Below are 56,697 nucleotides of genomic sequence, written 5' to 3' on the forward strand. Positions count from 1 at the left end.
AGTTGATCGGGAAGGCCGGGTCGTCCCAGCGGCGCGCCACCCAGGCGCTGTAGTGGATCAGCCGCAGCGTGCGCAGGGGCTCGATCAGCGCGAGCTCTCGCCGGTCGAAGGGGCGGAACTGTTCGTAGCCGTCGACCAGCGCGCCGAGCTGCTGCGTCTGCTGGCGCCGGTCTCCACTGAGCAGCATCCAGAGGTCCTGCACCGCCGGGCCGGTGCGCGCGTCGTCCAGGTCCACGAAATGCGGTCCGGCGCCGGGCTGGCCCTCCGGGGTCCAGAGGATGTTGCCCGGGTGGCAGTCGCCGTGCAGGCGGATGCGGCGGATGCCGTCTTCTGCCAGCGGCGCGCCCGCCTTGAGCACCGGGTGGGCTTCGATCAAGGCCAGCGCTTCTTCGAGTGCGGCGGCCCAGGCGGTGCGCACCTCGGGCGCCACGGCGGCGTGTTCCATCAACCAGTCGCGCGGCTCGCGGGCGAAGTGGGCGGCGTCCAGCGCCGGGCGCACCTGGAACGCCTGCACCGCGCCCACGCTGTGGATGCGCGCCAGAAAGCGGCCGATCCATTCGAGCACGTCGAAGTCGTCGAGCTCGGGCCGCCGTCCACCGCGGCGAGGGCTCACCGCGAACGCAAAACCGCCGAAATGGTGCAGGGTGGCGCCGTTCACCACGAGCGGTGGAACCGCGGGAATCTCGGCCTGCGCCAGCTCCATGGCAAACGCATGCTCCTCGGCGATCTGCTCGTCGCTCCAGCGCCCGGGCCGGTAGAACTTGGCCACCACCTGGTCCACGCCGTCCACCGGCGACTCCAGGTGGATCTGGTACACGCGATTTTCGAAGCTGTTGAGCGCGGCCATGCGCCCGTCGCCCCACAGGCCGATGCTGGCCAGCGCGTCCTGCACCACGTCGGGTGTCAGGGCGCTGTAGGGATGATCGGCGGGAGCAACGGAGTCGGGCGTCATGGGCAGGGTCATGGGCGATTGTCACCGTTGCAGACCGCCGTGGCGGGTGCGCGCACCTATCATCGGCCCATGGCCAAAAACAAATCTTCACCTCGCCCGGTGCCCACGCTGCAGGAGCAACTGCCCGAGCTGCGCGAAGGCCAGTCGGTGGCCTTGCTGCAGGAGCTGCACATCCTCACCCGCGAGGGCAAGCTCAACCAGGACACGCGGCGCAAACTCAAGCAGGTGTACCACCTGGTGCAGTTCATCGAACCGCTGCTGGCCGAGGTGCTGGCCGCGCGCGGCGATGTGACCCTGGCCGACCACGGCGCGGGCAAGTCCTACCTGGGTTTCATCCTCTACGACCTGTTCTTCAAGTCCAGGCCGGTGGGCCGCGTGACCGGCGTGGAAACCCGCGCCGAACTGGTGGACAAGTCGCAAGCCCTGGCCAGCAAGCTGGGCTTTGAGCGCATGGACTTTCTGGCCACCACGGTGCAGGAGGCGCTCACCCACCCCGGCCTGCCGGAGCGCATCGACGTGGTGACCGCGCTGCACGCCTGCGACACCGCCACCGACGATGCGATTGCCTTCGGTCTGGCCAAGCAGGCCAGCCACATGGTGCTGGTGCCGTGTTGCCAGGCCGAGGTGGCTGGCGTGCTGCGCCAGCACAAGGCGTTGAGCCTGTCGCGCTCGCCGCTGGCCGAGCTCTGGCGCCATCCGCTGCACACGCGCGAGTTCGGCAGCCAGATCACCAATGTGCTGCGCTGTCTGCAACTGGAAGCAAACGGTTACAGCGTGACGGTGACCGAGCTGGTGGGTTGGGAACACTCCCTGAAAAACGAACTCATCCTGGCCCGTAGAATGGCCGACGATCGACATGGGGCCCGCGAGAGGGCCCGGCAGCGATTGATGCAGGTGCTCGATGAATTGGGCCTACCCGAACTCAAGACGCGGTTTGCTGTTGGCGAGGTCGGATCGGGTCCGTCCGCGGCGACGACCTGATTGTTCGCGGCGGCCATCCCGGTCGCCTGTTGTTCATGTTCCCGGTGTACAAGTCAGCGCCACGCTGATGCCGGTTTGCCTGTTGACCGCCGGGGAGTTTTGCCCCGGGGTCACCATCCCACAGACCCCATCCAGGAGAGCCTGCCCATGGTCACCGATTTTGCTTTTCTGTTGCAGTCCATTGCCTGGCCTCTGGTGCTGCTGCTGGCCTGGTTCCTGGCCGAGCTGTTTTTCGAGCGTTGGCACATTCCGCGCGTCACCAGCTACGTGGCGGTGGGTCTGCTCGGTGGACTGATCAACCTGCCCGGCCTCACCACCGATGTGCCCGGCCTGCCGTTTCTGGCCAACGTGGCGTTGTCGCTGGTGCTGTTCGAACTCGGTTACCGCATCAACCTGCGCTGGTTCCGCCACAACCCCTGGATGCTGGCGCTCGGCGTGGTCGAATCCATCGTCACCTTCGGCGTCATCTATTGGGTGAGCGGCTGGTTCGACCTGCCGGTGGATCACCGCCTCATCATTGCAGCGCTCTCCATCTCGGCCTCACCCGCGGGTGTGGTGCGCGTGGCCAACGAGCTGCGCAGCGCAGGGCAGGTGACCGAACGCGTGCTGCACCTGTGCGCCATCAACTGCATCTTGTCGGTGGTGGCGCTCAAGCTGGTGGTGGGCTACTGGTACCTGAACACCTCCGGTGATCTGGTGCTGGCCGCTTTCGGCAGCATGTATGTGGTGGCCACGTCGGTGGCCATCGGTGTCTTGCTGGGGGTGGCCGTGCCCTGGCTGCTGCGCTGGCGAACCACGCACGAGCGGGGTGTGACGGTGGTGTTTGCGCTGTCGGTGTTGCTGCTCACCACCGCCGCCTACGGCCTCAAGCTCTCTCCGCTGCTGGCGGCATTGTCCTTCGGCATCGTGGCGCGCGAGCGGCGGGTGCACCTCACCAACGCGCAGCGCGATTTCGGCACCGCGGGCGACATGGCCTCGGTGTTCCTGTTCGTCTACATCGCCTCGCTGCTGAACTGGGCCGACGTGGGGGCCGGCATGCTCATGGGCCTGCTGCTGATCCTGGTGCGCACGGCCTCCAAGGTGGGCTGCAACCTGGTGGCCGCGCGCCTCTCGGGCATCACCGAGCGCAAGGGTGTGCTCACGGGGCTCGCGCTCACACCCATGTCGGCGTTTGCCATCCTGCTGCTCGAGCAGACCCGCCTGTACGGCTTCGCGCCGGCGGTGGAGGTGCTGGCGGCCATGGCCGGGATGATGGTGGTGCAGGAACTGCTGGGGCCGATGGCCACGCAGCGCGCGCTGATGACCGCGCACGAAACCCACGTCACAAAAGAGTAGGAGCTCCCATGCCATTGGAAACATTCAAATCGTCCGATTCGCTGACCATGGGCGTGGAGCTGGAGCTGCAGCTCGTCAACACCTACGACCTCGATCTCTCCAGCAGCGCCAACGACTTGCTCGAGCTGTTGCGGCGCAAGCCGTTTCCGGGGGTGGTCACGCCCGAGATGACGCAGAGCATGATCGAGATCGCCACCGACATCCAGCGCGAGCACGGCCCGCTGCTGAGCCAGCTGCAGCAGATCCGCGACACGCTGGTGAGCGCGGGCGACCGGCTCAACATCGAGATCGCGGGTGGCGGCACGCACCCGTTCCAGCGCTGGTTCGAGCAGCGCATCTTCTCCAAGCCGCGTTTCCAGGAACTCTCGGGCCTGTACGGCTACCTCGCCAAGCAGTTCACCGTGTTCGGGCAACACGTGCACATCGGCTGCTCCAACGCCGACGAGGCGCTGTTCCTGTTGCACTCGCTCAACCGCTACGTGCCGCACTTCATCGCGCTCTCGGCGTCGTCGCCGTTTTCGCAGGGTGTGGACACGCTGTTCGACTCGGCGCGGCTGAACTCGGTGTTCGCGTTTCCGCTCAGCGGGCGCGCGCCGTTCACGCTGAGCTGGGATGAGTTTGCCAACGTGTACTTCACCAAGATGGAGAGCACCGGCGTGGTCAAGTCCATGAAGGACTTCTACTGGGACATCCGGCCCAAGCCCGAGTACGGCACGATCGAACTGCGTGTGTGCGACACGCCGCTCACGGTGGAGCGCGCTGCCGGCCTGGCGTGCTATTTGCAGGCGCTGTGCCGCCACCTGCTGGTGCGCCGCGAGCTGCCACCCGAAGAAGACGACTACCTCGTCTACACCTACAACCGGTTCCAGGCCTGCCGCTTCGGGCTGGACGGGATGATGGTCAACCCCAAGACGCGTGAGCAGATCAGCATCCGCGAAGACATCCTGGCCACGCTGCGCCATCTGGCGCCGCATGGCCTCGCGCTGAATTCGCTGGCCGCGCTCGACGAGATCGAGCGCACGGCAGGGCGCGTGGGCAACCACGCCACCTACCTGCGCAACCAGTACCGGGAGAGTGGCAGCGTGCAGTCGGTGGTGCGCGCCAGCGTGGAGGCGCTGCGCAAGGGACCGTGACTTTGTTCGCGCCGGGCTTGTAGGTGTTTGGGACGCCGTGTCAGGCAACTTCTTACACAAGGAATGGGGCCGCGCCGACTTAACGCCCTGAAGGTGGCCCGATACAGTTTGTTTCATCGACAGCCGATTTGAAACAACCGCCGCATTTCCCCCAGGAGCCCACCATGTCCATCACGTCCAGCCGCCTCAACCCCTTCGTCCTCATGCTCGATCCCGAAGCCGTGATCCACGCCATGGAGACCAGCGCCAACCTGCGCGGCCTGCGCCAGCGCATCTGCCGCCCGCTGGACAAGCCGCTGATCCCCAAGATCTTCGACACCGCCCGCGACTTTGACGCCGTGATCGAAGCCGAAGAGTTCATGGACTCCGGCGCCGAGCTGTACATGGACGCCCAGCCTGCACTGCAAGCCGTCCACTGAGCATCATTTCGCGAAGCGCTTGCGTGTGAGCGCGAGGGCCAGCCAGAAGGCGCCCACGGTGTACGCGAGCAGAACGCCTCCGTGCAACCAGGCCTGCTGAGGCCACTGGTCCATGAACAGGGGCCGCACCAGTTCCACCGCGTTGGTCAGCGGCAGCCAATCGGAGATGTGGCGCACCACCACCGGCAGTTGCTCTCGCGGAAAGAAGACACCCGAGAGAAACATCATCGGGGTCAGGAACAGCGTGAAGTAGTAGGTGAAGAAGTCGTAGCCCTGGGCCAGGGCGTTGAACACCAGGGCGATGCACGAGAACGTGAGGCCCACCCCCAGCAGCACCGGCCAGGCCAGCAGCAGCTTGGGTGAATGGCTGATGCCCAGCGCGAGCATCACGCCCATGATGGCCGTCACCGAGAAGAGGGCCTTGAACCCCGCCCACAACATTTCGGCCAGCACCACGTCGTCCAGGCCCACCGGCGCGTTCATGATGCCGTCCCAGGTTTTCTGCACGTGCATGCGCGAGAACGCCGAGTACAAGGCCTCGAAGCTGGCCGCGTTCATCGCGCTCATGCAGATGCTGCCGCTGGCCAGAAACAGGATGTAGGGCACCGCCACGCTGCCCTGCGGCGTGTTGATGGTGACCTGCCCGACCAGCGCGCCCATGCCGTAGCCAAAGGCGACCAGCCACATCAACGGCTCGGCGATGTTGCCCACCAGGCTCGGAATGGCGAGCTTGCGCCAGACCAGCAGGTTGCGAAGAAAGACGGGCCACCAGCGCATGGAGATTCGAGGTGGTGACCAATGCGATGGAGCTGTCGCAACGGCTGTGGTGTTCATGGTTTAGCCATCCTCTCGTATTTGCCGGCCTGTGAGTTTGAGGAACAGGTCTTCCAGGTTCGCCGGCCGGTGCAATGTGCGCAACTGCGGATGCGCACCCAGTGCCGCCAGCAGCGGCATCGCCTGCGCGGTGTAGAAAAACACGGTCTCGCCGCTCACCTCCACACGCGCCGCCAGCGCACGCACGACGGCGTGTTCTTCGGCCTGGGCCAACGCGAGTGCGCCGTTGCCGTATACCTCGACCACGTCGGGCTCCAGGTGCTGCGCAATCAGTTCACGCGGGCGGCCTTCGGCGATCTTGCGGCCATGGTCGAGCACCAGCAGGCGCGAGCACAGGCGCTCGGCCTCGTCCATGAAGTGGGTGGTCAACAGAATGCTCTTGCCTTCCTGCAGCAGCATCTGCAGACGCTCCCACATCAGGTGGCGCGCCTGCGGGTCCAGCCCGGTGGTGGGCTCGTCGAGCATCAGCAGTCGAGGGTCGTTCACCAGCGCACGCGCCAGCGACAGGCGCCGCTTCATGCCGCCGGAGAGTTCGCCCGGCTTGGCGTGCGCCTTGTGCGTGAGCGCGGCGAATTCCAGCAACCGCGGCACCCGCGCGCGCACCTGGGCCGCCGGCAGTCCGAAGTAGCGGCCATAGACCAGCAGGTTCTCGGCGCAGTCGAAGTCCGGGTCCAGCGTGTCCATCTGGCTCACCACACCCAGCTGCGCCTTGATGGCGAGTGCGTCGCGCGGCATCTCCAGGCCAAAGGCGGTGATGCTGCCGGCGTCCGGCGCGGTCAGGCCCAGGCACATGCGGATGGTGGTGGTCTTGCCCGCGCCGTTGGGGCCGATCACGCCCAGGCACTCGCCGGGGTGGATGGAAAAACTCAGGTCGTTCACCACGGTGCTCTCGCCGTATCGTTTGACGAGATCGTGGCATTCAAACAGGGCTTGCGTCATGGTGCGCGATTGTGCCCGCGTGGCCGATGCGTGAGGGGGCGACCCCTACAATGCGAGGCCGCCCGCCAGGGTCTTGCTCCTTCTGCTTCACGCCCATGTCCCTCGCCGTTTCCCTGCAATACGTGTTTCCGAAGCGCGCGCTCACCGTGTTTGGCGGCTGGGTGGCCAACGGTCGCTGGGGCGCCATCACCCAGTGGATCATCCGCCGCTTCATTCGCAAGTACGGCGTCAACATGGCCGAGGCCGCGAATCCCGAGCCGACCACCTACGCCAGCTTCAACGCGTTCTTCACGCGCGCCCTGAAGCCCGGCGCGCGCCCGCTGGCCAACGCCGCTTTCGTGTGCCCGGTGGACGGCGCCATCAGCCAGTTCGGCGCCATCACACGCGACCAGATCTACCAGGCCAAGGGCCACACCTACAGCACACGTGCGCTGGTCGGCGGTGATGCCGCGCTGGCCGCGTTGTTCGACGATGGCGCCTTTGCCACCATCTACCTCAGCCCCAAGGATTACCACCGCATCCACATGCCGGCCGCGGCCACGCTGCGCCGCATGGTCCACGTGCCGGGCGATCTGTTCTCGGTGAACCCGGCCACCGCGCAAGGCGTGCCTGGCCTGTTCGCGCGCAACGAGCGCGTGGTCTGCGTGTTCGACCTGCAGGTGGGCGAAACCACCGTGCCCTTCGTGCAGGTGCTGGTGGGCGCAACCATCGTGGGCAGCATGGCCACCACCTGGCACGGCGTGGTGAACCCGCCGCGCCCGGACACGGTGCGCGAATGGTCGTACGACGACAGCCCGGTGCGCCTGCAGCGCGGCGAGGAAATGGGCCGCTTCCTGCTCGGCTCCACCGTGGTGCTGCTCTGGCCGCGCGACACCATCGCCTTCAACCCCGACTGGGCGCCCGGCAACACCGTGCGCCTGGGCGAGGCCATGGGCGGCGCGCTCTGAATTCCTTTGTTCCTGGAGTCTTGACATGACCACGCTCGGCACCCCTTTGTCTCCCTCGGCCACCAAGGTCATGCTGCTCGGCTCGGGCGAACTCGGCAAGGAAGTGCTGATCGCACTCCAGCGCCTGGGCGTGGAGACCATCGCGGTCGACCGCTACGAGAACGCGCCCGGGCAGCAGGTGGCCCACCATGCGCGCACCATCACCATGAGCGATCCGGCGCAGCTGAAAGCGCTGATCGAGGCCGAGCGCCCACACCTGGTGGTGCCCGAGATCGAGGCCATTGCCACGCCCATGCTGCAGGAGCTCGAGGCCGCGGGCGTGGTGCGCGTGATCCCCACCGCGCGCGCCGCACGCCTCACCATGGACCGCGAAGGCATCCGCCGCCTGGCCGCCGAGACGCTGGGCCTGCCGACCAGTCCCTACAAATTCTGCGACTCGCTGGACGAGCTGCAGGCGGCGATCGATGCCGGGATTGCTTATCCGTGCATCGTCAAACCGGTGATGAGCAGCAGCGGCAAGGGCCAGAGCAAGATCGACGGCCCGGCCGACGTGCAAAAGGCCTGGGACTACGCGATGTCGGGCGGGCGTGTCGGCCCGGGCCGCATCATTGTTGAAGGCTTCATCGACTTCGACTACGAGATCACCCAGCTCACCGTGCGCGCCAAGGGCACCAGCGGCGAGATCGACACGCACTTCTGCGAGCCGATCGGCCATCTGCAGGTCAGCGGCGACTACGTGGAGAGCTGGCAGCCGCACCCGATGACGCCCAAGGCCCTCGCCGAGTCGCGCCGCATCGCCAAGGCCGTGACCGACGATCTGGGCGGGCAGGGGCTCTACGGTGTGGAGCTGTTCGTCAAGGGAGACGACGTCTGGTTCAGCGAGGTGAGCCCGCGCCCGCACGACACCGGCATGGTGACCATGATCACGCAGTGGCAGAACGAATTCGAGCTGCACGCGCGCGCCATCCTGGGCCTGCCGGTGTCCACCGAGCTGCGCAGCCCCGGCGCCAGCGCCGTCATCTACGGCGGCGTGGAAGCGCAGGGCATCGTCTTCGACGGTGTGGACGAGGCCCTGCAGGTGCCGCAGACCGACCTGCGTCTGTTCGGCAAGCCCGAGAGCTTCAGCAAGCGCCGCATGGGCGTGGCGCTGGCCTTCGACGCCGATGTGGAGAAGGCCCGCGAACAGGCCAGGCTGGCGGCCTCGAGGGTGCGGCCACGCAAGGCCTGACGCCCGATCAGTGGAGCGCGCTGGCCGCTTCGTGGGTGGTGTGGTGCTCGACGGCACCGCCGTTGACATGAATCACGCGCTGCGCCCAGTCGGCAGCGCTGGCCGTCTGGGTCACCAGGACCACCGTGATGAGGTGCTCGGTGTTGAGCCGGCGCAGCAAGCTGCCGATGTCGGGGCACAAGGGCTGGTCTGAAGCCCGGCTGGCCCGGTCCACCAGCAACACGCTGGGGTTGCAGACCAAGGCACGGGCAATGCCGGCCTTGCCATGTTCGGTGCCGGTCAGTTCGTCGGGCATCTTGCGCCCGCAGTCCTCCAGCCCGACCAGCGAGAGCGCACGCGTGGCTGCCGTCAGGCAGCGCTCGGGTGACAAGCCGCGGTACATCAGCGGCAGTGCCACATTGCCTTGCAACGAATGGGTGCGCAGCAGGTTGTATTCCTGCGGCACAAAACCGAAGAAGCGTCGCCGCAACCACAGGCGCTGCTCGTCGGACAAGGACTGTTCCGGCACGCCCTGAAAGCGGTAGCCACCGCTGGTGGGGGCTTCCAGAAGACCCAGCATCTTCATCAGGGCCGATTTGCCCGATCCGCTGGGGCCCACGATGGCGGTGAACTCTCCGCGGTGGATGTCCAGGTCCACCGATCTCAGGGCTTCGTGCGTGGTGCTGCCCTTGTCGTACAGCTTGCTGGCACCCGTCAGGCGCATCAGCGGCTGGGTGGCGGTTCTCGTGCGCGTTGCAGTGACAGACCTCCCGCTGGAGCATTGGATGTCCGAGGTGTTGTGGTCAAGGTTCATGCGAATGCAGCTTACGCAGCACCTTCACGCCACACCGTTCGGAAACGAACGCATGGCCAGCTATTTGTGGTTTTTTTTTGATCCGGGTGCATCCAGATCGCGACTTCGCGCGTAGTACCTCCAGCAGCAATGGGTTTTGTGCTGTTCGAGTTCCCCCAACCTCAATCTGGAGTCACCATGATGATCAAGTCCACCCTGGCCGCCGCGGCCGCCTTCGCCCTGACCGCCTGCGCCACCGGCCCCGCGCCCATGATGTATTCCCAGGCCATGCTCCCCGCCTCCGTGCAGGTGCCCATGGGCCACAAGGTGGTGATGGAGACCGTGGGCGCTGGTGACATCACCTACGAGTGCCGCGCCAAGGCCAACATGGCCGGCCAGTTCGAATGGGTGTTCGTCGGCCCCGATGCCAGGCTGATGGACCGCTCGGGCAAACAGGTGGGCACCTATTACGGCCCGCCCGCCACCTGGCAGAGCATGGACGGCTCGAAGTTCACCGGCACCCAGGTGGCCGTGGCCCCGGCCGCCGCCGGCAACATCCCGATGCAACTGGTGAGAGCCAACCCGGCCATGGGCAGCGGTGCCATGACCGGCGTGACCTACGTGCAGCGCGTGGCCACCGTGGGTGGTGTGGCCCCGGCCATGGCCTGCGGTGCCACCAACATGGGCAGCAAGCAGATCGTGAAGTACCAGGCCGACTACATCTTCTACAAGGCGGTCTGATGGCCGCTGGCTGGTGCCATGTGGCGTCCTGTGGCGTCCATCACCCCGGTGTTCACTGAAACGCAACTTCCGCAAAACTCCGCAGCTTGCGGCTGTGCAACTGATCCGGCCCGCCTTCGCGCAGGATGTCGATGGCGCGGATGCCGATGCGCAGGTGCTGGTCGACCCGCTCGCGGTAGAAGTGATTTGCCATGCCGGGCAGCTTGATCTCGCCGTGCAGGGGCTTGTCGCTCACGCACAGCAGGGTGCCGTAGGGCACGCGGAAGCGGAAGCCGTTGGCGGCGATGGTGGCGCTTTCCATGTCGAGCGCCACGGCGCGCGACTGTGAAAACCGCCGTTGCGGCTTGTTGTCGGGCAGCAGTTCCCAGTTGCGGTTGTCGGTGCTGGCCACGGTGCCGGTGCGCATGATGCGCTTGAGTTCGTGCGGCGGCACGCCGGTCACGTCGGCCACGGCGGCTTCGAGCGCGAGCTGGATCTCGGCCAGCGCGGGAATCGGCACCCACAGCGGCAGTTCTTCGTCGAGCACGTGGTCTTCGCGCACGTAGGCGTGGGCCAGCACGTAGTCGCCCAGTTGCTGGCTGGTGCGCAGGCCGGCGCAGTGGCCGAGCATGAGCCAGGCGTGCGGGCGCAGCACGGCGATGTGGTCGGTGATGGTCTTGGCGTTGGCCGGGCCGACGCCGATATTGACCATGGTGATGCCGCTGCGGTCGGCGCGCATGAGGTGGTAGCCCGGCATCTGCGGCAGGCGCGGCGGTGGGTGGCCGAGTGCGTCGATGGCCTCGGTGGCCAGGCCGGCGCGGCGCATCACCACATTGCCCGGCTCCACGAAGGCGATGTACTCGCTGTCGGGTCTGGCCATCTCGGCGTGGCCGAGCTTGATGAATTCGTCGATGTAGAACTGGTAGTTGGTGAACAGCACGAAGTTCTGGAACCACTCGGGCGCGGTGCCGGTGTAGTGGCGCAGGCGCTGCAGCGAATAGTCGACCCGCGGTGCCGTGAACAGCGAGAGCGGGTGCGCTTCGCCGGGCCGGGGCTCGTGGGTGCCGTTGGCGATGCCGTCGTCCATGGCGGTGAGGTCGGGCAGATCGAACACGTCGCGCATGAAGGCGCGGCGCGCCACGTCCAGGCTGCCTTCCACGTGGTCGTGTTCGGCGAACGAGAAGTGGATCGGAATGGGCTGCGTGCTGGTGCCCACCTCCAGCTCGCCGCCGTGGTTGGCCAGCAGCAGGCGGAACTGCTCCAGGTAGTAGTCGCCGTAGAGGTCGGGGCGGGTGAGGGTGGTCTCGAAGCGGCCGGGGCCGGCCACGAAGCCGTAGCTCAGGCGGTTGGTGGGCTGGCTGCTGCCCTGGCGCGAGACGCTGTGCGTGTGCAGCCTCACATAGGGGTAGCAGGCGCGCACGCGGGCGTGGGTGAAGTCGCCGCCACCCACGAAATCGCGCATGGCCTGGCGCAGGAACTCCACGTTGTCGTGGTAGATGCGCTGCACCTGGCGCAGGGCGGCGGCCGGGTCGTTCAGAAAGATCGGAGCGGTAAAGTCGGGTGTCTTGTGCATGGGGCTTATTGTGGCCGTGCACCGATGAACCCGCATGACACGATGAGCCTTGCCATACCCGATCTGTCCCAGGCCGCCGCCCCGTTGGCCGCGGCGTTGGGTTGCGGCTTGTTGATCGGCATCGAGCGCGAGCGCCGCAAGGGCGAGGGGCCGGGTCGCGCGCTGGCGGGCTTGCGCACCTTTGCACTGACTTGCGTCACCGGCGCGGCCGCGGCGCTCACCCAGGTCACCGGCCTGGTGGTGGCGGGCGCGCTGTTCGTGTCCGCGCTGGGCGTGGTGGCCTACTTTCGCGACCGCTCCGACGATCCGGGCGTGACCACCGAGGTGGCCTTGCTGCTCACCTACCTGATCGGTGTGCTGTGTGCCTGGAGCCTGCCACTGGCCGCTGGCCTGGCGGTGGGGCTGACCGCCATGCTCGCCGGGCGCGAGCGCCTGCATGGGTTTGCGCGGCATTGGCTGCGGCCAGCCGAGGTGCGCGACGGCATCTTGCTCGCCGCGCTGGTGCTGTTGGCGTTGCCGCTGGTGCCCGACCGACCTTTGTGGGGCGACACGCTCAACCCGCGGGGAATCGTCCAGTTGCTGGCCTTGCTGCTGGGTGTGCAAGCCGCCGCCCACCTGGCGCGCCGGCTGCTGCAGGCCCGCCACGCGGTGACGCTCTCGGCCATGGCCTCGGGCTTCGTGTCGAGCACGGCCACCATCGCCACGCTCGGCCTGGCGGTGCGCGAAGGCCGCAGCGGTGCGCGGCTGATGGCCGGTGGTGCGCTGCTCAGCTGTGTGTCGACGCTGCTGCAGTTGCTGCTGGTGGCCGCTGCCGTGCAGCCGGCCTGGCTGGAGCATCTGGTGTGGCCGGCGCTGGGGGGCTCGGTGATGGCGCTGGCATGGGGACTGTGGCTGGTGCGCGGCGCGCCGTCAGAGGCCGCACCGGCGGCTGTGGAGCAGGACGAGCGCATGTTCAGCCTGGCGGGCGCCGCCGCGGTGGCGGGCTTGCTCGCGGGCATCCAGGTGCTGGTGCATGCGCTCACGCTGTGGCTGGGCGAGGCCGGCCTGATCGTGGGCAGCCTGCTGGGTGCGCTGGCCGATCTGCATTCGGCGCTGGCGGCGGTGTTCACCTCGGGGCCGCCCGCGCCCATCAGCCACCAGGCCGTGATGGGGGCGCTGGCGGTGCACACCGTGAGCAAAAGCGTGACCGCCGCGCTGGTGGGCGGGCGGACCTATGCGTTGTGGTTCCTGCCCGGCCTCTGGGGGCACACGGCGTTGGTGATCGGCTTGCTGCTGGTCTAGTCGGAGCGAAAAAGCGGGCCAGCCGCCGGGCCGCCCCAAGGCGGGCCCAGCCCCCTCGGGGGGCAGCGGACCTCGCGCAGCGGGAGAGCGTGGGGGCTCAAGCCTTGACTGCGTCGCGCATCGTCACGAACTCTTCGGCCGCGGTGGGGTGGATGCCGATGGTGCTGTCGAACACCGCCTTGGTCGCGCCCGCTTTCATGGCCACGGCGAAGCCCTGCACGATCTCGCCCGCCTCGGCGCCCACCATGTGCAGGCCCACCACGCGGTCGCTGGCCGTGTCCACCACCAGCTTCATCAGCGTGCGTTCGGTGCTGCCCGAGAGCGTGTGTTTGAGCGCCTTGAACTCGCTGCGGAAGACGGTCACGGCGCCGAATTTCTCGCGTGCGGCCGCTTCGCTGTAGCCCACGGTGCCGATGCTCGGGTGCGTGAAGACCGCGGTGGGAATGAACTCGTAGCCCATGTTGCGGGAGGCCTTGCCGGCGGCGGGACCGAACAATTGGTCCACCACCACCATGGCCTCGCCCAGCGCCACCGGCGTGAGCTGCACGCGGCTGGTCACGTCACCCACCGCGAAGATGGACGGCACGTTGGTCTGGTAGCGCTCGTTGACGACGACCTCTCCCAGGGCGCCTTGCGCCACGCCCACGGTCTCCAGGCCCATGTCCTTCACGTTCGGCACGCGGCCGGTGGCGTACAGCACGGCGTCGGCCATCACCAGGGCGCCGCCTTCACATTCCACGCGCAGCCCGTCGTCTGTTCTGCGGATGTCCACCACCCCGGCGTTGAGGTGCAGGTCCACCCCCGCCTTGATCATTTCGGCGGCCACGAAGTGGCGGATCTCGTCGTCGAAGCCGCGCAGGATCTGCTCGCCCCGGTAGAGCTGGGTGACCTTCGCGCCCAGGCCATTGAAGATGGAGGCGAACTCGCTGGCAATGTAGCCACCGCCCACCACCACCAGCCGCTTTGGAAACGGTTCGAGGTCGAAGATCTCGTCGGAGGTGACGACGTGCTCGCGTCCCACGAAGTGCGGCACGTGCGGCGTGCCACCGGTGGCGATCAGGATGTGCTTTGCAGTGAATTCCTGGTGACCGGGTGAACCGTCGGCGTTCAGCGTGGCCAGCGCGATGCCGTGCGCGCCGGTAAGGCTCGCGAAGGCGTCGAACACGGTCACGCCGGAGCCGCGCAGCAGGTTGCCGTAGACGCCGTTCAGGCGGCTGATCTCTCTGGCACGGTTGGTTTTGAGGGTGGTCCAGTTCAACGAGGGCTTTTCGCCCTCCCAACCGAAGCCGTGCGACTCTTCGAAGGATTCAGCGTAGTGCGCCGCATAGCTGTAGAGCTTCTTCGGGATGCAGCCCACGTTCACGCAGGTGCCGCCCAGGCCATCGGTGCCCAGCACCTCGGCCAGCGCCACGCGCGCGCCGCGCTGGGCGGCCATGCGCGCAGCGCGCACGCCGCCGCTGCCGCCGCCGATCACGAAAAGGTCAAAGTCGAAAGTGGTGGTCATGGTGGGTTGTTCCCGGGCTCGAAGCCCTTGAGTTCCTGGCGGATGAAATCGATGAAGGCCCGCGTGCGCGCGGGCAGCAGGCGGGCGTGGGGGTACACCACGTGGATGGGACGGGGGGCGTCCTCAAATGTTTCCAGCACGGTTTGCAATTCTCCGGTCTTCAACAGCGGCGCGACCTGGTACGAAAGAAACTGGCCAAAACCCGCACCCGCGGCACACGCCTGCACGGCGGGCGCGATGTGGTTGAACTCGAGGTTGCCGCTGACGTTGAGTTTGAGCGTTTTGCCGCCGTCGCGGAAGCTGCCCCAGGTGGGCGAGTGCCCCACCAGGCGCACGCAGTTGGCCTTGAGCAGCTCGTTCGGATGCGCCGGCACGCCCTGCTCGCGCAGGAAGGCCGGGCTGGCCACCACCACGCGGCGGATCTCGCCCAGGGGCAGCGCGACCAGGCTGGAATCTTCCAGGTGGGCGATGCGGATGCCCACGTCGATGCCTTCCTCCAGCAGGTTCACCACCCGATCCATCAGCATCAGGCGGCAGCGCATCTGACGGTGCTGCTGCACGAAGCGCGTGACGATGGGCGCCACATGCATCTGGCCGAACAGCACCGGTGCGGTGATGGTGAGATGGCCGCTGGGCTCGGCGGCCTCGTCTTTCAGCGCGGCCTCGGCGTCGTCCACCGCCGCCAGCAGCAGACGGCAACTCTCCAGGTGTCGCCTGCCTTCTTCGGTGAGCGAGATGCGGCGCGTGGTGCGGTTGAACAGGCGCACGCCGAGTTCGGTTTCGTAGGCGGCGAGCGAGCGCACCACCGCCGGCAGCGAGGCGCCCGAGGCCCAGGCCGCCGCCGTGAGGCTGCCGGCGTCGGCGATCTGCACGAAGGTGCTCATGGCGCGAAACTTGTCCATGCGCCATTAAACCGTTTTGTGGAGCAGTGAAGTGCGTGCAGGGGTATTGGTGAATGTGCTTGCAGCAAAGAAGATCGCGTCTTCCCAACCCAGGAGCCTCCCATGAAGCCTTCCATCCAGCTCTACCGCAGCGCAATTTCCGGTCATTGCCACCGCGTCGAGCTGTTCCTCTCGCTGCTCGGCCTGCCGTTCGAGAGCATCGACGTCGACCTCGCGCTGAAAGAACACAAGTCGCCCGATTTCCTCGCCATGAACCCGCTGGGCCAGATCCCGGTGCTGCGCGACGGTGAGCTGACGCTGGCCGACTCGAACGCCATCCTGGTCTACCTGGAGGCGCGGTACGCGCCCGGTCAGTGGCTGCCGCGCGACCCGGTGGGCGCGGCGCGCGTGCAGCGCTGGCTCTCGCTGGCCGCCGGCCCGTTGGCGTTCGGGCCGGCAAGCGCGCGCGTGGTGCAGCTGTTCTGCTTGCCCACCGACCCGAAAGAGGCGATTGCGCGCGCCGAGGGACTGTTCACGCTGATGGAGGGAGAGCTCGGGCGCACGCCGTTCCTCGTTGGCGAGCGCGCCACGCTGGCCGACCTGGCGCACTACGCCTATGTGGCACGGGCCCCCGAAGGCCTGGTGTCGCTGCAGCCGTACCCCGCGATTCGCGCGTGGCTGGCGCGCATCGAGGCGCTGCCGGGCTTCGTGCCCATGCTCAAGTCGCCGGTGGGGTTGGCCGCATGAGCGCCCGCCCGGCCTTCCACGCGGGCGAGCAGGCCCTGCAGGCGCGTGCCGGGGTGCAGGCGCAGATGGCGCAGATCGGCCCGCGTGTGATGCGCGACCACATGCCCGACCAGCACCGCGAGTTCTTCGGCCTGCTGCCTTTCGTGGTGGTCGGCAGCGTGGATGCGCAGGGCCAGCCCTGGGCCAGCGTGCTCGCGGGCACGCCCGGGTTCATGACCTCGCCCGACCCCACGCACCTGCAGATCCGCGCCCGGCCCTTGCCGCACGACCCGCTCAACACCACGCTGCACGACGGCGCTGCACTGGGCCTGCTGGGTATTCAGCCGCACACGCGCCGGCGCAACCGCATGAACGGCACGGCGCGGCTGCAGGAGGGCGGTTTCGCGGTCGAGGTCGGACAGAGCTTCGGCAACTGCCCGAAGTACATCCAGGCGCGCGAGCCGGTGTGGACGCCCGAGGCGCCCGCCGGGCAACTGGCCTATGAGGGTCCGGACCTCGACGAGGCATCGCGCCGGCTGATCCGCGCGGCCGACACCTTCTACATCGCCACCGCATATCCCCAGGCGGCCTCGGGCGGTGAAGCGCGCCATGGGGTGGACGTGTCGCACCGCGGTGGCTCCCCCGGTTTCGTGAAGCTGGAGGGCGAGGTGTTGACCGTGCCCGACTTCATGGGCAACCACTTCTTCAACACGCTGGGCAACATCGCCGTGCAGCCCGCGGCGGGTCTGCTGTTCATGGATTTCGAGCGCGGCGACCTGCTGTACCTCGCGGTGCAGGCAAAGGTGCTGTGGGATGGCGCCGAACTCGCGTCCTTCGACGGCGCCTTGCGCCTGCTGCGCATGCGGGTGACGCACGTGCGGCGAGTGGAGGGCGGATTGCCCTTGCGCTGGGGGCCGGCCGAACCATCGCCGCAGCTCGCCGGCCTGGGGCGTTGGTCACCCGGCTAGGGGGGCGGGGACAGACTCCCAACCAAAGCCGCCGGAGCAAGTGCCTCAACCCGAGGATGCCGCGGAACCGGCTTTGCCGGGCCGCAGCGCATCGCCCCCTGGGGGGTGCCGCGAAGCGGCGCGGGGGGAGCAGCCAAGACTCGCGGGGGGATCAATAGGTGTACACGCCGCGCCCGGTTTTGCGGCCCAGGTAGCCCGCGGCCACCATTTCCTTGAGCAGCGGGGCCGGGCGGTACTTGCTGTCGTTGAACTCGGCGATGTAGACGTTCATCACGGCCAGGCACACGTCCAGGCCGATCATGTCGGCCAGGGCCAGCGGGCCGATGGGTTGGTTGGTGCCCAGCTTCATGCCGGCGTCGATGTCTTCGGGCGTGGCGATGCCTTCGGCCAGCACGAAGAAGGCCTCGTTGATCATCGGCACCAGGATGCGGTTGACCACGAAGCCGGGCGCGTTCTTCACGGTGATGGGCGACTTGCCCAGCGCCTCGGCCAGCGCCTTCACCGCGTCGTGCGTGGCGTCGCTTGTCTGCAGGCCGCGGATGATCTCCACCAGCGCCATCATGGGCACCGGGTTGAAGAAGTGCATGCCGATGAAGCGGTCGGGGCGTTGCGTGGCGGCGGCCAGCTTGGTGATGCTGATCGAGCTGGTGTTGGTCGCCACGATCACCTCGGGTGCGAGCAGGCCGTCGAGCTGCTGCAGGATCTTGACCTTCAGACCTTCGTTTTCCGTCGCGGCCTCGATCACCAGTTGCGCGCCCTTGAGGTCCTCATAGTTCGTCGAGCCCTTGATGAGTGCGAGCGCTGTGTCTTTGTCGGCGGCGGTGATCTTCTCCTTCTTGATCAGCCGGTCCAGGCTGCCGGCCACGGTGGCCAGGCCCTTGTCGACCGCGGCCTGCGCGATGTCGACCATCACCACGCGGATGCCGCGGGTGGCGCAGGCCTGCGCGATGCCGTTGCCCATGGTGCCCGAGCCGATGATGCCGACGGTTTGAATGCTGTTCATGAAGGGGATGCTCCTGCGGAAGAGGGTGGAAATCTGGGGGTGAAGGGTGGTTTGTGCCGGCGTCGCGAGGGCGTCGCCGGAGGCGGATTCTTAGGCGCCACAGCCTACCTGCGCCGAAACCCCTGTGCTAACTTGCTTCGAGATTGTCGCGCACGGCTTGGCGTGCGCCACACACGAGGGAGACAACCATGTACGACTACATCATCGTTGGCGGCGGATCGGCTGGCTGCGTGCTCGCGGGCCGCCTGAGCGAAGACCCCGCCATCCGTGTCGCCCTCATCGAGGCCGGCCCCCCCGACCGCAGTGTGTTGATCCACTGCCCGGCGGGCCTGGCGGTGATCGCGAAATTCGAAATGAATGGCTGGGGCTACAACACCGTGCCGCAGCCCGGCCTGAACGGTCGGCGTGGCTACCAGCCGCGCGGCAAGGTGCTGGGTGGCTCCAGCTCGATCAACGCCATGATTTACGCGCGCGGCCACGCCAGCGACTACGACGGCTGGGCCGCCCTGGGCAACCCCGGCTGGTCGTACGCCGATGTGCTGCCGTACTTCAAGCGTGCCGAGCACAACGAGCGCGGCGCCGATGCGCTGCACGGCCAGGGCGGCCCGCTCAACGTGATGGATCTGCGCAGCCCCAACCCTTTCCTGGCCTCGTTCATCGAGGCCGGCCAGCAGGCGGGCTACCGGCACAACACCGATTTCAACGGACTGGAGCAGGAAGGCGTGGGCGCCTACCAGGTCACGCACAAGAACGGTGAACGCTTCAGCGCGGCCAAGGCCTACCTCACGCCGCACCTGCAGCGACCCAACCTGCAGGTGATCACCGACGCCCTGACCACGCGCGTGGTGATGGAGACCGATCACAGCCCACCGCGCGCGGTGGGGGTGGAGATCCGTGGCAGCGGCGGGCGTGGGCCGATGCAGGTCCTGCGCTTGAACGACGGCGGCGAGGTGGTGCTCAGCGCCGGTGCGTTCGGCTCCCCGCAATTGCTCATGCTCTCCGGCGTGGGCCCGGCAGCGCACCTGCAAGAACACGGCATCACGCCCGTGCTGGACCTGCCCGGTGTGGGTGCGAACCTGCACGACCACGTGGACGTGGTGATCGTGGTCAACGCACCCAAGGCGCGAGACCTGCTTGGCCTGACGCCGGGCGGGATATGGAAAGCGGTGCGTGGCATCTTTGAATGGCGGCGCCAACGCAGCGGCATGCTCACCACCAACTTCGCCGAGGCCGGCGGTTTCATCAAGAGTGATCCCGAAGAAGCCATCCCGGACCTGCAACTGCACTTCGTGGTGGGCAAGCTGGTCGACCACGGCCGCAAGTCGGTGCTGGGCCACGGGTATTCGTGTCACGTGTGCCTGCTGCGACCCAGGAGCCGAGGCAGCCTGCGCCTGGCCAGCGCCGACCCGCAGGTGGCGCCCCTCATTGACCCCGGGTTTCTGCAAGATCCCGACGACACCGCTCGCCTGGTGCGCGGCTTCCAGGCGATGCGCCGGCTGTTGCAGCAACCGGCCCTCGCGCGCCATGACGGCACCGAGTCGACCACCTCCGCGCTGGCCCGGAGCGAGGGGCAGATCGAACAGTTCGTGCGCAACCACGCCGACACGATCTATCACCCGGTGGGCACCTGCAGGATGGGACCGGGACCCATGGACGTGGTGGACGCCCGCCTGCGGGTGCACGGGGTGGCGGGCCTGCGCGTGGTGGATGCATCGGTGATGCCCACCGTGGTGGGTGGCAACACCAATGCGCCGGTGATCATGATGGCGGAGAAGGCGGTCGATATGATGCTCGACGATCGCCTCGCCGCGTCATCACTCCAGGAACAAGACCATGATTCTCGAACACGCGGACATCCGCATCGACCCCCTCAAGAGTTCAGCGTTTGAAGAAGCCATCCTGCGTGGGGTGAGCACCGTCATCGCGCACGCCAAAGGCTTCAAGGGCTACAAGGTCAACCGCAGCATCGAGACACCGGGCCGCTACCTGCTGATGATTTATTGGGACACGCTGGAAGACCACACCGTGGGCTTTCGGGGCTCCGACCTGTTCCCCCAGTGGCGCGCGATCGTCGGCCCGTTCTTCGCGCAACCGCCGGTGGTCGAGCACCTCGAGCTTGTGGGCAAGAGCTGATCAGCCTTTCCTCATCAAGGTCGATTTTCCGAAGAGACTTTCGATCAAATCCACCGCCAGCTCCGCCGTGCGGTTGCGCACGTCGAGCGCCGGGTTGAGTTCCATCACGTCCATGGAGGCCAGCCGCCCGGTGTCGGCGATCATTTCCATGCACAACTGGGCCTCGCGGTAGGTGGGTCCGCCGGGCACCGTGGTGCCCACGCCCGGAGCGATGTCGGGGTCGAGGAAGTCCACGTCGAAGCTCACGTGCAGGTGGGTGTTGTCGTCCATGCCCGAGAGCGCCTGCTCCATGGTGTGGCGCATGCCCATCTCGTCGATGTAGCGCATGTCGAACACCTCCAGCCCCGCTTCGTGCACTAGGCGCTTCTCGCCGGCGTCCACGCTGCGGATGCCGATCTGGCGCACCACGCTGGCGTCGATGGCGGGCGTGGTGCCGCCAATGCCGGTCAGCAGCGCCGGGCCATGGCCACACAGCAGCGCCACCGGCATGCCGTGGATGTTGCCGCTGGGGGTGAGGGCAGCGGTGTTGTAGTCGGCGTGGGCGTCCAGCCACAACACGCGCAGCTGTTTGCCTTTCTCGCGGCAGTGGCGGGCCACCGCACTGATGGAACCCAGGCCCAGGCAATGGTCGCCGCCGAGCACGATGGGCAGGCGACCCAGCGCGAGTTCGGCGTGCACCGCGTGGTGCAGGGTTTCGTTCCACGCCGCCACTTCGGGCAGGTGCCGGTATCCCTCGGTGGGCGGTTGCCAAGGATTGGGTGGCCCGCTGAGATTGCCGCGGTCGATCACGTTCAAACCGTGGCTTTCAAGCACGCTGGCCAGGTTGGCCACGCGCATGGCTTCGGGACCCATGGAGGCACCGCGCGCGCCTGCGCCGATGTCGGTGGGCACGCCGATGAGGCTGATGTGTTTTTGCATGTGGTCTATCCTCAATGAGATGGCTTTGCAAGACGGGGCTTCTTGCGAATCGACAGAGTGATGCCCAGGGGCGATGAGCGTGCTTTAGGCGTGTGACTTGGTAATGAACTGTGTCGGGTTGTCGTTTCACTTGGCGGACTGGCCACAGAGCGCACCACAGGACCCACGGTACCAGAGCCACGCTGGGTGGTCGAAATTGCCGTTACATCCGCGAACCTCCTGACGCGATCATTTTCGAAGGAGCCTCCAAACTTGACCCCTTCGAACAACCCTGACGAGATACTTCACCCAATGAAAAAGTCGCACCGCTACGCCTGCCTGGTCTCCGTTGCCGTCACCTTGGGTGCATGTGGTGGCGGTGACGCTGATGCCGCTACCCTGGGCGACAACGCTTCGAACCTCGTGTTCGATCCGGTCCAGGCACCGCTACTGCTCGCTCAAGCCGAAACCAAAACTCAAGCTCAACTCATTGCCGAAGGCCGAGCCCGAGTCCTGGCCGCTCAAGCTCTGGCCGAAGCGGAAGTTCGAGCTCTGGCTCAGGGTCAAACTCCTGCGCCGGCACCAGCACCAGCACCAGCACCAGCACCAGCACCAGCACCAGCACCAGCACCAGCACCAGCACCTCAGCCGGCACCGGCACCGGCACCAGCACCAGCACCGGCACCGGCACCTCAGCCGGCACCAGCACCGGCACCAGCACCAGCACCGGCACCGGTCCCTTCGACTGGAACCGCTTGCGACACGGCTCCGGGCCGTGTGCTGAACGTTGGCGTCGGCAAGACCTATGCGGTGCCCAGTGCGGCAGCGGCAGTGGCGCGCGACGGCGACGTGATCCGCATCGCCGCCGCGGACTACCGCGGTGATGTCGCCACGTGGCGCAACAACAACCTCACGCTCTGCGGTGTCGGTGGTCGCGCCCGGCTGTTTGCGGATGGCAAGAATGCCGGCGGCAAGGGCATTTGGGTGGTGTCGGGTACCAACGTCACGATCGACAGCGTTGAGTTCCACAATGCCACCGTGCCCGACCGCAACGGGGCTGGCATCCGTGCCGAACATGGGGGCTGGCTTCGTGTGCGCAACAGTGGCTTCTTTGACAACCAGAATGGCATCCTGACCCACAACACCGCCGGTACCAGCCTGATCATCGAAGGCTCCGAATTCGCGCGCAGCCTGGTGGCCGGAGGCCTGGGGCACAACCTCTATGTGGGCAGGATTGACCGCCTCACCGTCACGGGCAGCTATTTCCACGAAGCCAACAGGGGCCACAACCTCAAGACTCGGGCGCGCGAGTCGATCATTGAAAACAACTACTTTATGGACGGCCCCACCGGTACCTCCAGCTACCTGGCGGACTTTGCCGAAGGCGGGCGCGTGGTGCTGCGTGGCAACTTGTTCCACAAGGGTCCCAATGCGCAGAACCCCAGCGCCATCAGTTACGGCTCCGAAGGGCTGCTGCATTCCGTCAACACGCTGGCAATGACGCACAACACCATGGCGATCACCCGCTCGGGTGGCGCCTTTCTGCAGGTGCGTGCCGGTACCCAGTCGGTGGTGCTGAAAGCCAACCTCTTTGCCGGTACCGGCAATCAGGCGCTGATGGTGGGGACGTACGCCAGCGGCAACGCCGTGCAGACCGGCAACGTGAACGCTCTGGCCAACCAGATCCCCGGTGCCGCCAACATCGCCAGCCCGAACTTCTGGCCCAACGCCAGCTTGCAGGCTTCGCTGACTTTGGGGAGCGTGCTCGATGCCACCTACGTTCGCGATACACCCCGGCCGTTCCAGCTGCGCGTCCTGAGCAGTGCTCGCAAGGCGGGGGCGCTGCAGTCGGCACCTTGACGCCGGGGGCGCGCATCTGTGGCACAGGCACGCCCGCGCGTGGTGAACGACAATGCAGGCCCTTTGTGTTCCTGCGAGACCCGCTCACGCGCTGCGGGTGGATGTCATGCCTTCCCACGCTTCCCCCATCTGGACTCCCTGTGGCTTTGATCACCTGAGGCGCAACCCCCGGGGCTGGCTGACGCCCACCGACGACTACTGGCGCCTGTGGCTGCAGCGGCCGGAGCTGGCGCTGGTCGAGGAGTCTTGCGCTGCCGAGCAGGCGCTGCATGCCTCGCTCATGGAAGCGCCCACGCGTGCCGTGGCGCGGCACGAGCTCGATGCCTTTGAGGACACCGATGCCCGCGCCAACCACCGTCTGTTCCTGGGCTTTCGCGACGCGGTGATCGCAGCCGGTTCATTGGAGGCGGCTTACGCCGGCTTCTTCAAGGCCGGCGCGATCCAGATCCCGCCACTGTTCCTCGATCTGGTGGTACAGGCCATGGTGCGCAACCTGCTGGATGGCGAAGACGACGCCTGGCAATGGCGCGCGGCCGAGATGCTGTTTCGCCGCCAGCGCGTGCGGGTGCAGGACGGTCGCGTGCTCAGCGGTGACAGCGAGGTGCTGGACATGCTCAACGAGACCGGTGGCCTCGGTGCGGTGGGCCGTCTGCTCATGCAGAGCGGTGCGGCCATTCCCGAGGTGCAGATCGAGGTGCTGGGTGACGACAACGGCGCTCGCTACCTGGCCAGCCGCTCGGGCAACGGACGCTTCAACTTCGTGCTCGACCTCACCCACGAAATCCAGCGCGAGCTCTCGCACGGCCTCACGCTCACCATGAACCGCTCGCAGTCGGGTCTGAAGGCGCTGGCGGTGGTGCTGCAGAAGTGGGTGCGGCATTTCCACGGCGTGGCGGTGCAGGTGCAGCCCGAATCGCGGGTGGAGGACACGGCGTGGCGTTGGCACCTGGGGCTGGACGCCGAATCCACCGCCTTGCTCAACGACCTGTACCTCGGCCACGACGTGGAGCCCGAACGGCAACAGCGCCTGATCAGCCTGTTTCGTTTGAGCTTCGACGATCCTCAGGACATGCGCGCCGACGTGCGCGGCAAGCCGGTGTACCTGGGCCTGGCGATGAACGCCGAGGGCCTGATGAAGATCAAGCCGCAGAACCTGCTGCTCAACCTGCCGCTTGCAGCGTCTGCCTGAAGCCCTAAATCCCCACCACCGACAACGCACCCGGCAGCACGCTCATCCGCAAGTGCCGGGCGTACCCCAGGAACTCGCCGTCGGCGGCCAGGGGCAGGTCGGTATCGCTGACCACCGTGAGCGTTTCGAACGCCCGGGTGCTGATGCGGCTATGGCCGAGGTGCGTGCCGGTGAGCAGGCGCGGCAGCATGGCCAGAACACCCAGGCGACCAAATGGCCCGGCCAGCAGCAGGTTGAGCAGTCCATCGTTGGTGCGCGCCGCCGGCGCGGCCGGCATGCCGCTGCCGAAGGTGGATGTGTTCAGGCTGGAGGCGAAGAGGGCGGGGCCGCGGTGCAGATGCTTGCCGTTGGCCGTGACGTCCAGCGTCCACGTCTGCAGGTGGGCCAGCTCGGCCATCGTGGCCCACAGGTAGCGTGGCAGGCCGCCAAGCCAGCGTGGGCCCGTGAGCGTGCGCAGCACCACGGCGGAGTCGAAGCCGGCGGTGAAACTGGAGAGAAACAGCGCCCGGTACTCGCGGCCATGGGGGTCGCGCCATTCGGCACACCCCACGTCCATCGGGCGCGTGTCGGCGTTGAGGGCGTGCACCAGGGCGGCCAGGGGCGCCCGGCCGTGCAGACCGAGTGAGCGGGCCACGTCGTTGCCGCTGCCCACGGGCACCACGCCGAGTTCAAGGTCGTTGTGCAACAGGGCGGGCAGCCAGCGGTTGAGCGTGCCGTCGCCGCCCACCGCCACCACGCGGCTGCCGGCGGGCAGGCTGGCCAGCAGGTCGAGCGCATCGACCACATCGCGCGGCGCGTGCAAGGCCACATCGGGCGGCAGGGCGGCCTGCAGGGTGGGCAACAAGGCCGCCGCCCGTCCGCCCTGGGCGTGCGGGTTGAGCAGCACGCAGCGCTTCGCGCCTGTTCTCAAATGTCGCTCACATGTTTCGGCGGTACTGGCCGCCCACCTCGAACAGGGCCGAGGTGATCTGGCCGAGCGAGCACACGCGCACTGCCTGCATCAGCACCTCGAACACGTTGCCGTTTTCAATCACGGCCTGACGCAGTTGCTGCAACATGGCGGGCGATTCGGCTGCGTGCAGCGCGTGGAACTCGGCCAGGCGCTTGAGCTGGTTTTGCTTCTCTTCGTCGGTCGAACGGGCGAGTTCCAGCGTGTCGGGGGTCGCGTCGCCGTGCGGGTTGCGGAAGGTGTTCACGCCCACGATCGGGTACTCGCCCGTGTGCTTGAGCATCTCGTAGTGCATGGACTCGTCCTGGATCTTGCCGCGCTGGTAGCCGGTTTCCATCGCGCCCAGCACGCCGCCTCGCTCGGCGATCTTCTCGAACTCGCTCAGCACGGCTTCTTCAACCAGCTCGGTGAGCTCGTCGATGATGAAGGCGCCCTGGTTGGGATTCTCGTTCTTGGCCAGGCCCCACTCGCGGTTGATGATGAGCTGGATTGCCATCGCGCGGCGCACCGAGTCTTCGGTCGGCGTGGTGATGGCCTCGTCGAAGGCATTGGTGTGCAGGCTGTTGCAGTTGTCGTAGATCGCGATCAGCGCCTGCAGCGTGGTGCGGATGTCGTTGAACTGGATCTCCTGCGCGTGCAGCGAGCGACCGCTGGTCTGCACGTGGTACTTCAGTTTCTGGCTGCGCTCGTTCGCACCGTAGCGGTCGCGCAGGGCGACCGACCAGATGCGGCGCGCCACGCGGCCCAGCACGGTGTACTCCGGGTCCATGCCGTTGCTGAAGAAGAAGCTCAGGTTGGGCGCGAAGTCGTCGATGTGCATGCCGCGCGCCAGATACGCTTCCACGAAGGTGAAGCCATTGGAGAGCGTGAATGCGAGCTGGCTGATCGGGTTGGCGCCGGCTTCGGCGATGTGATAGCCCGAGATCGACACCGAGTAGAAGTTGCGCACGTCGTGGTGCACGAAATACTCGGCGATGTCGCCCATCACCTTGAGCGAGAACTCTGTGGAGAAGATGCAGGTGTTCTGCCCCTGGTCTTCTTTCAGGATGTCGGCCTGCACCGTGCCGCGCACATTGGCCAGCACCCATTCGCGGATCTTGGCGGCCTCGGTGTCGGTGGGCGCGCGGCCGTTCTCGACCTCGAACTTCTCCAGGTTCTGGTCGATGGCGGTGTTCATGAACATGGCCAGGATGCTGGGCGCCGGGCCGTTGATGGTCATGGAGACCGAGGTGGCCGGGTGGCAGAGATCAAAGCCGCCGTAGAGCACCTTCATGTCGTCCAGCGTGGCGATGCTCACACCCGAATTGCCCACCTTGCCGTAGATGTCGGGGCGCGGATCGGGGTCGTTGCCGTAGAGCGTGACCGAGTCGAAGGCGGTGGACAGGCGCTTGGCCGGCGTGCCCGCGCTCAGCAGCTTGAAGCGCGTGTTGGTGCGGAAGGCATCGCCCTCGCCGGCGAACATGCGGGTCGGGTCCTCGCCCTCGCGCTTGAAGGCGAAGGTGCCGGCGGTGTAGGGGAAGCTGCCGGGCACGTTGTCGAGCATCAGCCACTTCAGGATCTCGCCGTGGTCCTCGTACTTCGGCAGCGCGACCTTGCGGATGGTCGTGCCCGAGAGGCTCTTGGTGGTGAGCGCGGTGCGGATTTCCTTGTCGCGAATCTTCACGACGTACTCGTCGCCCGCGTAGGCCTTCTGCATGTCGGGCCACTGGGTCAGCAGCTTGCGCGCGGCCGGGTCCTGGTCGAGTTCGCGCACCTGCGCCAGGTCGATCACGGCCTCCGCGGCGCGTGAGCGCTCGGGCTTCTCCATGCGCAGCATGCGCGCACTCTCGGTGAGCTGCTGGATCTCGCGCGCCAGCCTGGCCTGCTCCAGCGCCTTCTTCTTGTAGCCGCGCACCGTGTCGCTGATCTCGGCGAGGTAACGCGTGCGCGCGGGCGGCACGATGGGCGTCTGGTTGGTGCTGTGGCGGACCTTGACAACCGGCAGGCGGCCCTCTTTGAGCGGCAGGCCGAGCTCGCCCAGCTTCGCCTTGAGGGCTTGATACAGCGCGGTCACGCCGTCGTCATTGAAGCGCGCGGCCATGGTGCCGAACACCGGCATCTGGTCGGGGGGCGTGCTCCAGGCTTCCTGGTTGCGCTGCACCTGCTTGGAGACGTCGCGCAAGGCATCGAGCGAGCCCTTGCGGTCGAACTTGTTGATCGCCACGAAGGCCGCGAAGTCCAGCATGTCGATCTTCTCGAGCTGGCTGGCCGCGCCGAACTCGGGCGTCATCACGTACATCGGCACGTCCACGTGCGGCACGATGGCCGCGTCGCCCTGACCGATGCCCGAAGTCTCGACCACGATGAGGTCGAAACCGGCGCATTTGCAGGCGGCGATCACGTCGGGCAGGGCGGCGCTGATCTCGCTGCCGAAGTCGCGCGTGGCGAGCGATCTCATGTACACGCGCTGGCCTTGTTGCCATGGGTTGATGGCGTTCATGCGGATGCGGTCGCCGAGCAAGGCGCCACCGCTCTTGCGACGCGAAGGATCGATGGAGATCACCGCCACGCGCAGGCTGTCGTCCTGGTCCAGGCGCAGGCGGCGGATGAGTTCGTCGGTGAGCGAGGACTTGCCCGCGCCGCCGGTGCCGGTGATGCCCAGCACCGGCACCTTTTTCGTCTTGGCTTGCTCGCGCAGGGCGGAGACGATTGCAGCGTCGGCGTTGCCGTTTTCCAGCACGGTGATGAGCTGGGCCAGCGCGCGCCAGTTCATCTCGCCCTGGCCTTCGATGGCGGCCAGCGCTTTCGGTGCGTAGGGACTGAGGTCGCGGTCGCAGCGCATCACCATCTCGCCGATCATGCCGGCCAGGCCCATCTTCTGGCCGTCTTCGGGGCTGTAGATGCGCGTCACGCCGTAGTCCTGCAATTCGCGGATTTCGGAGGGCACGATCACGCCGCCGCCCCCGCCGAACACCTGGATGTGCTCGCCGCCCCGGCTCTTGAGCAGGTCCACCATGTACTTGAAGTACTCCACGTGGCCGCCCTGGTAGGAGCTGATCGCGATGCCCTGTGCGTCTTCCTGCAGCGCGGCGGTGACCACCTCGTCGACCGAGCGGTTGTGACCCAGGTGGATCACCTCGGCACCCATGCCCTGCAGGATGCGCCGCATGATGTTGATGGCCGCGTCGTGGCCGTCGAACAGGCTCGCGGCGGTGACGAAGCGCACCTTGTGCGTGGGGCGGTAGTTGGCCAGGGCCTGGTATTCGGCGGCGAGGTTGCTCATGGTGTCTCTCTCTGTCGGTAGCGGAAATGGGCCGGGCGTCAGGCGATCTTCAGGCCGGTCAGCTTCGGGTCTTCGGGCGGAAAGCGCAAGTCCAGCGCCTTGAGCGTGTCGCGCACGAGGGTGGCGATCATCAGGTTGCGGTGCGTCTTGGAGTCGGCGGGCACCACGGTCCAGGGTGCCCAGGGCGTGCTGGTGGCGTTGAGGAAAGCTTCGTAGGTGCTCTGGTAGTCGTCCCATTGCTTGCGCACGTCGAGGTCGCCCAGGCTGAATTTCCAATGTTTCTCGGGATCGTCCACCCGCTCCTGCAGGCGCTCTCGTTGCTCGTCCTTGCTGATGTGCAGCATGAACTTGAGGATCACCGTGCCGGTCTCGGCCAGCAGGCGCTCGAAATCCTTGATGTGCTCGTAGCGTTGCAGTGTCTGCTGCGGCGTGATCCAGCCATTGACCACCGGCACCAGCACATCTTCGTAGTGGCTGCGGTTGAAGATCGTCATCTCGCCGGCGCCCGGGACCTTCTGATGGATGCGCCAGAGGTAGTCGTGATCGCGTTCGGCTTCGGTGGGCGCTTTCCAGCCCACGGTGTGCACGCCCAGCGGGCTGGTGCGTGCGAAGACGCCGCGCACCGTGCCATCCTTGCCCGACGTGTCGGTGCCCTGCAGCACCACCAGCAGCTTGTAGCGGCCGTCGGCATAGAAGAGGTTCTGCAGCGCGTCGAGTTCTTCGGCGATCCCGGCCAAAGCCGCCTGGTCGGTGGACTTGCTGCCGCTGGAAAACGGCTTGGCGTCGGGTTTGAACGACTTGAGCGAGACGCCCTTGGCCTTCTTGTTGCCGTTGCCCGGACTCACCTGCCAGTCCTGCCATGTGCTGCCCTTGGCGGCCAGGATGGCCCGGGCGGGGAAAGGCAGGGCGGTGTCGTTCGGGCTGGGCATGGGTTCCGTTCGGTGCATGGGCGCTGTCTCGCGAGCCCGTTTGATTGACGTTTACGTAAACGTAATGTTAACGCGTATCGGCGAAAAAAGGGGCGCCTGCGCGCCCCCGATATCTTGAGTCCCCCGACCGCTGGATCAGCGGTACAGCACCTGAGGCAGCCACATGCCGATCGCCGGGAACATGTAGAGCAGCACGATGGCCAACACCTGGATGCCCATGAACGGCAGCATGCCCGCGAAGATCTGATTCAGCGTCACGTGTTTCGGTGCCACGCCCTTGAGGTAGAACGCACTCATGGCCACCGGCGGACTCAGGAAGGCGGTCTGCAGGTTCAGCGCCACCAGCAGGCCGAAGAACAGCGGGTCCACACCGAAGTTGTCCAGCAGCGGGATGAAGATGGGCATGAAGATCACGATGATCTCGGTCCACTCCAATGGCCAGCCCAGGATGAAGATGATCACTTGCGACAGGATCAGGAACTCGGTCTTGCTCAGGTTCATGCCCAGGACCCATTCTTCCACCAGCGCCTGCCCGCCCAGCAGCGCAAACGCCGCCGAGAAGATCGCCGATCCCACGAACAGCCAGCACACCATGGCGCTGGTCTTGGCGGTGAGGAACACACTTTCCTTGACCACGCTGAAGGTGAGCTGCCGATAGGCCACGGCCAGCAGGAAGCCGCCCAGCGCACCCACCGCCGCCGCTTCGGTGGGCGTGGCCAGACCAAAGACGATGGAGCCGAGTACCGACAGGATGAGCACCAGCAGCGGGAAGAAGCTGGAGAGCAGCATCTTGAACACCTCGAGCCGGGCGTAGCTCAGGATGCCGTAGAAGAGCGCCAGGGCCAATGCGCCCACGCCGAGGCCGATCCAGAAGCTGGCGGATGCGGGCTTTGTGGTCGCAGCAGCGGTTTCGCTGCCCGCCGGAGCGGGCACTGCGCCCGGTGGCATCGCCCGACCGCCATCGGCACCCGGTGGTTCGGCCACGGCTTCTTCGTCGGCCTCGGCGCCGGGGGGGGCTGCCACGTCGCCATCCGCTGCATCGGCGCCGGGCGGCTCTGCCACGTCGCCTTCGGATTCTTCGCCGGGAGGTTCTGCCAAACCTCCGCTGTCTTCCCCGGTCGGCGGTTCTGCGAGTCCGCCGCTGTCCTCGCTGGTGGGAGGCTCGGCAAGCCCACCCGCATCGGTGGACCTCGGGGCATTGCGGGTGTCGTTCAACGAGGTCAGGCCTTCGTAGGTCTCGACCGGCACCACCCGCGTGGCACTCTGGTAGCTCATGATCGCCACCACGGCAAACAGCAGCGCGGGCATCAGTGCAATGCCGAGTTGCCCAAGCATGTAGCGGGTGGAGGTGTTCTGGTTGTTCTTGCCCTTGAGGCCCTTGATCAGTCCACCGAGGGCCCATGCTTCTCCCGTGGCGCCGATGGCCACGAGCGGAGCCGGAATCGGCACGCGGCGTTGCTCTGCGGTCAGTGGGGGAGCCCAGGCCGGCTTGAGCTTGGCCATGATGACCACGTAGAGGATGTACAGACCGGCGAGCATCAGGCCCGGGAAGAAAGCTCCTGCATAGAGCTGCACCACCGACACGCCGGCGGTGGCGCCGTACACGATCAGCAGCACCGAAGGCGGAATCAGAATGCCCAGGCAGCCGCCAGCCGTGATCGAGCCCGCGGTCAGGCGCACGTCGTAGCCCGCGCGCAGCATCTGCGGCATGGCCAGCAGGCCCATGAGGGTGACCACCGCGCCCACGATGCCGGTCGCCGTGGCGAAGATCGCGCAGGTCACCAGCGTGGCCACCGCCAATGAGCCCGGCACGCGCGAGAGCGCCAGGTGCAGACTGTGGAACAGCTTCTCGATCAGGTTGGCGCGTTCGACGAGGTAGCCCATGAACACGAACAGCGGGATCGAGATGAGCACGTCGTTGCCCATCACCGAGAAGGTGCGTTGCACCATCAGGTCCAGCGTCTGCTGGATCGCACCCCCTGGCGTCTGACCGCCGGAGTGGTAGGCGAAGAAGGCGAACATCATGCCCATGCCCATGAGGGTGAAGGCAGTGGGAAAGCCCAGCATGATGGCCACGACCACCAGCGAGAGCATGAGCAGGCCGTAATGGCCGTTGGTCATGGTCTCGGTGTTGAGCACCATGGTCAGTACGCCGACGAGGATCAGGGCCATCAACCCGAAGCCGAACCAGAGTTCTTTTCGAATCTTCATTTCTGGCCGCCCTTCTGGGGAGCGAGCTGGTCCAGATCGGCGAGGTCAGCGTCTTTCACGTGCACCATTTCCTTGAGTTTTTCGACATCGACTTCTTCCACGTCTTCTTCGCGTGTGGGCCATGTACCCGTCTGCAGGCAGATCACACAGCGGATGATTTCCACGAAGCCTTGCAGCAGCAGCACGGCGCCGGCGATCGGCACCACGAACTTGAAGGGGTAGAGCGGCAGCGGATCGGCGTTGAAGGTCTGTTCGCGGATCGCCAGCGACTCGTTGGCGAAGGTCCACCCGGCCCAGGTCATGGCCACGATGCCGGGGAGGAAGAACACCAGATAGAGCAGCAGGTCGAGGCTGGCCTGCGTGCGTGGGCTGAAAAAGCCGTAGAGCACGTCACCTCGCACGTGGCCGTTCTTGGCCAGTGTGTAGGCGCCAGCGGCCATGAAGAGCAGGCCGTACAACATGATCTGGGCGTCGAGCACCCAGGCGTGGGGGTCGTTCAGGACATAGCGGGAGAACACCTCCCAACTGATGAGCAGCGTGAGGGCCACCACAGACCACGCGCAGGCCTTGCCGAACCAGGTGGAGAAGCGGTCCACCGTCAATAAAAAATTTTGCATGGGGATTCCAAAAACACAAAGGGGCGCCCGCGGCGCCCCTTGTCAACGCCGGCCGATCAACTCTTCTTGGCACCTTTGCCGAAGTAGTGGTTGTAAGCCATCTTGAAGTCGACGGTGTAGTCGTTCTGCCATTGGCCCGCGCGCTGGGCAAACGCCCTCTGCGAGTCCAGCACCTTCTTGAACAGGGCGTTCTCGCCGCCCTTCTTGGCCATGATCTTGTCCCACGATGCGAGCTGGGCGCGCAGCACCGCGTCGGGGGTCTTGTAGAACTTCACGCCCTGCTTCTTCAGTTCGATGTAGTCCTGCGAGTTGCGCTGGATGGCCTTCCAGCTCATGTCGGCGCTGGCGGCCTGCACGCCGTAGTCGATGATGGCCTTCAACTCGGTCGGCAAGGCATCGAGCTTGCTCTTGCTGAACAGGATCTCGAATTGCTCACCGCTCTGGTGGAAGCTCTGCAGCATGCAGTTCTTCACCACGTCGGGGAAGCCCAGCAGCCTGTCGGAGCTGGCGTTGTTGAACTCGGCGCCGTCGATCAGGCCTCGGTCCAGTGCCGGCACGATCTCGCCACCGGGCAGCGGGTTCACGGCAGCGCCCATGTCGGTGTACATGTCGACCGCCAGGCCCACGGTACGGAACTTGGTGCCCTTGACATCAGCCACCTTGGCGATGGGCTTCTTGAACCAGCCGAAGGGCTGGGTGGGCATGGGGCCGTACAGGTAGGACACCACGTCCAGGTTCAGGCTCTTGTAGATCTCGGCCAGCAAGTCCTTGCCACCACCGTAGTTGTGCCAGGCCAGCAGCATGTTCGGGTCCATGCCGAACGAAGGGCCCGAACCCCACAGGGCCAGGGCCGAGTTCTTGCCGTAGTGGTAGGCCACCACGCCATGGCCGCCGTCCAGCGTGCCCTTGGCCACCGCTTCAAGCAACTGGAAGGCCGGCACCACGGCGCCGGCGGGCAGCACTTCGATCTTGAGCTTGCCGCCGGCCATGTCGTTGACCTTCTTGGCAAAGTCCAATGCGTACTCGTGGAAGATGTCCTTGGACGGCCACGTGCTCTGGAAGCGCAGCGATGTGGTTTGTGCAGTGGCGATCATCGGCACCGACATGGCGCCAGCCGCGACGGCCGCGCCTTTGAGCATGCCGCGGCGTGACGTTGCGGTTTTCTGTTCTGACATGGGTTTGTCTCCTTCTGTGTTGAGGGTTTGCGCATCATGCGCCCCGTGCCTTGTTTCATCCGGCAGGGTTTTCACCGACCATGATTCCTTTGGCTGACGCTGCTGCTTTCACAGGTCTTGAATGGCGTACAAAAAGCCACTTGAAAATGCGTCTATCTGATATTTGTGTTCGGCATTTCTGTATTGAAAACCGCTGTGTCAGCCGGGTGGACGTGGTGAGCCAAACCGCAAGGCCCGGCCAGTGGCATGCTATGCATCATGAAACCGATTCAGCTCTTCGATGCCGCTTCCAGCACGTTCACCTACGTGCTGTTCGACCAGATCGCCCGCGACGCTCTCATCATCGACCCGGTGGATGAACAGATCGAACGCGATCTCGCCGTGCTTCGCGAGTACGGCCTGAAACTGGTCTGGACGGTGGAGACCCACGCGCACGCCGATCACATCACCAGCGCCGGCAAGCTGGCCGAACTGGCAGGGGCCAAGACGGCGGCGCCACAGGGTTGCGGCATCGGTACGGCCGGCGTGCAGCTTGCCCACGGCGACACGCTGAGCTTTGGCGGCGAGGTGCTGCGCGCATTGCACACGCCCGGCCACACCGCCGGCAGCATGAGCCTGGTCTGGCGGCACCACGTCTTCACCGGCGACACGCTGCTCATCGGTGGCTGCGGCCGCACCGATTTCCAGTCGGGCAGTGCGAAAGACCTGTACCGCAGCATCACCCAGGTGCTGTTCGATCTGCCGGACGACACCACCGTCTGGCCAGGGCACGACTACCACGGGCGCCAGCACTCCACCATCGGCGCCGAGAAGAAGCACAACGAACGCGTCGCGGGCAAGAGCGAGTCCGAGTTCATCGCCCTGATGGAGTCGCTCAACCTTCCCAGACCCCGGCGCATGGACGAGGCCGTGCCTGCCAACCTCATGTCGGGACAGCGCCACGACGCGGGCGGTGTCTTGTCCATGGAGCCTCGGCCTGCCGCCGGTCCGCACACGGGCAGCTACGCGGGTGACGTGACGCCGCAGCTGGCCTGGCAATGGGTGCAGGCCGGCGTGGCGGTGCTGGTGGACGTGCGCACCGACGCCGAGCGGGAGTGGGTTGGCTTCGTGCCGGGCGCGGTGCCGGTGGCCTGGAAGCAATGGCCCGGGATGGCGATGAACCCCGACTTCGACGCGCAGGTGCGCCAGGCGGCGGGTGGCAAGAAGATCGTGTTGTTGTGCCGCAGTGGCGTGCGCTCGATCGCCGCGGCCAAACGCGCCACCGAGCTCGGCCTGGAGGCCTACAACATCCTGGAGGGATTCGAGGGCGATCCGGATGCGCATGCGCACCGCGGGCAGCAAGGTGGCTGGCGCCACCATGCGCTGCCCTGGCGCCAGAACTGAGCGCTGAAGCGCGTGTCCATGCCTCCGATGGGGCTTGCCGGCCACCGCTGGTCGCGCGAGCTGCCCGAAATTTGAGAAGAATGCCTCACTACCCCTGTCAGGGTTGACAGGGTTCGTGTGTTTTTTCACGAATTTTTTTTTTCAATGGGGTTTTCCATTCCAAAAGGATTGCTCCATGACGTTGTTGGCCTGCTCTCGGGAAAAAGCACCTTCCAGCCCACCGATCTCCGACCATCTGGCGGGGCGCATTCAGCGCGAATTCACCACCCGTTGGGACACACTATGGAGCGGGCGCTCACTGCTGCATGGTCGTGAAGCAGGTCCCGGCGCGGTGCGGCTCAACGGCAACGACTACCTCAGCCTCACCGGCCATTCCGAGATCGTTCAGGCGCAGACGCTGGCGATCAAGACCGACTCCGAGTTCGTCATCCAGTCCGGCGTGTTCCTGCTGGACGAGCATCCAGCGCGCAAGCTCGAGCTCAAACTCGCCCACATGCTCGGTCAGGAAGACGGTCTCATCTGCCAGTCGGGCTATGCGGCCAACCTGGGTCTGCTGCAGTCCATCGCTGACGAGAAGACCGTGATCTACATGGACACGCTGGCCCACACCTCGCTGTGGGAAGGGGCGCGTCGCGCCGGGGCCACCACCCACCCGTTCCGTCACAACGACGCCGAGCACCTGGAGCGGCTGGTGCAGCGCCACGGCGCCGGTGTGATCGTGGTGGATTCGATCTACAGCACCACGGGAGCCGTGTCGCCCCTGGTGCAGGTGGTGGAGGTGGCTGAGCGGTGGGGTTGCATGACCCTGGTGGACGAATCACATTCCCTGGGCACGCATGGCCCGCAGGGCGCGGGCCTGTGCGCAGAGCTCGGCCTGAGTCACCGGGTGCACTTCATCACCGCCAGCCTGGCCAAGGCGTTTGCCGGACGTGCCGGTTTCCTGAGCGTGCCCGCGGCCATGCGCAACTACGTGCTGAGCACCAGCTATCCCAACATGTTCAGCTCCTGCCTGCTGCCGCACGAGATTGCCGCACTCGACGCCACGCTGGACGTGATCCGCCGCAGCGACACCGAGCGCGCGCGCCTGCACGCCCACACGCGCCAGTTGCGCGGCATGCTCAGCGACCTGGGCTACCCGATCCACCAGGGCACCGAACAGATCATCGCCCTGGAGGCTGGCACCGAACCGGCCACCATGGTGCTGCGCGATCTGCTGGAGGAGCGGGATGTGTTTGGCGCCGTGTTCTGCGCGCCCGCCACCAGCCGCAACCGCACCATGGTGCGCCTCACGCTGCACGCGGCGCTCACCGATGCCGAGCTGGACCATGTGGCCACCGTGGCGCGTGAACTGGCGCCCATGGTCAAGCCGTGGGACTGGCCAATTGCGCGGCGCGCCCGCGCGGCCTGCGCTCAGTTGTCCTGAACGATGCGGTGGCCTTCGGCGTCCAGGAAGCGCCGGTAGCCGTAGATGGGATGCGGCAGGTCGGTGGCGTCCAGTGAGAACACCGCCGCCGTGACCAACTTGTCCTCACCCAGGCTGAAGGCCGGCGCGGTGCGCACCGGCCCGTTCAGATTGAGTTGCTGGTGCAACTCCACCGCCGCCAGCTGGTTGCCCGCCTGCACCGCGCGCACCACGTCGAAGCCCAGTCCGGCCGAGCCCGCGAGTTCGGCCAGGTCACCCAGGCTGCCGGTGGGCTCCAGCTGCAGCCAGTGGGCATCGCCCGTGCCGTCGAGGCCGATCAGGCCAAACGGCTCGCCCAACACGGCGTACTCGACCCAGTTCTGAGTGGCGAAAGCCTGCAGGGCCTGCGCGATGGACGGAATCTGCAGCAGCGATTGCTGCGACGGCTGCAGCGCGCCGCGCCACAGGGTGTTCAGGCGGGGGTGCGGCGCGTGCATGAGCTTGCGCAAGACACCCATGAGGTGGCGCGTGATGTCGGTGGTCTGTTTGGGCACGAACTGGTCGATCAGACCGTTGTTGAAGGCCTGGATGGCGATCTGCTCGTCGGCCTGGCCGGTCAGCAGCACGCGTGAACCAGGCCAGTCGAGCAAGGTGTTGAGCACCTTCAGGCCGTCGGTGCCGGGCATCGCGTAGTCGACCACGCATGTCTTCACCAACTGATAGCGTGCCGGGTTCACCGCCCAGTAGCGCAGGATCTGCGGCAGCAGCGGCTGCCCCTGGCGCCAGCGCTCGATCATTTGCAGTTGCAGCATCGCGTCGGCTTCCCACCGCGCCGGCTCCTGCTGCATGCGCTGCGCAAAGCCCGACGGACGAGAAAACAGCTCCACCTGCCAATGCGTCGGAATCACCATACCGAGCATGTCGAGGTAGTCGGTGTCGTCGTCGAGGAACAGGATGCTGCCGGGACGGTGGAATAAAGGGATCGTCAGTGCCATCGGGTCGTCAGCGAGTGGAGGATGAGGTCGCGGGAATCGGGGGCTGGATCGGGAGATCGATCATGAAGACCGCGCCCAGGCCGGGTTCGGAGTGCACGCTGAGATGTCCCTGTGCCGCCTCCACCACGTTCTTGCAGAACGTCAGACCCAGGCCGTTGCCGGCACCTGCCAGCGTGGAGAAGAACGGTTCGAAGATTCTCGTCTGCTGTTCGTGGGCGATGCCGATTCCGTCGTCAGATACTGCAATGCGGCCCTTGCCATGGTGCACACCCACGTCCAGCCGCAAGTCGCCCGGGCTCGGTGCATTGCTGGCCGAGGCCAGCGCGTGCAGTGCGTTCTTCATCAGGTTGGTGAGCACCTGAGAGAACAACTGGCGGGAAGCAACGAAGTGAAAGTCCTGCTGGATGTGCACCTGAACGCAATCGCGCTCCCTGGACGAGCGGTAGGGGTAGTGCAACACCACGTCCTGCACCAGCTCTGCTGCGCGGATCGATGACTTGTCGCGCGGCAGCCGAATCAGTTGTGCATTCGATATCTGGGTATCGATCTGCCGGTTCATGCTGCGCACCAGGTTTTGGAGCCGGGTCGCCAGTTCGTCGAACTTCTTCTGCTTGGCCTCCGGCAAGTCGTGCTGCGACAGGTTGCGCAGCACGTCGCCCATCAGGTGGACCGTGGCCAGCGGTGTGCGCAGCTCGTGCGCCATCACACCCATGGTGCTCAGCGTGTTGATCAGACGCGTGCGGCGCAAGTTGGCGCTGGAGGCCCCCAGCATCACGGCCGCACCCCAGGCGAAGGCCAGCACCACCAGATGATCGGGCCGTGTGGCGGTTTGCGTCAGCGGTATCCCCAGCATCTGGGTGAGCCCCAGGCTGAGCCCTGCGCCCGCGACAACCCCCACTGTGGCCACCCGCCAGTCGGTGAGGTGGTAGTAGATCACCAACATGCAGGAAACGCTGGCCAGCCAGACATCGTTGCCGCCGTTGAGCCAGTACATCCAGGAAAAGAACATCGGCAGCTGCAACCAGCTGGCCAGGGAAAAAATCCAGATCGTGGCCTTGGAGGTGAGGTCTCGATTGACCCTGCCGAAGAGCAGCGGGATGCCCAGACTGGCCATGGCCAGGCGGGTGGGCACGCTCTCATAGGGCTGTGGCAACAGGTCGATCCAGATCCAGCCAAACGCGATATGGCCGAGAATGGTGAACGCGCCCAGGTACTGCAACCGTGCACGGGATGGGTGCAAAATGGGTTCCAGGGGTGCATGGACCACCTCGTCCAGCAACCACCTCCACAGGCGCGCTTTGGCGCTGTGCAACCTCAACCGGTCCAGAGGCAATATGTACTCCTTCGATTGTCGAGCACCCGTTGCCCGCACCGGCTGCCCAAACACGTACCGCATTGTCTGTGCAACAGGCTGTTTCAAACCATGACCTTACCTGTCAACTTTGACAGTGTCAGCCTGGACAGTATCCTGGCCGACTGGGTCTGTGCCCTGCATGACCAGGGTGTTGAGGCCGTCATGGTGCTGGGTCCGGCGCCCACGGGCGGAAGAGACGAGCGTGAAGTGCTGGCGGTGCACCCCCCCCGATTGCTGTCGGCCGCCCAGGCCTTGGCCGACAGCCGCGATTTTGGTGCCAGTTGGCGCGAAAGTGATGCACCCCTGGTGGCCTGGCAGGACATCTCCAAATCGGTCTTTGAACAATCCAGCCGCTGGCGGCGCCTGTGGCTCGCGCACGGTTACCAGACGCTGGTGCGGGTGGCATTCAGCCTGCCCGCCGGTCGCGCCTTTGAGTGCTTCATGTTCAGCCCGCGGGCGTTTGCCGATCGCTCGGAAGCGGCCGCGCTGGCCTGGTCGGCCTTCAACATCTGGCCCATGCTGCGCCGTGCCATCGCTGAAGCGCGCGTGGGCCTGAGCCCGCGCGAGCTGGAAAGCCTGAACATGGCGTTTGAGGGGCTGACGGCGCGCGAAACCGCCGCGCGCATGGATTGCTCCGAGCGCACGGTGAACTACCACCTGGCCAACGCCATGGGCAAGCTCAAGACGGACAACAAGCTGGCGGCCGTGCAACGTGCCTGCTGGATCGGACTTATTTAGCCCCCACGCTCCCCCGCTGCGCGTGGTCCGCTGCCCCCCAAGGGGGCTGGGCCTGCCTTGGGGCGGCCCGGCGGCAGGATCTGTGACCCCCTCGCTCCCCCGCTGCGCGTGGTCCGCTGCCCCCCAAGGGGCTGGGCCTGCCTTGGGGCGGCCCGGCGGCTGGCCCCGTTGCTTCACGCTTCGCCGCTGCGTTCCAATCGATGTTGCAGTGCGCAAACTCCCCCCGGTTTGCGTGGTCATAATCCGCGCATGACTTTCCTGGCCCTGGACGTTGGCAACACCCGCCTGAAATGGGCCTTGTACGAGGAGCCACGTACCGGTGCGCGTCTGATTGCTCAGGGCGCGCAGTTTCTCGAAAACATCGAAACCCTGGCCGAAGGTGATTGGGCCGAACTGGCCGCGCCGCGCTGGGTGTTGGGGTGTGTGGTGGCGGGCGATGCGGTCAAACGCCGGGTTGAAGAACAGCTTGAGCTGTGGGACGTGACCCCGCAGTGGGTGGTCTCCAGCAATGCCGAAGCGGGGGTGACCAACGGCTACGACCACCCGGCGCGGCTCGGGTCGGACCGCTGGGTCGCCATCATCGGCGCGCGCCACCGCCTGGTCTCGCGGGGCCTGGCGCGGCCCTGTGTGGTGGTGATGGTGGGCACCGCAGTGACGGTGGAAGCCATCGACACCGACGGGCGGTTCCTGGGCGGCATCATCCTGCCCGGCCACGGCATCATGCTGCGCGCGCTCGAGTCCGGCACGGCCGGCCTGCACGTGCCCACCGGCGAGGTGCGCGACTTTCCCACCAACACCAGCGATGCGCTCACCAGCGGCGGCACCTTCGCCATTGCCGGCGCGGTGCAGCGCATGGTGGACAACCTGCGCCGCCATTGCGGCGACGAGCCGGTGTGTTTCATGACCGGCGGCGCCGGCTGGAAGATGGCCCCCAGCATGGCCCTGCAGGTCGAGCTGGTGGAGGGCCTGATCTTTGACGGCCTGCTGGAGATGGCCTCGCGCCGACTGGCGCTGGCTTGAAACAGGAAGCGCTTCAGGCTTTGCTTTCGCCCCACGGGAGCATCAGGGTGAGCGTCAGAAGTCGCCGGAACTCTGGCTCGAACTCGTTGATGATCCGCTGCGGCTCGGGACACAAGGTGGTGTCGGCGATCACGCCGAACTGCACGCCACCGCCGTAGCTCAGGATCGACACCCCCAGGCCCACCGTGCCGGTCTGCGGTACCCAGAACATGGTCTGCTCCAGCGTGGAGCCACAGACCTTGAGCTTGGTGGCCGGGCCAGGCACGTTGGTCATCACCGCCGTGGTCTTGCGCCCGAACAGGCTCAGCAGGGCGTCCTGCGCCGGTTTGATCAGCAGGCCGGCCACCGACAGCAGCCCGAAGGTCAGCAGTGGCTGCAGGCTGCCCTTGAGGTCGTTCATGCGCGAGCGCACGGTGAACACACGTTCGACCGGATTGGTGCAACCGATGGGCAGCACCAGCGGCACCAGGCCAAAACGGTTGCCGAGTTTCCAGGCGTCTTCCATCGAGCGCAGGTTGATCGGCACCATGGCGCGGATCTCCTGACCGGTGGGGTCGTCGCCCAGGCTTCGCAGGTAGGCACCGATGGCACCGGCCACACAACCCAGCAGCACGTCGTTGACCGAACAGTTCAACGCCTTGCCGATGGCCTTGACCTCGTCGAGCGGGATGGGTTCGCACCAGGCCACGCGTTTGGTGTTGCCCGGTTGCCCCTTGAGTCGGGTGGGCGAGTCGTCGGGCATCAGCGCCAGCGAGGCGAGGTCGCTGGCCAGCTGGCCGCCCATGCGCGCCAGGTCCACCGCCTGGCTCAGCGTGTCGCTCAGGCTTTGCTGTGGTGCGGCGAGCATGGAGAACGACTTGGCGGCGCCGCCGCCAGCCGCCTCCAGCGCCTTGGCCGTGAGGTCGCCGAACGGCCGGATCAGCGTGTCGGCCAGCCAGTCTTCGGCGCCGTCCAGGCCGGGTCTGGTGGTCTTTCGGTCCTTGCGTTGCGGCGGTGCACCGCCGCCGTCGACCAGGCTCATCATCACGCTGATGAGCGCAATGCCGTCGGCGATGCAGTGGTGGATGCGCGCGACCAGGGCCGAGCCGCCGCCGTATTGTTCGATGAGCTCGAAGCGCCAGAGCGGGTGATCGTGGTCCAGCGGCTGCATGGCGAGTTCGGCCACGCGGGCCTGCAAGGCATCCTGTTCGCTTTGTGCGCCGGTTCGCGAGAGCTGGTGCGTGACCACATGCCGATCGAGGCGGAAGTCGGCGTCGGCTATCCATTGCGCACCCGTGGCGTCTTCGCGCGCCAGCTGCACGAACCGGCGGTAGGGCAGCAGACGCTCGCGCACCCGTTCGTTCAGGGCCTCGATGGTGATGCCCGGCTCGAGGATCCAGACGCCCACGATCATCATGAGATTGGATGGTGAATCCATGCGCAGCCAGGCTGTGTCGACCTTGCTCATGCGCTCTCCTTCGAGCCCGAGCGTGGTGGACAGCGCCTGCTTCACCGCCGGCAGCACGCCAGCCGCGGCGCCGTTGATGGCGCTCGGGCGGCGAGTGGCAGGGCGACTGGCGCGCACCGCCGGAGTGCCGCTGCGGGCGGCAACGCGTTGAACCATGGATGCTCCTCGGGTGGCTGTGCGGGTCTTGGGTTGTGGCTCTATTGTGCAGACGCCGCCAACCGTAAGATAGCGGGAGAGCCCTTAGCCCGCAGCGTGCCTGCCGGGCCATTCATTTCAACAACAGGAGCATTCATGGCCGATCTCAAGTCCCGATTCGAAGCCGCGGTGGCGAATTCCAAGAACCTGAGCGAGCGTCCGGACAACGCCACGTTGCTGAAGATCTACGCGCTGTACAAGCAGGCCACGGAAGGTGATGTGGAAGGCAAGAAGCCCGGTTTTGGCGACATGGTCGGTCGCGCCAAGTGGGATGCGTGGAACGGTTTCAAGGGCATCGGAAAGGATGACGCGATGCAGCAGTACATCGACCTCATCCAGAGCCTGAGCTGATCCTCAGCCGGCCTTCTTCTTTTTGGCGGCGGGCTTCTTCGCCGCCAGCAGTTCGTCGAGGTTCTTGACGATCTCGCTCTCGATGCGGTCCTTGAAAGCGCCCAGCAGGAAGCCCAGGCGCGCATCGAGCTCAAACTTTTCCGCCGACACCTTGAGCGTGCCACTCACGCCCGAGCGGGTGAACTGCACTTCGTCGCAGTCGTCACCTTCTTCATAGGTGCAACTCATGTCGAAGTCGTTCTCGGCCTGTTCCGCCCAGCGCCAGGCGAGCTTGCGCGCAGCGCCCATGCCGAGTTGGTGATCGCGTTCGATGTGGATGTCGGCCATGGGTGTCTCGCGTGTTGTTGTCAGGGGCGGTCGTGGAGGATGGTCGCGAAGGCGGTGGGTGCCAGCTCTCGCAGGGCGGCCTGACGCTCTTCTTTCGGGCGATGGGCCAGCGCGCGCACCGCATCATAAAACCGCGCGAAATTGCGACCCTCGCGCTCGAACAGGGCTTCAAACGCGGGCACCCAGTCGTCGTAGGCCGCCTGCGCCGCAAAGCTGGCGTTGTTGGCCTGCGCCACAAAGGGGTCGTAACCGGCATACCCGTTCCAGCCAGCTTTCAGGCGCTCGTACTGCTGCCGGAAATCGCTCATGGCCGCGGCTTTGCGTTGCAGCTTGGTGTCCTCCGGCAGGACGGCATCTTCATAGATGGCCTTGAGGCGATCGCGGGTCGAGCGGGTGAGGGCGCGGAAGGCGCGGCGGCGGTTGTCGAAGGTGGCGTAGTCGGCGCGGGCCTGGTTGGTTGACCGGTTGAGCCACCGGGCACCGCCAAGCCGCTCCACCGTGGTGGCGAACGACTCGTTGAACGCGGTGTCGTTCTGCACATAGACAACCTGGTGCGAGAGCTCGTGGAAGATGATGCGCGCGAGCTCGCCCTCCGGGTATGTGATGAAGGTGTTGAGCAGCGGGTCGCCACCGGCCCAGTTCATCCAGCCCAGGGTGGAGTAGGCCTGAACCGGGTAAACCGCCACCTCCAGCGCCTCGTCCAGGCTGTCGGCGAAAGCCCGTGCGTCCGACTCCAGAAAGTAGCCGCGGTAGCCCACGCAACCCGCCACCGGAAAGCACCAGGTTTCAAGTGTGAGCGAGAGCGCGGGCGCAGCCACCACGTTGTAAACAGCGGCGCGCCGCTGCAGGTCTGCGTAGCGGTGGTAGCTGGCGTTGTCGGGCAGGGCGAGTTCACTCACCGCGAACTGGCGGATGCGCCGGGCCTTCTCCAGCCGTTCCTTGAGCCAGAACGGCGTGGTTTCGTCCGCCAGCCAGTCGTCGACCGGGCGCGCGGCCTGCATCAGCTTCAGGTGTCCGCCGACCGACTGCCAGTAGTAGCCCACGCCGGTCGTGTTGCTCGCGCAGCCGGCGCTCAGCATGGCCACGAATGCGAGTGCCGGCAACTGCTTCACGGCGACCTCAGGGCACGCTGGCCACTTCGACCAGACAGTCGTAGAACACCGGCCCACGACCCATGTCGGTGAGTTGCTGGCTGGTGACCTCGTTCACGTTGGTGCCCGCTGGCCCGAGCTTGCGCCACCAGATGCCCAGGCCGTTGACGACGCCGGGCCGCGCCCGCGTCGACACCTTGGCCTTGCAGCGGTATTCGCCGCGGTCGTTGAACACGCGCACCAGGTGGCCGGTCTCGATGCCGCGCACGGCAGCATCGTCGGCGTGGATTTCCAGCAGCGGTTCGCCTTCGATGTCGCGCAGGCTCTGCACGTTGACGAAGCTGGAGTTGAGGAAGTTGCGCGCCGGTGGCGAGATCATGGCCAGCGGGTAGGCGGCCGATGAACCTTGCAGTTCGTGGTTGGGCAGATGATCGGGCAGGCCGTCCCTGCCCTGTGCGGCCAGGCGCGCACTGAAGAATTCGCAACGGCCTGAGGGCGTGGGGAAGCCGCCATTGGCATACGGGGCTTCGGGCACCGACAGGGTGGTGAAACCCTGGTCGAGCAGTTGCTGGAAATCCACCGCGTTGCCAAACGCCGTGCGGCACAGGGTCTCGTCGTCGTCCTGAAAACACGGATCGTCAAAGCCCATGCGCGCGGCCAGCGCGCGGAAGATGTCGGTGTTGGTGCGGGCCTCGCCCACCGGGGCGATGGCCGGGCGGTTGAGCAGCACGTCGGTGTGACCGTAGCTGGTGTGGATGTCCCAGTGCTCCAGCTGCGTGGTGGCCGGCAGGATGATGTCGGCGTGGTCGGCGGTGTCGGTTTTGAAATGCTCCAGCACCACGGTGAACAGGTCCTGGCGCAGGAAACCCTGCACCACCTTGCCCGATTCGGGCGCCACCGCCACCGGGTTGCTGTTGTAGACGACGAGCGCTTCAATCTTCGGGCCGAAGCCGGCCGAACCTTCGTTGAGCAGATCGTTGCCGATGGTGCTCATGTTGATGGTGCGCGGGCTTCTGCCGGCCAGCAGGTCGGGCCGGTGCAGGGCCGCGCGGTCCACCGGGAACTGGCCCGAGCTGGAGAGCAGCAGGCCGCCCGCGGGCTCTCGCCAGGCGCCCACCAGCGCGGGCAGGCAGGCGATGGCGCGCACCGCGTTGCCGCCGCCACGCACGCGCTGCATGCCGTAGTTCAGGCGGATTGCCGCCGGCTTCGTGGTGCCGTAGGCGCGCGCCAGATCGGTGATCTGCTGCACCGGGATGCCGCAGACTTGCGCGGCGCGCTCGGGCGCCCATTGCAGCGCGCGCTCGCGCAGGCCTTCCCAGCCCAGCGTGTGCTGCTCGATGTAGTCGTGGTCCAGCCAGTCGTGCGTGATGAGCTGGTGCATGAGCGCGAGCGCCAACGCCGCATCGGTGCCCGGGCGCAGGGCGATGTGTTCGTGGCACTTCTCAGCCGTCTCTGAACGACGCGGATCGATGCAGACCAGCCGCGCGCCGTCGCGCTTGGCTTGCTGGGCCAGCCGCCAGAAATGCAGGTTGCTGCCGATGGAGTTGCTGCCCCAGATCAGGATCAACTTCGATGCCGCAAAGTGCTCCACCTTCATGCCGACCTTGCCGCCCAGCGTCTGCACCAGCGCCTCGCCGCCGGCGGATGCACAAATGGTGCGTTCCAGAAACGAGGCGCCGAGCCGGTGGAAAAAGCGCGCGGCCATGCCTTCACCCTGCACCTGCCCCATGGTGCCGGCGTAGCTGTACGGCAGAACGGCCTGCGGGTCTCGCGCGGCAATGGTTTTCAGGCGGTCGGCAATCGTGTCCAATGCGTCGTCCCAGCTCACGCGTTCGAACTGCCCGCTGCCCTTGGGGCCGGTGCGTTTGAGCGGGTGCAGCAGGCGCTCGGGGTGGTAGGTGCGCTCGGTGTAGCGCGACACCTTGGTACACAGCACGCCGTCGGTGTGTCGGTGGTCGGCGTTGCCCTGCACCCGCACGGCCACGCCACCCTCCACCGTGGTGACCAGGGAGCAGGTGTCGGGGCAATCGTGGGGACAGGCACCGCGGATCGTGAGCGCAGTCGTGTTCATCGGATGGGTGTTGCCAAAAGGAGTCGGGACGTGGGGATGGCAGGGCGCTTGCTTTACCCTGCTCGGTGTTCAAATCAGCATATCAGGAGTATCCGCATGCAGCGTCGTGAAGCCCTATCCCAAGTGTGCAAGCTGGTTGGCTCGGGGGCCCTGGCTTCCTGGGGCGCCTCCGCCAGCGCGCAGAGCGCCGCATTGACCGACACCCGCATCGTCCTGGGGCAGTCCGCGCCTTTCACTGGCGCGGCCGTGCAACTGGGCTTGCAGTTCCATCTGGGCGCACAGGCCTACTTCGACACGGTCAACGCCAAGGGCGGCGTCCATGGCCGCACGATCGAGATCAAGCGGCTGGACGACGGCTACGAGCCCGAGCGCTGCGCCGCCAACACCCGCCAGCTCATCGCCGACGACGTGTTCGCCCTGTTTGGCTACATCGGCACGCCCACCAGCCTGGCCGCCCTGCCGCTGGCCACCACCGCCAAGGTGCCGTTCTTCGCGCCGTTCACCGGCGCGCAGGCGTTGCGCGAACCGTTCAACCGCTACGCCATCCATGTGCGCGCCTCCTACTTTGACGAGACGGCCGCCATTGTTCGCCAGATCACCTCCACCGGCATCAAGAAGATCGCGGTCTTCTACCAGAACGACGCCTACGGCAAGACCGGTCTGGACGGCGTCACGCGGGCCCTGACGGCCATGACCATCGAGCCGGTGGCCCTGGGCACGGTGGAGCGCAACACGATCGAAGTGGCGCAGGCGGTGAAGGACATCATGGCCCAGAAGCCCGAGGCCATCGTGCAGATCGGAGCGTACAAGGCGGTGGCCACGTTTGTGCGGCAGGCCCGCCGTGCAGGGTTCAACGGCAACTTCTACAACGTCTCGTTCGTGGGGACCCAGGCCCTCATCGACGAGCTCGGCGCCGAGGCGCGCGGCGTGTCCGTGAGCCAGGTGATGCCTTTCCCCTACACGCCGGCCACGCTGCTCTCGGGTGAGTACCTGGCGGCCATCAAGGAGAAGCGGGGCGTCGAGCCCAACTACTCGGGCATGGAAGGTTTTGTCGCCGCCAAGGTGTTCACCGAAGGTGTGCGTCGCGCGGGGAGGGCGCTCACGCGTGAGGGCTTCATCAACGCCGTGCAGGGCATGCAGAACGTGAATCTGGGCGGGTTCCCGTTGGACTTCGGACCGGCGAAACACACCGGATCCCGGTTTGTTGAACTCACGCTGCTGACCGAAGACGGTCGCATTCGCCGGTAGGCGGGCTTGTCTCGCGCTCGCGTGGTGATCGCTTGATCGTCACCGACCAGGTCAAGTGGCCCGCCTGTTGATGGGGGTGTCTCCTGCGCAGCCTCGGCGCATGCAGGTCTTCGATACCATGACCGTTTTGTTTTCGACGCCCTTGTCACGGCGCGCAAAGATCCCCATGAAACTCATCGACTCCATCCTCACGCAGGCCGCCAGCATTGCGGCCGTGCGCCGCGACCTCCACGCCCACCCCGAACTCTGTTTCAAGGAGGTGCGCACCGCCGATGTGGTGGCGGACAAGCTCACCGAATGGGGCATTCCCGTGCACCGCGGCATGGGCACCACCGGGGTGGTGGGCATCGTGCACGGGCGCGACGGTGGCAAGAGCGGTCGGGCCATCGGCCTGCGCGCCGACATGGACGCCCTGCCCATGCAGGAGCACAACACCTTTGCCCACGCCAGCCAGCACGCCGGCAAGATGCACGCCTGCGGTCACGACGGCCACACCGCCATGCTGCTGGGCGCGGCACAGCACTTTGCCAGGCACCGCAATTTCGACGGCACGGTCTACCTGATCTTCCAGCCGGCCGAAGAAGGCGGTGGCGGCGCCCGCGAGATGATCAAGGACGGCCTGTTCGAGCAATTCCCGGTGGAGTCGGTGTTCGGCATGCACAACTGGCCCGGCATGGCGGTGGGCACGTTCGCCGCGAGCGCGGGCCCGGTCATGGCGTCGAGCAACGAATTCCACATCACGATCCGCGGCAAGGGTTCGCACGCCGCGCTCCCCCACAACGGCATCGACCCGGTGCCGGTGGCTTGCCAGATGGTGATGGCCTTCCAGACCATCATCTCGCGCAACAAGAAGCCGGTGGACGCCGGCGTGATCTCGGTCACCATGATCCACACCGGCGAGGCCACCAACGTGGTGCCCGACAGCTGCGAGATCCAGGGCACCGTGCGCACCTTCACCTACGAGGTGCTCGACATGATCGAGCGCCGCATGCAGGAGATCGCCGAGCACACCAGCGCGGCCTTCGGCGCCACGGTCGAGTTCCAGTTCAAGCGCAACTACCCGCCCACCATCAACCACGCCGCCGAGACCGCGTTCGCGCGCGAGGTCATGGCCGACATCGTGGGCGCCGATCGTGTGGTGGAGCAGGAGCCCACCATGGGCGCTGAAGATTTCGCCTACATGCTGCAGGCGCGCCCGGGCTGCTACGCCTTCATTGCCAACGGCGACGGCGCGCACCGCGAGATGGGCCACGGCGGTGGTCCCTGCATGCTGCACAACCCGAGCTACGACTTCAACGACGACCTGATTCCGCTGGGCGCCACCTACTGGGTGCAGCTGGCCGAAAAGTGGTTGAGCCGCCCGCGTCCGGGGGCGGCTGCTTGATCGCACCGGCCGACGCGTTCTCCCCGTCGTACGCCCGCGCCCGCGTGCGGTTTCTGGAGGCGGCTGCCAGCGCGGGCATGGCCATCACCAGCCACAACCATCCCTTGCCGGGCCGCGACGGTGAGGTGCTGGCGATGGACGTGGCGCTCGATGGCGACCCGTCCGCAGAACGTTTGCTGATCGTCAGCAGTGCCTGCCACGGGGTCGAGGGCTACTGCGGTTCGGGGGTGCAGGTGTTCGCCGCGCACGACGCCGAGTGGCGCCAGCACGCTCGCGACGCGGGGGTGGCGGTGCTCTACATCCACGCCCTCAACCCGCACGGTTTTTCGTGGGTGCGCCGCGTGACGCACGAGAACGTCGACCTGAACCGCAACTTCCAGGACTTCAGCCAACCGCTGCCGGCCAACCCGGCTTACGCCGAACTGCACGAGTTGCTGTTGCCCGCGCAGTGGCCCCCGGGGCCGGACAATGCCGCGGCCATCGGGGCCTACATCCAGGCCCACGGCCTGACCCGCTTTCAGGCCGCCGTGTCTCAGGGGCAGCATGCGTTTGCCGATGGCCTGTTTTATGGCGGTGTGGATGCCACCTGGAGCAACCGCACCTTGCGCGACGTGCTTCGCCGCCACGCCAGAGAAGCCCGCCACCTCGCGTGGATCGACCTGCACACCGGGCTGGGCGAGAGCGGGCTGGGCGAGCGCATCTGCGCCTGCCGCGACGATGCGGTGGCGCTGGAGCGTGCCCGAGCCTGGTGGGGTGGTGATGGCCAGACACCGGTGACTTCCATCTACGACGGATCGTCGACGTCGGCCCTCTTGACCGGCTTGATGTGGAGTGCTGCCTATGAGGAGTGCCCGCAGGCGCAGTACACCGGCATCGCGATGGAGTACGGCACGGTGCCGATCGAAGAGGTGATCGACGCGCTGCGGGGGGACCACTGGCTGCACCTGCATCCCGAAGCGCCCGAGGCCTTGCGAGCTGCGATCAAGGCTCGGGTGCTGGCGGCGTTTTATGTGGATACGGATGAGTGGAAGGCGCGGGTTGTTGTGCAGGCTCGGCAGGCTTTGTTTCAGGCTGTCTCTGGGCTTTCTTCTTCTTCTTTGTCGTGATGTTTTTTCTTTCGTGGCAGGCCGAGACCCGGCTCGCCACGAAAGAAGAAACACAACAACCGAAGCCTACAATTTCAAAACCACACCAAGCCCAAAGCCCATGACCACCCCTCCAGACGTCACCACCATCTCCCCCCGCGACAAAGCCGAGATCCTTGCCCAGGCACTGCCCTACATCCGCAGGTACCACGGCAAGACCATGGTCATCAAGTACGGTGGCAACGCCATGACCGACCCGGCCCTGCAGCAGGACTTCGCGGAGGACGTGGTGCTGCTCAAGCTGGTCGGCATCAACCCGGTGGTGGTGCACGGCGGTGGCCCGCAGATCGAGACGCTGCTCAAGCGGCTGGGCAAGCAGGGTCAGTTCATCCAGGGCATGCGCGTGACGGACCCGGAAACCATGGAGGTGGTGGAGTGGGTGCTGGCCGGTGAGGTGCAGCAGGACATCGTGGGCCTGATCAACCAGGCCGGTGGCAAGGCCGTGGGCCTGACCGGGCGCGACGGCGCCATGATCCGCGCGCAGAAGCTGCGCATGACCGACCAGAAAGACCCGAACCTGGAGCACGACGTCGGCCAGGTGGGTGACATCGTCAGCATCGACCCCAGCGTGGTGAAGGCCCTGCAAGACGACCAGTTCATCCCCGTGGTCAGTCCGATCGGCTTTGGCGAGAACAACGAGAGCTACAACATCAACGCCGATGTGGTGGCCGCCAAACTCGCCACCGTGCTGCAGGCCGAGAAGCTGCTCATGCTCACCAACATCCGCGGTGTGCTCGACAAGGACGGCCAGTTGCTCACCGAGCTCACGCCCCGACGCATCGACGAACTGGTCGAAGACGGCACCATCTCCGGCGGCATGATCCCCAAGATCGCTGGTGCGCTGGACGCGGCCAAGAGTGGTGTGAACGCGGTGCACATCATTGATGGCCGGGTGCCGCACGCGCTCCTGCTGGAGGTGTTGGGCAACGAGCCTTTCGGCACCATGATCAAAAGCCACTGACCCGTGGAGCAGGCGCCCTGGCGCGGCGCGGAATGCGATCACCCACTGACATCGGGTACCCCGCCCCCGTTGGGTTCGTGGCGCTGCGGCAATGTGCGAAAATTCGTAACAGGAAGACGAACCAGGGCCGGCACCGCGGCCACCAGCACCCATCAGCACCCACCGATCGGACCGCCTGCCCATGACCTCCAATGCCCCCGAGTCTCCGACCCCGGAAGACGCTGCAGCGCTAGAAGCGGCCAGCGTGATCGAAGCCGCCGCGCATGCCGAGGGCACCGGTCGCAAACGGCCCAAACCTGGCGAACGTCGGGTGCAGATCCTGGAGGCGCTGGCCACCATGCTGGAGCAGCCCGGTGCCGAGCGCATCACCACCGCGGGCCTGGCGGCGCGGCTCGAAGTGAGCGAAGCCGCGCTCTACCGCCACTTCGCCAGCAAGGCCCAGATGTTTGAAGGTCTGATCGAATTCATCGAGCAGTCGGTCTTCGGCCTGGTCAACCAGCTTGGCGAGCGTGAACCCGACGCCAACGCGCGCTGCCGCAAGCTTGTCACGCTGCTGCTGCAGTTCGGCGAGAAGAACCCCGGCATGACCCGCGTGATGGTGGGCGATGCGCTGGTTTACGAAAACGAGCGCCTGCAACAACGCATGAACCTGTTCTTCGACAAGATCGAATCGGTGCTGCGGCAGAACCTGCGCGAATCGGCCGTGGTGGCCGGCGCAGTCACGCCCACGGTGGACGCACAGGCCGATGCGTCGGTCATCACCGCCTTTTGCGTGGGCCGACTGCAGCGTTTCGCGCGCAGCGGCTTCAAACGCTCGCCCAGCGAAAGCCTCGAACACAGCCTCGCGCTGCTGCTGCCGGTCGGTCGGCTCTGAGCGCATGCAAGGTCCACCATGGCTGGGTGCCGTGGTGTGTCTTTTAGGGCGTCGCACCTAAACAAAATTCGCTCAAAGCGCGGCTTGTTTGCGCGTGAAGCGGCTTTTGCGGTAAAAATAGAACGACCGTTCGATTATTCGGGCGGTCGTCTTTTTTTGCCCTTCTTCTTCATCAGGACCGATCCGCATGAGCGTGAACCCCATCACCCGCAGTCCGCGATCCGACGCATCGGCCCACAAGCCTTTGCAGAAGGGCCAGCAGACCAAAGCCGCCATCGTGGATGCCGCGCTCGGTCTGGCCACGCAGATCGGTCTGGAAGGTCTGTCGATCGGCGCGCTGGCCGAGGTGATGCAGATGAGCAAGTCGGGCGTGTTCGCCCACTTCGGCTCGCGCGAGGAGCTGCAGATCTCGGTGGTGCGCGAGTACCACGCGCGTTTCGAGGAAGAAGTGTTCTATCCCGCGATCAACGCGCCGCGCGGACTGCCACGCCTGCGCATGCTGTTCGACAACTGGATGAAGCGCACCTCGGTGGAGATCGATTCGGGCTGCATCTACATCAGTGGCGCGGTCGAGTTCGATGATCGGCCCGGTCCGGTGCGCGATGCGCTGGCCAGTTCGGTCAACACCTGGCTCTCGGCCATGCGTCGCGCGGTCGAGATCGCCATTGAAGAAGGCCATCTCGCACCCGACACCGATGCGGCGCAGATGGCGTTCGAGATCCACGCGCTGATCCTGGCGCTGCACTACGAGGCCCGCTTCCTGCGCAGCCCCGATTCGGCCAGCCGTGCGGTGCGCGCGTTCGAGAACATCGTGACCCGCTTCGGTAGAGCCCCCGCACCCGCCGCGCGCAAGACCACCAAAACCCCAGCCTCTGCACCCACGCGAGGCTGATTTCCTTTTCGTTTTTTCGCAAACCCAGCCCAGGAGCTTCCCCATGCCCATCTACAACCCGCCCCTGCGAGACATGCAGTTCGTGATGCACGAAGTGCTCAAGGTCACCGACGACCTCAAGGCCATTCCAGCCCATGCCGAGATCGACGCCGACACCATCAACGCGGTGCTGGAAGAGGGTGGCAAGTTCGCCTCGCAGGTGCTCTTTCCGCTGAACATCAGCGGCGACACCGAAGGCTGCAAGCTTGACCAGAAGACGCACGAAGTCACCACGCCCAAGGGCTTCAAGGAGGCCTACAAGACTTATGTGGACGGTGGCTGGGCCGCGCTCTCTTGCGACCCCGCGTTCGGTGGCCAGGGTCTGCCCCTGGTGGTGAACCAGTGCCTGTACGAGATGATGAACTCGGCCAACCAGGCCTGGACCATGTACCCCGGTCTCACGCACGGCGCCTACGCCGCGCTGCACACCTTCGGCACCGACGAGCAGAAGGCGACCTACCTGCACAAGATGACCAGCGGCGAGTGGACCGGCACCATGTGCCTGACCGAACCGCATTGCGGCACCGACCTGGGCCTCATGCGCACCAAGGCCGAGCCGCAGGCCGACGGCACCTACAAGCTCACCGGCAACAAGATCTTCATCAGCGCCGGTGAACACGACATGGCCGAGAACATCATCCACCTGGTGCTGGCCCGCCTGCCCGATGCGCCTCCCGGCATCAAGGGTGTGAGCCTGTTCATCGTGCCCAAGTTCAATGTGAACAAGGACGGCACGCTGGGCGAGCGCAACGGCATCCACTGCGGTGGTCTGGAACACAAGATGGGCATCCACGGCAACGCCACGGCGCAGATCGTGATCGACGGCGCCATCGGCACCATGGTGGGCCAGCCCAACAAGGGCATGCAGGGCATGTTCGTGATGATGAACGCCGCGCGCCTGGGCGTTGGCAACCAGAGCCTGGGCTTGACCGAGGTGGCCTACCAGAACGCGCTGGCCTATGCGAAGGACCGCATCCAGATGCGAAGCCTGACCGGCCCCAAGGCCAAGGACAAGCCGGCCGACCCGATCATCGTGCACCCGGACGTGCGCAAGATGCTGCTCACCGCCAAGGCCTACGCCGAAGGCGGGCGCGCCCTGGCCATCTTCTGCTCGGTGTTGCTGGAGAAGGTGCACAACCACCCCGACGAGAAGGTGCGCAAGGACAGCGACGACATGCTGTCGCTGCTCACGCCCATCACCAAGGCCTTCCTGACCGACAACGGCTACAACGCCGCCACGCAGTGCCAGCAGGTGTTCGGTGGCCACGGCTACATCAAGGAATGGGGCATGGAGCAGTTCGTGCGCGACGCCCGCATCAACATGATCTACGAAGGCACCAACACCATCCAGGCACTGGACCTGCTGGGCCGCAAGGTGCTGGGCAACAACGGCGCCACGCTCAAGAAGTTCGGCAAGCTGGTGGGCGCGCTGGTGATGGATGAGGGCGTCAACGAGAAGATGGCCGAGTTCATCAACCCGCTGGCCGTGCTGGGTGAGCAGATCACCAAGTTCACCACCGAGATCGGCTTCAAGGGCCTGCAGAACGCCGACGAAGTGGGCGCCGCCGCGGTGGACTACCTGCGCGTGGCAGGCCACCTGGTGTTCGGCTACTTCTGGGCCCGCATGGCGCAAGTGGCGCTGCGCGAGATCGCCGCCGGCAACACCGACCCTTTCTACACCGCCAAGCTGCAGACCGCGCGCTTCTACTTCGCCAAGCTGTTCCCCGAGACCGCGACGCTGATGCGCACCGCGCGCGCCGGTTCCAAAGTTCTCATGGACACCGACGCAGCGCTGGCATGAAATGAAACACCCCCGCGTCGCTGCGCGCCGCCCCCTCAAGGGGGCAGCACCAGCGGCCTGGCAAAGCCAGCTCCGCGGTGTTTCTGGACCAAGGCATTTCACTCAAAGGAGACTTCGATGATCAAGACAGCCATTGCCGTTTCATTGCTTGGGTTGACCGGTCACGCGTTCGCGCAGATGTCGCCCGTGGGTCTGTGGAAGACGATTGACGACGACACCAAGATTGAGAAGTCCCTGGTGCGCATCAAGGAAAACAACGGCGTCTTCAGCGGCACGATCGAAAAGCTGCTGGAGCCCGATGCCAAGCTCGACTCGGTGTGCGAGAAGTGCACCGACGAGCGCAAGGACAAGCCGGTGCTCGGCATGACCATCCTGCGCAACCTCAAGCAGAGCGCCAACGACAAGGGCATCTACGACGGTGGCGACATCGTCGATCCGAACAACGGCAAGGTCTACCGCACCCGCCTCAAGCCGATCGAAGACGGCAAGAAGCTGGAAATGCGCGGCTACATCGGCCCGTTCTACCGCACCCAGGTCTGGATCCGCGTCGAGTGAAGCACGCGCGTCCGTTCCCTTTCATGGAAAACCAATGAACCGATTTCAAGTGAAGAAAGTCGCCGTGCTCGGCGCGGGCGTGATGGGCGCGCAGATCGCTGCGCACCTCGTCAACGTCAAGGTGCCGGTGGTGCTGTTCGATCTGCCTGCCAAGGAAGGTCCGAAGAACGGCATCGTCACCCGCGCCATCGACAACCTCAAGAAGCTCAAGCCCTCGCCGCTGGGCGTGGCGGCCGACGCCGACCTCATCGGCCAAGCCAACTACGAAGAGCACATGGAGCAGTTGAAGGACTGCGACCTGATCATCGAGGCCATTGCCGAGCGCATGGACTGGAAGCTCGACCTGTACCAGAAGATCGCGCCCTTCATCGCTGACCACGCCATCGTCGCGTCCAACACCTCGGGGCTGTCGATCACCAAGCTCAGCGAGGTGCTGCCCGAGGCGATCAAGCCGCGCTTCTGCGGCATCCATTTTTTCAACCCGCCGCGCTACATGACGCTGGTGGAGCTGATCGCCACGCCCACCACCGAAGCACAGATCCTCAACGACCTGGAGACCTTCGTCACCAGTGGCCTGGGCAAGGGTGTGGTGCGCGCCAAGGACACGCCCAACTTCATCGCCAACCGCATCGGCATCGCCGGCATGCTGGCCACGATGAAAGAGGTGGAGAACTTCGGACTCACTTTTGATGTGGTCGACGACCTCACCGGCAAGCGCCTGGGCCGGGCGAGCAGCGGCACCTTCCGCACCGCCGACGTGGTGGGCCTGGACACCATGGCCCACGTGGTCAAGACGCAGCAGGACAACCTGAGCATCGACACCGACCCGTTCTACGGCAGCTTCGGCACACCGCCGGTGCTCAAGAAACTCATCGAGTTGGGGAACCTGGGCCAGAAAGCCAAGGCCGGCTTCTTCAAGAAAGTGGGCCGCGACATCCTGCGCTTCGATCTGGACAGCGAAGACTACGTGCCCGCGGGTGAGAAGGCCGACGAGGTCTACGGCCGCATGCTCAAGCGACCGGCCGCCGAGCGCCTGAAACTGCTGCGCAACGCCGAAGGCCCGCAAGGCCAGTTCCTCTGGGCCATCCTGCGCAACAGCTTCCACTACGCCGCCGTGCACCTGGCGACCATCGCCGAGACCGCGCGCGACGTGGACCAGGCCATGCGCTGGGGCTTCGGCATGAAGCAGGGCCCGTTCGAGCTCTGGCAGGAAGCCGGCTGGCTCGACGTGGCGACGATGATCCAGGAGGACATCGATGCCGGCAAGGCGCTGAGCAAGGCGCCGCTGCCCGAGTGGGTCTTCAAGGGCCCGGTGGCCGAGGCCGGTGGCGTGCACACCGCGCAAGGTTCGTGGAACCCCGGCAAGGGCACGTTTGACGCGCGCCTGCAATTGCCGGTCTACCAGCGCCAGCACTTCCCCGAGCTGCTGCTCGGCGAAGCCGGTCCGAAGTTCGAGACCGCAGGCAGCACGATCGAGGAGAACGATGCGATCCGCATCTGGACGCTCGACGAGCAGGTGCTCATCGCCAGCATCAAGACCAAGATGCACGCCATCAGTCCCGAGGTCTGCGAAGGCCTGATGGCCGCCGTGGACCTGGCCGAGAAGGACTACCAGGGCCTGGTGGTCTGGTCCGGCGACGAACCCTTCAGCGCCGGTGCCGACCTGCAGGCCATGTTGCCGGCCTTCATGGCGGTGGGCGTGAGCGCCATCGAAGACGCCGAAGGCTTCATGCAGCAGACCATGCTGCGCCTGCGCTACGCCAACGTGCCGGTGGTCAGTGCCGTGCGCGGCCTGGCGCTGGGCGGTGGCTGTGAACTGGCGGTGTACAGCGCGCGCCGCGTGGTGCACATGGAGAGCTACATCGGCCTGGTGGAAGTCGGTGTGGGCCTGGTGCCTGGCGCTGGCGGCCTGACCTACATCGCGCGCCGCGCGGCCGAAAACGCCGAGACCTCGACGGGCAAGGACCTGCTGCCCTTCCTCACCGAAGGCTTCACCGCCGCGGCCA

50 protein-coding genes and 1 pseudogene (2 of these 51 running past the window's edge) are annotated in these 56,697 nt (G+C 66.1%); 29 read left to right on the forward strand and 22 right to left on the reverse strand.

Features of this window, described 5'->3' with window-relative positions; translation table 11 throughout:
• On the reverse strand, window positions 1-964 hold the 5' portion of the coding sequence (locus V6M63_RS10915; protein WP_332741690.1) for a serine/threonine protein kinase. It extends 95 nt beyond the left edge of the window; 964 of the gene's 1,059 nt are visible here — the first part of the coding sequence; its start codon is at window positions 962-964; its stop codon lies beyond the left edge, outside the window.
• A 57-nt stretch (window positions 965-1,021) separates the two neighbouring features.
• On the opposite strand from V6M63_RS10915, the gene V6M63_RS10920 reads away from it, so the two are divergent.
• The 4 genes from V6M63_RS10920 to V6M63_RS10935 all read left to right on the forward strand — a co-directional run bounded on the left by V6M63_RS10920 (window position 1,022) and on the right by V6M63_RS10935 (window position 4,820).
• Window positions 1,022-1,933, forward strand: a complete 912-nt coding sequence (locus V6M63_RS10920) for a class I SAM-dependent methyltransferase (protein ID WP_332741692.1) — start codon at window positions 1,022-1,024, stop codon at window positions 1,931-1,933.
• Between the two features lie 147 nt (window positions 1,934-2,080).
• Window positions 2,081-3,268, forward strand: a complete 1,188-nt coding sequence (locus tag V6M63_RS10925; RefSeq protein WP_332741694.1) for a cation:proton antiporter — start codon at window positions 2,081-2,083, stop codon at window positions 3,266-3,268.
• An 8-nt stretch (window positions 3,269-3,276) separates the two neighbouring features.
• On the forward strand, window positions 3,277-4,401 hold the full coding sequence (locus V6M63_RS10930; protein WP_332741696.1) for a YbdK family carboxylate-amine ligase: 1,125 nt from the start codon (window positions 3,277-3,279) through the stop codon (window positions 4,399-4,401).
• A gap of 164 nt (window positions 4,402-4,565) precedes the next feature.
• Window positions 4,566-4,820 (forward strand): hypothetical protein, encoded by a 255-nt coding sequence (locus V6M63_RS10935; RefSeq protein WP_332741697.1) that lies wholly within the window; start codon window positions 4,566-4,568, stop codon window positions 4,818-4,820.
• A gap of 3 nt (window positions 4,821-4,823) precedes the next feature.
• Here the strand turns inward: V6M63_RS10935 and V6M63_RS10940 are convergent, their stop codons facing one another.
• Window positions 4,824-5,654: an ABC transporter permease gene (locus tag V6M63_RS10940; RefSeq protein ID WP_332741698.1), complete on the reverse strand. Its 831-nt coding sequence runs from the start codon at window positions 5,652-5,654 to the stop codon at window positions 4,824-4,826.
• Between the two features lie 3 nt (window positions 5,655-5,657).
• A complete protein-coding gene (locus V6M63_RS10945) occupies window positions 5,658-6,593 on the reverse strand; it encodes an ATP-binding cassette domain-containing protein (protein ID WP_332741699.1) in 936 nt (311 codons plus the stop codon).
• A gap of 95 nt (window positions 6,594-6,688) precedes the next feature.
• Between V6M63_RS10945 and asd the strand changes: the two genes are divergently transcribed.
• Together asd and purT are read left to right on the forward strand one after the other, a co-directional pair.
• Window positions 6,689-7,540: an archaetidylserine decarboxylase gene (gene asd / locus V6M63_RS10950; protein ID WP_332741700.1), complete on the forward strand. Its 852-nt coding sequence runs from the start codon at window positions 6,689-6,691 to the stop codon at window positions 7,538-7,540.
• Window positions 7,541-7,565: 25 nt separating this feature from the next.
• A complete protein-coding gene (gene purT, locus V6M63_RS10955; protein ID WP_332741701.1) occupies window positions 7,566-8,768 on the forward strand; it encodes a formate-dependent phosphoribosylglycinamide formyltransferase in 1,203 nt (400 codons plus the stop codon).
• Window positions 8,769-8,775: 7 nt separating this feature from the next.
• On the opposite strand, the gene V6M63_RS10960 is transcribed toward purT, so the two are convergent.
• A complete protein-coding gene (locus tag V6M63_RS10960) occupies window positions 8,776-9,561 on the reverse strand; it encodes an ABC transporter ATP-binding protein (protein WP_332741702.1) in 786 nt (261 codons plus the stop codon).
• 177 nt (window positions 9,562-9,738) lie between these two features.
• Between V6M63_RS10960 and V6M63_RS10965 the strand changes: the two genes are divergently transcribed.
• On the forward strand, window positions 9,739-10,281 hold the full coding sequence (locus V6M63_RS10965; RefSeq protein ID WP_332741704.1) for a DUF3455 domain-containing protein: 543 nt from the start codon (window positions 9,739-9,741) through the stop codon (window positions 10,279-10,281).
• A 52-nt stretch (window positions 10,282-10,333) separates the two neighbouring features.
• Here V6M63_RS10965 and V6M63_RS10970 read toward each other — a convergent pair whose 3' ends face one another.
• A complete protein-coding gene (locus V6M63_RS10970; RefSeq protein WP_332741705.1) occupies window positions 10,334-11,833 on the reverse strand; it encodes an AMP nucleosidase in 1,500 nt (499 codons plus the stop codon).
• Window positions 11,834-11,875: 42 nt separating this feature from the next.
• Here V6M63_RS10970 and V6M63_RS10975 point away from each other — a divergent pair, with 42 nt between their 5' ends.
• Window positions 11,876-13,114, forward strand: coding sequence for an MgtC/SapB family protein (locus V6M63_RS10975; RefSeq protein ID WP_332741706.1), 1,239 nt, complete (start codon window positions 11,876-11,878; stop codon window positions 13,112-13,114).
• A gap of 97 nt (window positions 13,115-13,211) precedes the next feature.
• Here V6M63_RS10975 and gorA read toward each other — a convergent pair whose 3' ends face one another.
• Window positions 13,212-14,618, reverse strand: coding sequence for a glutathione-disulfide reductase (gorA, locus tag V6M63_RS10980; RefSeq protein WP_332741708.1), 1,407 nt, complete (start codon window positions 14,616-14,618; stop codon window positions 13,212-13,214).
• Complete coding sequence (locus V6M63_RS10985) at window positions 14,615-15,520, reverse strand: LysR family transcriptional regulator (protein WP_332741710.1); 906 nt, start codon at window positions 15,518-15,520, stop codon at window positions 14,615-14,617. Before V6M63_RS10985 ends, gorA begins: the two co-directional genes overlap by 4 nt.
• 102 nt (window positions 15,521-15,622) lie before the next feature.
• Here V6M63_RS10985 and V6M63_RS10990 point away from each other — a divergent pair, with 102 nt between their 5' ends.
• Window positions 15,623-16,246 carry a glutathione S-transferase family protein gene (locus V6M63_RS10990; protein WP_332741712.1) on the forward strand — a complete coding sequence of 208 codons (624 nt, stop codon included), beginning with the start codon at window positions 15,623-15,625 and terminating at the stop codon, window positions 16,244-16,246.
• Window positions 16,243-17,193, forward strand: coding sequence for a pyridoxamine 5'-phosphate oxidase family protein (locus tag V6M63_RS10995; protein ID WP_332741714.1), 951 nt, complete (start codon window positions 16,243-16,245; stop codon window positions 17,191-17,193). Before V6M63_RS10990 ends, V6M63_RS10995 begins: the two co-directional genes overlap by 4 nt.
• A 151-nt stretch (window positions 17,194-17,344) precedes the next feature.
• Here the strand turns inward: V6M63_RS10995 and V6M63_RS11000 are convergent, their stop codons facing one another.
• Window positions 17,345-18,196, reverse strand: a complete 852-nt coding sequence (locus tag V6M63_RS11000; protein ID WP_332741716.1) for a 3-hydroxybutyryl-CoA dehydrogenase — start codon at window positions 18,194-18,196, stop codon at window positions 17,345-17,347.
• Between the two features lie 188 nt (window positions 18,197-18,384).
• Here V6M63_RS11000 and V6M63_RS11005 point away from each other — a divergent pair, with 188 nt between their 5' ends.
• Window positions 18,385-20,085, forward strand: coding sequence for a GMC family oxidoreductase (locus V6M63_RS11005; RefSeq protein WP_332741718.1), 1,701 nt, complete (start codon window positions 18,385-18,387; stop codon window positions 20,083-20,085).
• Window positions 20,030-20,329 carry an antibiotic biosynthesis monooxygenase family protein gene (locus V6M63_RS11010; RefSeq protein WP_332741720.1) on the forward strand — a complete coding sequence of 100 codons (300 nt, stop codon included), beginning with the start codon at window positions 20,030-20,032 and terminating at the stop codon, window positions 20,327-20,329. The genes V6M63_RS11005 and V6M63_RS11010 overlap by 56 nt, the downstream gene beginning before the upstream one ends.
• On the opposite strand, the gene rocF is transcribed toward V6M63_RS11010, so the two are convergent.
• Window positions 20,330-21,247 carry an arginase gene (gene rocF, locus V6M63_RS11015; protein WP_332741722.1) on the reverse strand — a complete coding sequence of 306 codons (918 nt, stop codon included), beginning with the start codon at window positions 21,245-21,247 and terminating at the stop codon, window positions 20,330-20,332.
• Between the two features lie 466 nt (window positions 21,248-21,713).
• Window positions 21,714-21,959 carry a hypothetical protein gene (locus V6M63_RS11020; protein WP_332741724.1) on the reverse strand — a complete coding sequence of 82 codons (246 nt, stop codon included), beginning with the start codon at window positions 21,957-21,959 and terminating at the stop codon, window positions 21,714-21,716.
• A gap of 44 nt (window positions 21,960-22,003) precedes the next feature.
• Between V6M63_RS11020 and V6M63_RS11025 the strand changes: the two genes are divergently transcribed.
• Window positions 22,004-23,086: a hypothetical protein gene (locus tag V6M63_RS11025; protein ID WP_332741726.1), complete on the forward strand. Its 1,083-nt coding sequence runs from the start codon at window positions 22,004-22,006 to the stop codon at window positions 23,084-23,086.
• A gap of 106 nt (window positions 23,087-23,192) precedes the next feature.
• Window positions 23,193-24,275 carry a DUF6352 family protein gene (locus V6M63_RS11030; RefSeq protein WP_332741728.1) on the forward strand — a complete coding sequence of 361 codons (1,083 nt, stop codon included), beginning with the start codon at window positions 23,193-23,195 and terminating at the stop codon, window positions 24,273-24,275.
• A gap of 4 nt (window positions 24,276-24,279) precedes the next feature.
• On the opposite strand, the gene V6M63_RS11035 is transcribed toward V6M63_RS11030, so the two are convergent.
• The 6 genes from V6M63_RS11035 to V6M63_RS11060 all read right to left on the reverse strand — a co-directional run bounded on the left by V6M63_RS11035 (window position 24,280) and on the right by V6M63_RS11060 (window position 33,418).
• Window positions 24,280-25,161 (reverse strand): diacylglycerol/lipid kinase family protein, encoded by an 882-nt coding sequence (locus V6M63_RS11035; RefSeq protein ID WP_332741730.1) that lies wholly within the window; start codon window positions 25,159-25,161, stop codon window positions 24,280-24,282.
• Between the two features lie 31 nt (window positions 25,162-25,192).
• Window positions 25,193-28,486: a fused isobutyryl-CoA mutase/GTPase IcmF gene (gene icmF, locus V6M63_RS11040; protein WP_332741732.1), complete on the reverse strand. Its 3,294-nt coding sequence runs from the start codon at window positions 28,484-28,486 to the stop codon at window positions 25,193-25,195.
• Between the two features lie 38 nt (window positions 28,487-28,524).
• Window positions 28,525-29,415 (reverse strand): PPK2 family polyphosphate kinase, encoded by an 891-nt coding sequence (locus tag V6M63_RS11045; RefSeq protein WP_442909580.1) that lies wholly within the window; start codon window positions 29,413-29,415, stop codon window positions 28,525-28,527.
• Between the two features lie 135 nt (window positions 29,416-29,550).
• Window positions 29,551-31,626, reverse strand: a complete 2,076-nt coding sequence (locus tag V6M63_RS11050; RefSeq protein WP_332741735.1) for a TRAP transporter large permease — start codon at window positions 31,624-31,626, stop codon at window positions 29,551-29,553.
• Window positions 31,623-32,243, reverse strand: coding sequence for a TRAP transporter small permease subunit (locus V6M63_RS11055; RefSeq protein ID WP_332741736.1), 621 nt, complete (start codon window positions 32,241-32,243; stop codon window positions 31,623-31,625). Before V6M63_RS11055 ends, V6M63_RS11050 begins: the two co-directional genes overlap by 4 nt.
• A 56-nt stretch (window positions 32,244-32,299) precedes the next feature.
• The gene (locus tag V6M63_RS11060; RefSeq protein WP_332741738.1) at window positions 32,300-33,418 is read right to left on the reverse strand and encodes a TRAP transporter substrate-binding protein; all 1,119 of its coding nucleotides are present in this window, start codon (window positions 33,416-33,418) and stop codon (window positions 32,300-32,302) included.
• Between the two features lie 258 nt (window positions 33,419-33,676).
• On the opposite strand from V6M63_RS11060, the pseudogene V6M63_RS11065 reads away from it, so the two are divergent.
• From V6M63_RS11065 to cqsA, 3 genes and pseudogenes are all read left to right on the forward strand, one after another.
• Window positions 33,677-34,177: pseudogene (locus tag V6M63_RS11065) on the forward strand (MBL fold metallo-hydrolase); the annotation flags it as partial.
• A gap of 204 nt (window positions 34,178-34,381) precedes the next feature.
• Window positions 34,382-34,801, forward strand: a complete 420-nt coding sequence (locus V6M63_RS11070; protein ID WP_332741913.1) for a rhodanese-like domain-containing protein — start codon at window positions 34,382-34,384, stop codon at window positions 34,799-34,801.
• A gap of 175 nt (window positions 34,802-34,976) precedes the next feature.
• Complete coding sequence (gene cqsA, locus V6M63_RS11075) at window positions 34,977-36,224, forward strand: alpha-hydroxyketone-type quorum-sensing autoinducer synthase (RefSeq protein ID WP_332741739.1); 1,248 nt, start codon at window positions 34,977-34,979, stop codon at window positions 36,222-36,224.
• Here cqsA and V6M63_RS11080 read toward each other — a convergent pair.
• Together V6M63_RS11080 and V6M63_RS11085 are read right to left on the reverse strand one after the other, a co-directional pair.
• Entirely contained in the window at window positions 36,212-37,198 is a 987-nt protein-coding gene (locus V6M63_RS11080) for a response regulator (RefSeq protein WP_332741741.1), read from the reverse strand. The genes cqsA and V6M63_RS11080 overlap by 13 nt on opposite strands.
• A gap of 7 nt (window positions 37,199-37,205) precedes the next feature.
• Window positions 37,206-38,438, reverse strand: coding sequence for a sensor histidine kinase (locus tag V6M63_RS11085; protein ID WP_332741743.1), 1,233 nt, complete (start codon window positions 38,436-38,438; stop codon window positions 37,206-37,208).
• A gap of 183 nt (window positions 38,439-38,621) precedes the next feature.
• Here V6M63_RS11085 and V6M63_RS11090 point away from each other — a divergent pair, with 183 nt between their 5' ends.
• Together V6M63_RS11090 and V6M63_RS11095 are read left to right on the forward strand one after the other, a co-directional pair.
• The gene (locus V6M63_RS11090) at window positions 38,622-39,290 is read left to right on the forward strand and encodes a helix-turn-helix transcriptional regulator (RefSeq protein WP_056270410.1); all 669 of its coding nucleotides are present in this window, start codon (window positions 38,622-38,624) and stop codon (window positions 39,288-39,290) included.
• Between the two features lie 249 nt (window positions 39,291-39,539).
• Entirely contained in the window at window positions 39,540-40,310 is a 771-nt protein-coding gene (locus V6M63_RS11095; RefSeq protein ID WP_332741748.1) for a type III pantothenate kinase, read from the forward strand.
• 13 nt (window positions 40,311-40,323) lie between these two features.
• Here V6M63_RS11095 and V6M63_RS11100 read toward each other — a convergent pair whose 3' ends face one another.
• Entirely contained in the window at window positions 40,324-41,913 is a 1,590-nt protein-coding gene (locus tag V6M63_RS11100) for a wax ester/triacylglycerol synthase family O-acyltransferase (RefSeq protein ID WP_442909575.1), read from the reverse strand.
• Between the two features lie 135 nt (window positions 41,914-42,048).
• Between V6M63_RS11100 and V6M63_RS11105 the strand changes: the two genes are divergently transcribed.
• Window positions 42,049-42,303, forward strand: coding sequence for an acyl-CoA-binding protein (locus V6M63_RS11105; RefSeq protein WP_332741750.1), 255 nt, complete (start codon window positions 42,049-42,051; stop codon window positions 42,301-42,303).
• A 3-nt stretch (window positions 42,304-42,306) separates the two neighbouring features.
• Here V6M63_RS11105 and V6M63_RS11110 read toward each other — a convergent pair whose 3' ends face one another.
• The 3 genes from V6M63_RS11110 to V6M63_RS11120 are packed head-to-tail and all read right to left on the reverse strand — an operon-like array spanning window position 42,307 to window position 45,792.
• Window positions 42,307-42,630, reverse strand: coding sequence for a polyhydroxyalkanoic acid system family protein (locus V6M63_RS11110; RefSeq protein WP_332741752.1), 324 nt, complete (start codon window positions 42,628-42,630; stop codon window positions 42,307-42,309).
• 20 nt (window positions 42,631-42,650) lie between these two features.
• The gene (locus tag V6M63_RS11115; protein ID WP_332741917.1) at window positions 42,651-43,709 is read right to left on the reverse strand and encodes an aminopeptidase; all 1,059 of its coding nucleotides are present in this window, start codon (window positions 43,707-43,709) and stop codon (window positions 42,651-42,653) included.
• Between the two features lie 40 nt (window positions 43,710-43,749).
• Window positions 43,750-45,792 (reverse strand): molybdopterin-containing oxidoreductase family protein, encoded by a 2,043-nt coding sequence (locus V6M63_RS11120; RefSeq protein WP_332741754.1) that lies wholly within the window; start codon window positions 45,790-45,792, stop codon window positions 43,750-43,752.
• Window positions 45,793-45,888: 96 nt separating this feature from the next.
• On the opposite strand from V6M63_RS11120, the gene V6M63_RS11125 reads away from it, so the two are divergent.
• The 9 genes from V6M63_RS11125 to V6M63_RS11165 form a co-directional block, all read left to right on the forward strand.
• Entirely contained in the window at window positions 45,889-47,040 is a 1,152-nt protein-coding gene (locus V6M63_RS11125; protein ID WP_332741756.1) for an ABC transporter substrate-binding protein, read from the forward strand.
• 166 nt (window positions 47,041-47,206) lie between these two features.
• Window positions 47,207-48,424 carry a M20 aminoacylase family protein gene (locus V6M63_RS11130; RefSeq protein ID WP_332741758.1) on the forward strand — a complete coding sequence of 406 codons (1,218 nt, stop codon included), beginning with the start codon at window positions 47,207-47,209 and terminating at the stop codon, window positions 48,422-48,424.
• Window positions 48,421-49,530 (forward strand): M14 family metallopeptidase, encoded by a 1,110-nt coding sequence (locus V6M63_RS11135; RefSeq protein WP_332741760.1) that lies wholly within the window; start codon window positions 48,421-48,423, stop codon window positions 49,528-49,530. The genes V6M63_RS11130 and V6M63_RS11135 overlap by 4 nt, the downstream gene beginning before the upstream one ends.
• 100 nt (window positions 49,531-49,630) lie before the next feature.
• Window positions 49,631-50,530 carry an acetylglutamate kinase gene (argB, locus tag V6M63_RS11140; protein WP_332741762.1) on the forward strand — a complete coding sequence of 300 codons (900 nt, stop codon included), beginning with the start codon at window positions 49,631-49,633 and terminating at the stop codon, window positions 50,528-50,530.
• Between the two features lie 181 nt (window positions 50,531-50,711).
• Entirely contained in the window at window positions 50,712-51,404 is a 693-nt protein-coding gene (gene slmA, locus V6M63_RS11145) for a nucleoid occlusion factor SlmA (RefSeq protein ID WP_332741764.1), read from the forward strand.
• Between the two features lie 187 nt (window positions 51,405-51,591).
• Complete coding sequence (locus V6M63_RS11150) at window positions 51,592-52,296, forward strand: TetR/AcrR family transcriptional regulator (protein ID WP_332741766.1); 705 nt, start codon at window positions 51,592-51,594, stop codon at window positions 52,294-52,296.
• A gap of 43 nt (window positions 52,297-52,339) precedes the next feature.
• The gene (locus V6M63_RS11155; RefSeq protein WP_332741768.1) at window positions 52,340-54,136 is read left to right on the forward strand and encodes an acyl-CoA dehydrogenase C-terminal domain-containing protein; all 1,797 of its coding nucleotides are present in this window, start codon (window positions 52,340-52,342) and stop codon (window positions 54,134-54,136) included.
• 117 nt (window positions 54,137-54,253) lie between these two features.
• Window positions 54,254-54,691 (forward strand): DUF2147 domain-containing protein, encoded by a 438-nt coding sequence (locus tag V6M63_RS11160; protein ID WP_332741769.1) that lies wholly within the window; start codon window positions 54,254-54,256, stop codon window positions 54,689-54,691.
• A gap of 34 nt (window positions 54,692-54,725) precedes the next feature.
• Window positions 54,726-56,697, forward strand: partial view of a 3-hydroxyacyl-CoA dehydrogenase/enoyl-CoA hydratase family protein gene (locus tag V6M63_RS11165; protein WP_332741770.1) — the 5' portion only. Its footprint extends 428 nt past the window's final position; 1,972 of the gene's 2,400 nt are visible here — the first part of the coding sequence; its start codon is at window positions 54,726-54,728; the stop codon falls past the right edge of the window.

Origin of the sequence: Hydrogenophaga sp. (assembly GCF_036675665.1) — a bacterium.
Taxonomy (GTDB): Bacteria; Pseudomonadota; Gammaproteobacteria; order Burkholderiales; family Burkholderiaceae_C; genus Hydrogenophaga.

Coding starts and splice junctions, on each gene's coding strand:
- V6M63_RS10945 (WP_332741699.1), bottom strand. CDS start 6,593: ATGACGCAAGCCCTGTTTGAATGCCACGATCTCGTCAAACGATACGGC.
- V6M63_RS11080 (WP_332741741.1), bottom strand. CDS start 37,198: ATGGCACTGACGATCCCTTTATTCCACCGTCCCGGCAGCATCCTGTTC.
- argB (WP_332741762.1), top strand. CDS start 49,631: ATGACCACCCCTCCAGACGTCACCACCATCTCCCCCCGCGACAAAGCC.
- V6M63_RS10935 (WP_332741697.1), top strand. CDS start 4,566: ATGTCCATCACGTCCAGCCGCCTCAACCCCTTCGTCCTCATGCTCGAT.
- V6M63_RS11120 (WP_332741754.1), bottom strand. CDS start 45,792: ATGAACACGACTGCGCTCACGATCCGCGGTGCCTGTCCCCACGATTGC.
- V6M63_RS11115 (WP_332741917.1), bottom strand. CDS start 43,709: ATGCTGAGCGCCGGCTGCGCGAGCAACACGACCGGCGTGGGCTACTAC.
- V6M63_RS11100 (WP_442909575.1), bottom strand. CDS start 41,913: ATGGTTCAACGCGTTGCCGCCCGCAGCGGCACTCCGGCGGTGCGCGCC.
- rocF (WP_332741722.1), bottom strand. CDS start 21,247: ATGCAAAAACACATCAGCCTCATCGGCGTGCCCACCGACATCGGCGCA.
- V6M63_RS11125 (WP_332741756.1), top strand. CDS start 45,889: ATGCAGCGTCGTGAAGCCCTATCCCAAGTGTGCAAGCTGGTTGGCTCG.
- V6M63_RS10970 (WP_332741705.1), bottom strand. CDS start 11,833: ATGCACAAGACACCCGACTTTACCGCTCCGATCTTTCTGAACGACCCG.
- V6M63_RS11130 (WP_332741758.1), top strand. CDS start 47,207: ATGAAACTCATCGACTCCATCCTCACGCAGGCCGCCAGCATTGCGGCC.
- V6M63_RS11090 (WP_056270410.1), top strand. CDS start 38,622: ATGACCTTACCTGTCAACTTTGACAGTGTCAGCCTGGACAGTATCCTG.
- V6M63_RS11045 (WP_442909580.1), bottom strand. CDS start 29,415: ATGCCCAGCCCGAACGACACCGCCCTGCCTTTCCCCGCCCGGGCCATC.
- V6M63_RS11055 (WP_332741736.1), bottom strand. CDS start 32,243: ATGCAAAATTTTTTATTGACGGTGGACCGCTTCTCCACCTGGTTCGGC.
- cqsA (WP_332741739.1), top strand. CDS start 34,977: ATGACGTTGTTGGCCTGCTCTCGGGAAAAAGCACCTTCCAGCCCACCG.
- V6M63_RS11005 (WP_332741718.1), top strand. CDS start 18,385: ATGTACGACTACATCATCGTTGGCGGCGGATCGGCTGGCTGCGTGCTC.
- asd (WP_332741700.1), top strand. CDS start 6,689: ATGTCCCTCGCCGTTTCCCTGCAATACGTGTTTCCGAAGCGCGCGCTC.
- gorA (WP_332741708.1), bottom strand. CDS start 14,618: ATGACCACCACTTTCGACTTTGACCTTTTCGTGATCGGCGGCGGCAGC.
- V6M63_RS11095 (WP_332741748.1), top strand. CDS start 39,540: ATGACTTTCCTGGCCCTGGACGTTGGCAACACCCGCCTGAAATGGGCC.
- V6M63_RS10925 (WP_332741694.1), top strand. CDS start 2,081: ATGGTCACCGATTTTGCTTTTCTGTTGCAGTCCATTGCCTGGCCTCTG.
- V6M63_RS11155 (WP_332741768.1), top strand. CDS start 52,340: ATGCCCATCTACAACCCGCCCCTGCGAGACATGCAGTTCGTGATGCAC.
- V6M63_RS10930 (WP_332741696.1), top strand. CDS start 3,277: ATGCCATTGGAAACATTCAAATCGTCCGATTCGCTGACCATGGGCGTG.
- V6M63_RS10985 (WP_332741710.1), bottom strand. CDS start 15,520: ATGGACAAGTTTCGCGCCATGAGCACCTTCGTGCAGATCGCCGACGCC.
- V6M63_RS11000 (WP_332741716.1), bottom strand. CDS start 18,196: ATGAACAGCATTCAAACCGTCGGCATCATCGGCTCGGGCACCATGGGC.
- V6M63_RS11070 (WP_332741913.1), top strand. CDS start 34,382: ATGGAGCCTCGGCCTGCCGCCGGTCCGCACACGGGCAGCTACGCGGGT.
- V6M63_RS10995 (WP_332741714.1), top strand. CDS start 16,243: ATGAGCGCCCGCCCGGCCTTCCACGCGGGCGAGCAGGCCCTGCAGGCG.
- V6M63_RS10960 (WP_332741702.1), bottom strand. CDS start 9,561: ATGAACCTTGACCACAACACCTCGGACATCCAATGCTCCAGCGGGAGG.
- V6M63_RS10990 (WP_332741712.1), top strand. CDS start 15,623: ATGAAGCCTTCCATCCAGCTCTACCGCAGCGCAATTTCCGGTCATTGC.
- slmA (WP_332741764.1), top strand. CDS start 50,712: ATGACCTCCAATGCCCCCGAGTCTCCGACCCCGGAAGACGCTGCAGCG.
- V6M63_RS11010 (WP_332741720.1), top strand. CDS start 20,030: ATGATTCTCGAACACGCGGACATCCGCATCGACCCCCTCAAGAGTTCA.
- V6M63_RS10920 (WP_332741692.1), top strand. CDS start 1,022: ATGGCCAAAAACAAATCTTCACCTCGCCCGGTGCCCACGCTGCAGGAG.
- icmF (WP_332741732.1), bottom strand. CDS start 28,486: ATGAGCAACCTCGCCGCCGAATACCAGGCCCTGGCCAACTACCGCCCC.
- purT (WP_332741701.1), top strand. CDS start 7,566: ATGACCACGCTCGGCACCCCTTTGTCTCCCTCGGCCACCAAGGTCATG.
- V6M63_RS10965 (WP_332741704.1), top strand. CDS start 9,739: ATGATGATCAAGTCCACCCTGGCCGCCGCGGCCGCCTTCGCCCTGACC.
- V6M63_RS11160 (WP_332741769.1), top strand. CDS start 54,254: ATGATCAAGACAGCCATTGCCGTTTCATTGCTTGGGTTGACCGGTCAC.
- V6M63_RS11105 (WP_332741750.1), top strand. CDS start 42,049: ATGGCCGATCTCAAGTCCCGATTCGAAGCCGCGGTGGCGAATTCCAAG.
- V6M63_RS11050 (WP_332741735.1), bottom strand. CDS start 31,626: ATGAAGATTCGAAAAGAACTCTGGTTCGGCTTCGGGTTGATGGCCCTG.
- V6M63_RS11150 (WP_332741766.1), top strand. CDS start 51,592: ATGAGCGTGAACCCCATCACCCGCAGTCCGCGATCCGACGCATCGGCC.
- V6M63_RS11030 (WP_332741728.1), top strand. CDS start 23,193: ATGCCTTCCCACGCTTCCCCCATCTGGACTCCCTGTGGCTTTGATCAC.
- V6M63_RS10975 (WP_332741706.1), top strand. CDS start 11,876: ATGAGCCTTGCCATACCCGATCTGTCCCAGGCCGCCGCCCCGTTGGCC.
- V6M63_RS11060 (WP_332741738.1), bottom strand. CDS start 33,418: ATGTCAGAACAGAAAACCGCAACGTCACGCCGCGGCATGCTCAAAGGC.
- V6M63_RS11110 (WP_332741752.1), bottom strand. CDS start 42,630: ATGGCCGACATCCACATCGAACGCGATCACCAACTCGGCATGGGCGCT.
- V6M63_RS10940 (WP_332741698.1), bottom strand. CDS start 5,654: ATGAACACCACAGCCGTTGCGACAGCTCCATCGCATTGGTCACCACCT.